General features: G+C 39.4%; 45 protein-coding genes and 1 pseudogene (2 of these 46 cut by a window edge). 14 read left to right on the forward strand and 32 right to left on the reverse strand.

The window, feature by feature from the left end:
• The 12 genes and pseudogenes from ACYIAR_RS08460 to ACYIAR_RS08515 all read right to left on the reverse strand — a co-directional run.
• On the reverse strand, positions 1-393 hold the 5' portion of the coding sequence (locus tag ACYIAR_RS08460; protein ID WP_480333591.1) for a glycoside hydrolase family 16 protein. It extends 366 nt beyond the left edge of the window; the window shows 393 of its 759 coding nt (coding positions 1-393); it begins with the start codon at positions 391-393; its stop codon lies off the left edge, out of view.
• A pseudogene (locus ACYIAR_RS08465) lies at positions 379-1,398 on the reverse strand (endonuclease/exonuclease/phosphatase family protein); the annotation flags it as partial. The gene ACYIAR_RS08460 and the pseudogene ACYIAR_RS08465, both read right to left, overlap by 15 nt.
• A gap of 5 nt (positions 1,399-1,403) precedes the next feature.
• A complete protein-coding gene (locus tag ACYIAR_RS08470) occupies positions 1,404-1,712 on the reverse strand; it encodes a DUF4834 family protein (RefSeq protein ID WP_480333466.1) in 309 nt (102 codons plus the stop codon).
• Between the two features lie 49 nt (positions 1,713-1,761).
• Positions 1,762-2,463 (reverse strand): CDP-diacylglycerol--serine O-phosphatidyltransferase, encoded by a 702-nt coding sequence (pssA, locus tag ACYIAR_RS08475; RefSeq protein ID WP_480333468.1) that lies wholly within the window; start codon positions 2,461-2,463, stop codon positions 1,762-1,764.
• 16 nt (positions 2,464-2,479) lie between these two features.
• Positions 2,480-3,151 (reverse strand): phosphatidylserine decarboxylase family protein, encoded by a 672-nt coding sequence (locus ACYIAR_RS08480; protein WP_480333470.1) that lies wholly within the window; start codon positions 3,149-3,151, stop codon positions 2,480-2,482.
• A 69-nt stretch (positions 3,152-3,220) separates the two neighbouring features.
• Entirely contained in the window at positions 3,221-6,427 is a 3,207-nt protein-coding gene (locus tag ACYIAR_RS08485; protein ID WP_480333472.1) for a UvrD-helicase domain-containing protein, read from the reverse strand.
• A gap of 23 nt (positions 6,428-6,450) precedes the next feature.
• Complete coding sequence (locus tag ACYIAR_RS08490; protein ID WP_480333474.1) at positions 6,451-6,801, reverse strand: translation initiation factor; 351 nt, start codon at positions 6,799-6,801, stop codon at positions 6,451-6,453.
• 189 nt (positions 6,802-6,990) lie between these two features.
• Positions 6,991-7,470 (reverse strand): 2-C-methyl-D-erythritol 2,4-cyclodiphosphate synthase, encoded by a 480-nt coding sequence (ispF, locus tag ACYIAR_RS08495; protein WP_480333476.1) that lies wholly within the window; start codon positions 7,468-7,470, stop codon positions 6,991-6,993.
• Positions 7,471-7,654: 184 nt separating this feature from the next.
• The gene (porV, locus tag ACYIAR_RS08500; protein ID WP_480333593.1) at positions 7,655-8,791 is read right to left on the reverse strand and encodes a type IX secretion system outer membrane channel protein PorV; all 1,137 of its coding nucleotides are present in this window, start codon (positions 8,789-8,791) and stop codon (positions 7,655-7,657) included.
• Between the two features lie 260 nt (positions 8,792-9,051).
• A complete protein-coding gene (porU, locus tag ACYIAR_RS08505) occupies positions 9,052-12,465 on the reverse strand; it encodes a type IX secretion system sortase PorU (protein ID WP_480333478.1) in 3,414 nt (1,137 codons plus the stop codon).
• Positions 12,466-12,501: 36 nt separating this feature from the next.
• A complete protein-coding gene (locus ACYIAR_RS08510; protein WP_480333480.1) occupies positions 12,502-13,116 on the reverse strand; it encodes a fumarylacetoacetate hydrolase family protein in 615 nt (204 codons plus the stop codon).
• An 85-nt stretch (positions 13,117-13,201) separates the two neighbouring features.
• Positions 13,202-13,843 (reverse strand): redox-sensing transcriptional repressor Rex, encoded by a 642-nt coding sequence (locus tag ACYIAR_RS08515; RefSeq protein ID WP_480333482.1) that lies wholly within the window; start codon positions 13,841-13,843, stop codon positions 13,202-13,204.
• Between the two features lie 313 nt (positions 13,844-14,156).
• On the opposite strand from ACYIAR_RS08515, the gene ACYIAR_RS08520 reads away from it, so the two are divergent.
• Positions 14,157-15,422, forward strand: a complete 1,266-nt coding sequence (locus ACYIAR_RS08520) for a porin (protein WP_480333484.1) — start codon at positions 14,157-14,159, stop codon at positions 15,420-15,422.
• Between the two features lie 302 nt (positions 15,423-15,724).
• Here the strand turns inward: ACYIAR_RS08520 and ACYIAR_RS08525 are convergent, their stop codons facing one another.
• A complete protein-coding gene (locus tag ACYIAR_RS08525; RefSeq protein WP_480333486.1) occupies positions 15,725-17,008 on the reverse strand; it encodes a UDP-N-acetylmuramoyl-tripeptide--D-alanyl-D-alanine ligase in 1,284 nt (427 codons plus the stop codon).
• 82 nt (positions 17,009-17,090) lie between these two features.
• Here ACYIAR_RS08525 and folP point away from each other — a divergent pair, with 82 nt between their 5' ends.
• The 4 genes from folP to ACYIAR_RS08545 all read left to right on the forward strand — a co-directional run bounded on the left by folP (position 17,091) and on the right by ACYIAR_RS08545 (position 21,326).
• Complete coding sequence (gene folP / locus ACYIAR_RS08530) at positions 17,091-17,984, forward strand: dihydropteroate synthase (RefSeq protein ID WP_480333488.1); 894 nt, start codon at positions 17,091-17,093, stop codon at positions 17,982-17,984.
• Between the two features lie 13 nt (positions 17,985-17,997).
• On the forward strand, positions 17,998-18,774 hold the full coding sequence (gene cdaA, locus ACYIAR_RS08535; RefSeq protein ID WP_480333490.1) for a diadenylate cyclase CdaA: 777 nt from the start codon (positions 17,998-18,000) through the stop codon (positions 18,772-18,774).
• A gap of 211 nt (positions 18,775-18,985) precedes the next feature.
• Positions 18,986-20,017 carry a phosphate acetyltransferase gene (gene pta, locus ACYIAR_RS08540; protein ID WP_480333595.1) on the forward strand — a complete coding sequence of 344 codons (1,032 nt, stop codon included), beginning with the start codon at positions 18,986-18,988 and terminating at the stop codon, positions 20,015-20,017.
• 106 nt (positions 20,018-20,123) lie between these two features.
• Positions 20,124-21,326 carry an acetate kinase gene (locus ACYIAR_RS08545; RefSeq protein WP_480333492.1) on the forward strand — a complete coding sequence of 401 codons (1,203 nt, stop codon included), beginning with the start codon at positions 20,124-20,126 and terminating at the stop codon, positions 21,324-21,326.
• 255 nt (positions 21,327-21,581) lie between these two features.
• Here ACYIAR_RS08545 and ACYIAR_RS08550 read toward each other — a convergent pair whose 3' ends face one another.
• The 3 genes from ACYIAR_RS08550 to ACYIAR_RS08560 are packed head-to-tail and all read right to left on the reverse strand — an operon-like array spanning position 21,582 to position 28,008.
• Positions 21,582-23,159 carry a Gfo/Idh/MocA family protein gene (locus ACYIAR_RS08550; protein WP_480333493.1) on the reverse strand — a complete coding sequence of 526 codons (1,578 nt, stop codon included), beginning with the start codon at positions 23,157-23,159 and terminating at the stop codon, positions 21,582-21,584.
• Positions 23,160-23,217: 58 nt separating this feature from the next.
• Entirely contained in the window at positions 23,218-25,743 is a 2,526-nt protein-coding gene (locus tag ACYIAR_RS08555) for a glutaminase domain-containing protein (protein WP_480333495.1), read from the reverse strand.
• A gap of 60 nt (positions 25,744-25,803) precedes the next feature.
• Positions 25,804-28,008, reverse strand: a complete 2,205-nt coding sequence (locus ACYIAR_RS08560) for a hypothetical protein (RefSeq protein ID WP_480328823.1) — start codon at positions 28,006-28,008, stop codon at positions 25,804-25,806.
• 115 nt (positions 28,009-28,123) lie between these two features.
• On the opposite strand from ACYIAR_RS08560, the gene ACYIAR_RS08565 reads away from it, so the two are divergent.
• Positions 28,124-28,894: an IS5 family transposase gene (locus ACYIAR_RS08565; RefSeq protein ID WP_270592782.1), complete on the forward strand. Its 771-nt coding sequence runs from the start codon at positions 28,124-28,126 to the stop codon at positions 28,892-28,894.
• A 93-nt stretch (positions 28,895-28,987) separates the two neighbouring features.
• Here the strand turns inward: ACYIAR_RS08565 and efp are convergent, their stop codons facing one another.
• From efp to rsmA, 5 genes are all read right to left on the reverse strand, one after another.
• Positions 28,988-29,551 (reverse strand): elongation factor P, encoded by a 564-nt coding sequence (gene efp / locus ACYIAR_RS08570; protein ID WP_480328825.1) that lies wholly within the window; start codon positions 29,549-29,551, stop codon positions 28,988-28,990.
• A 112-nt stretch (positions 29,552-29,663) separates the two neighbouring features.
• A complete protein-coding gene (locus ACYIAR_RS08575) occupies positions 29,664-30,362 on the reverse strand; it encodes an LrgB family protein (protein WP_480328827.1) in 699 nt (232 codons plus the stop codon).
• Positions 30,355-30,699 (reverse strand): CidA/LrgA family protein, encoded by a 345-nt coding sequence (locus ACYIAR_RS08580; RefSeq protein ID WP_480328829.1) that lies wholly within the window; start codon positions 30,697-30,699, stop codon positions 30,355-30,357. Before ACYIAR_RS08580 ends, ACYIAR_RS08575 begins: the two co-directional genes overlap by 8 nt.
• 168 nt (positions 30,700-30,867) lie before the next feature.
• Positions 30,868-32,214 carry a magnesium transporter gene (gene mgtE, locus ACYIAR_RS08585; RefSeq protein ID WP_480328831.1) on the reverse strand — a complete coding sequence of 449 codons (1,347 nt, stop codon included), beginning with the start codon at positions 32,212-32,214 and terminating at the stop codon, positions 30,868-30,870.
• Between the two features lie 132 nt (positions 32,215-32,346).
• The gene (rsmA, locus tag ACYIAR_RS08590) at positions 32,347-33,144 is read right to left on the reverse strand and encodes a 16S rRNA (adenine(1518)-N(6)/adenine(1519)-N(6))-dimethyltransferase RsmA (protein WP_480328833.1); all 798 of its coding nucleotides are present in this window, start codon (positions 33,142-33,144) and stop codon (positions 32,347-32,349) included.
• A gap of 102 nt (positions 33,145-33,246) precedes the next feature.
• On the opposite strand from rsmA, the gene ACYIAR_RS08595 reads away from it, so the two are divergent.
• Complete coding sequence (locus tag ACYIAR_RS08595; RefSeq protein ID WP_480328835.1) at positions 33,247-34,254, forward strand: lysylphosphatidylglycerol synthase transmembrane domain-containing protein; 1,008 nt, start codon at positions 33,247-33,249, stop codon at positions 34,252-34,254.
• 58 nt (positions 34,255-34,312) lie between these two features.
• Positions 34,313-35,767, forward strand: coding sequence for an aminoacyl-histidine dipeptidase (locus ACYIAR_RS08600; protein ID WP_480328837.1), 1,455 nt, complete (start codon positions 34,313-34,315; stop codon positions 35,765-35,767).
• Between the two features lie 373 nt (positions 35,768-36,140).
• On the opposite strand, the gene ACYIAR_RS08605 is transcribed toward ACYIAR_RS08600, so the two are convergent.
• Genes ACYIAR_RS08605 through radC form a run of 3 tightly spaced genes read right to left on the reverse strand, consistent with a single transcriptional unit; the run spans position 36,141 to position 37,977 of the window.
• Complete coding sequence (locus ACYIAR_RS08605) at positions 36,141-36,908, reverse strand: UDP-2,3-diacylglucosamine diphosphatase (RefSeq protein ID WP_480328839.1); 768 nt, start codon at positions 36,906-36,908, stop codon at positions 36,141-36,143.
• Positions 36,909-36,927: 19 nt separating this feature from the next.
• Positions 36,928-37,245: a metal-sulfur cluster assembly factor gene (locus ACYIAR_RS08610; protein ID WP_480328841.1), complete on the reverse strand. Its 318-nt coding sequence runs from the start codon at positions 37,243-37,245 to the stop codon at positions 36,928-36,930.
• Positions 37,246-37,287: 42 nt separating this feature from the next.
• Positions 37,288-37,977 carry a RadC family protein gene (radC, locus tag ACYIAR_RS08615; protein WP_480328843.1) on the reverse strand — a complete coding sequence of 230 codons (690 nt, stop codon included), beginning with the start codon at positions 37,975-37,977 and terminating at the stop codon, positions 37,288-37,290.
• 618 nt (positions 37,978-38,595) lie between these two features.
• Between radC and ACYIAR_RS08620 the strand changes: the two genes are divergently transcribed.
• Complete coding sequence (locus ACYIAR_RS08620) at positions 38,596-39,810, forward strand: hypothetical protein (RefSeq protein WP_480328845.1); 1,215 nt, start codon at positions 38,596-38,598, stop codon at positions 39,808-39,810.
• Positions 39,811-39,862: 52 nt separating this feature from the next.
• Here ACYIAR_RS08620 and ACYIAR_RS08625 read toward each other — a convergent pair whose 3' ends face one another.
• Positions 39,863-42,217: a lamin tail domain-containing protein gene (locus tag ACYIAR_RS08625; protein ID WP_480328847.1), complete on the reverse strand. Its 2,355-nt coding sequence runs from the start codon at positions 42,215-42,217 to the stop codon at positions 39,863-39,865.
• A 113-nt stretch (positions 42,218-42,330) separates the two neighbouring features.
• On the opposite strand from ACYIAR_RS08625, the gene ACYIAR_RS08630 reads away from it, so the two are divergent.
• The 3 genes from ACYIAR_RS08630 to ACYIAR_RS08640 all read left to right on the forward strand — a co-directional run bounded on the left by ACYIAR_RS08630 (position 42,331) and on the right by ACYIAR_RS08640 (position 46,561).
• Complete coding sequence (locus ACYIAR_RS08630) at positions 42,331-43,341, forward strand: aspartate-semialdehyde dehydrogenase (RefSeq protein ID WP_480328849.1); 1,011 nt, start codon at positions 42,331-42,333, stop codon at positions 43,339-43,341.
• A gap of 249 nt (positions 43,342-43,590) precedes the next feature.
• Positions 43,591-44,952 carry a TrpB-like pyridoxal phosphate-dependent enzyme gene (locus ACYIAR_RS08635; protein WP_480328851.1) on the forward strand — a complete coding sequence of 454 codons (1,362 nt, stop codon included), beginning with the start codon at positions 43,591-43,593 and terminating at the stop codon, positions 44,950-44,952.
• Positions 44,953-45,190: 238 nt separating this feature from the next.
• Positions 45,191-46,561, forward strand: coding sequence for an MATE family efflux transporter (locus tag ACYIAR_RS08640; protein ID WP_480328853.1), 1,371 nt, complete (start codon positions 45,191-45,193; stop codon positions 46,559-46,561).
• Between the two features lie 393 nt (positions 46,562-46,954).
• Here the strand turns inward: ACYIAR_RS08640 and ACYIAR_RS08645 are convergent, their stop codons facing one another.
• The 3 genes from ACYIAR_RS08645 to ACYIAR_RS08655 form a co-directional block, all read right to left on the reverse strand.
• Positions 46,955-47,350, reverse strand: coding sequence for an HIT family protein (locus ACYIAR_RS08645; protein ID WP_480328855.1), 396 nt, complete (start codon positions 47,348-47,350; stop codon positions 46,955-46,957).
• Between the two features lie 14 nt (positions 47,351-47,364).
• A complete protein-coding gene (gene greA, locus ACYIAR_RS08650; protein WP_480328857.1) occupies positions 47,365-47,835 on the reverse strand; it encodes a transcription elongation factor GreA in 471 nt (156 codons plus the stop codon).
• Positions 47,836-48,020: 185 nt separating this feature from the next.
• Entirely contained in the window at positions 48,021-49,175 is a 1,155-nt protein-coding gene (locus ACYIAR_RS08655) for a redoxin domain-containing protein (RefSeq protein ID WP_480328859.1), read from the reverse strand.
• Between the two features lie 225 nt (positions 49,176-49,400).
• On the opposite strand from ACYIAR_RS08655, the gene pnp reads away from it, so the two are divergent.
• Positions 49,401-51,608 carry a polyribonucleotide nucleotidyltransferase gene (pnp, locus tag ACYIAR_RS08660; RefSeq protein ID WP_480328861.1) on the forward strand — a complete coding sequence of 736 codons (2,208 nt, stop codon included), beginning with the start codon at positions 49,401-49,403 and terminating at the stop codon, positions 51,606-51,608.
• Positions 51,609-51,791: 183 nt separating this feature from the next.
• Here the strand turns inward: pnp and ACYIAR_RS08665 are convergent, their stop codons facing one another.
• From ACYIAR_RS08665 to ACYIAR_RS08680, 4 genes are all read right to left on the reverse strand, one after another.
• Positions 51,792-53,447: an AMP-binding protein gene (locus tag ACYIAR_RS08665; RefSeq protein ID WP_480328863.1), complete on the reverse strand. Its 1,656-nt coding sequence runs from the start codon at positions 53,445-53,447 to the stop codon at positions 51,792-51,794.
• Between the two features lie 27 nt (positions 53,448-53,474).
• On the reverse strand, positions 53,475-54,059 hold the full coding sequence (locus tag ACYIAR_RS08670; protein ID WP_480328865.1) for a helix-turn-helix domain-containing protein: 585 nt from the start codon (positions 54,057-54,059) through the stop codon (positions 53,475-53,477).
• A gap of 199 nt (positions 54,060-54,258) precedes the next feature.
• Positions 54,259-54,528, reverse strand: a complete 270-nt coding sequence (gene rpsO, locus ACYIAR_RS08675) for a 30S ribosomal protein S15 (RefSeq protein ID WP_480328867.1) — start codon at positions 54,526-54,528, stop codon at positions 54,259-54,261.
• A 207-nt stretch (positions 54,529-54,735) separates the two neighbouring features.
• The gene (locus tag ACYIAR_RS08680; RefSeq protein ID WP_480328869.1) at positions 54,736-56,940 is read right to left on the reverse strand and encodes a sodium-translocating pyrophosphatase; all 2,205 of its coding nucleotides are present in this window, start codon (positions 56,938-56,940) and stop codon (positions 54,736-54,738) included.
• Positions 56,941-57,223: 283 nt separating this feature from the next.
• On the opposite strand from ACYIAR_RS08680, the gene ACYIAR_RS08685 reads away from it, so the two are divergent.
• On the forward strand, positions 57,224-57,671 hold the 5' portion of the coding sequence (locus ACYIAR_RS08685) for an EamA family transporter (protein ID WP_480328871.1). 443 nt of this gene lie beyond the right edge of the window; 448 of the gene's 891 nt are visible here — the first part of the coding sequence; its start codon is at positions 57,224-57,226; its stop codon lies off the right edge, out of view.

A 57,671-nucleotide genomic window follows, 5' to 3' on the forward strand; every position in this document is an offset into this window, starting at 1 on the left:
CTCTCCACCATCAGGCCATTTCTCATCGTTAGCAAGCATCCATATTGCCGGCCAAGCACCTTTCGCTCCCTGAAGTTTTGCCCGGACTTCAACTTTTCCATATCGGATTGTCATCTTATCCTTAGTATATAGACCTCCAGTAATATAAGGAGCTGTATCATTAGGAGCAATGCCATCGTTAACCTTTCCTCTTAGAATCAGATTACCGTCTTTTACTTCATAAAGACTTTCTTCATCTGACATATGACGGCACCAGTCTGATCCTCCGCGAGGAATCTTACTCCAATATTTTTCCTGAAACTTATTTCCGTCAAAGTTATCTTCCCAAACTAGCTTGTATTGTTCCTGTCTCTTGTCGAAAGATTTCTGATCTTTAAGTCTGAATGTAACCAAAACGCCTTTATGATCCGTCGGCCATGTTCCAAGAGGTTCTATAAATGGATCTTTGGATATTTCCTTCACACGTTGGCTCTTCATTATACTTCCTTTAGGACCAAATATAACAGCATCTTTCAGTTCCAGACGGCGATGAGGATAATAGAAAATATAATCTATACGATCCCGTTCATCCGACTTAGGCGCCCAAGTCAGTTTATTTACAGGAACTTTCTCATTATCTGAAGGGAATGTAAAACCAGGATAATCAAGAACATTAGGATAAAATGCACGATAGGCATCAATAAAACCACTATTATCCAATATCAAAGGTACTGTCCATGGAATTATCATTCCGTTATGGTCATATAAATCCTTTGTCTCACGTGTCCAATCCAAATGAGATGGTTCATTGAAATCTCCTCCTAAGATAACAATATTTCCTTCATCAATATCTTTCCTGGAAAAGCGGACAAACTCACGAATAGCATCGTCACGGAAAGAGGCATCATTAACAGTCAACACTTCATGTATGGTTTCCGGTTTTGGAATCTCTTTCCAAGTAGAACCGTCATAACCTCTTACATTATAATATGCATCACTCAAATAGTCCAAATGTGCGGTATAAACGGCAATATTCTGTCCTCCAACAGAAACCAACATACGATATATGCTGCCATGGTCATCTTTCAGAGGATAAACAGTTGTAGAATCTTTTATCGGGTATTTGCTTAGTAATCCTGAATCATAACTCAAAAATGAATAATAGGTCTTTCCCTTTTGACGAAGAGATTGCACAATTCTGTCACAGAAACGTGTACCATCATAATTTCGGACCTCGCTAAAAGTCACGAAATCCGGATTCAAACGAGAAATCTCCTCAACAATCGCATCATATCCTCCGGGAACGACTGTTCCTTCCTGCCAGATATTCCATTGCAAAACTTTTAGTTCAGTCTGAGCATTAGAATAACCAAGGCTAACAATAAAATAAAAGAATAAAAATAAAAGTGTATTTTTCATTAAGACTATTTTATTTCCTCATAATCAACATATTCACCTTCGTCCTTACCAAACACTTTTTTGTGACGCTTGTAAAGATTAGTTTCGTCATATTCTTCAGTTTCAGCATAATCAGAAGATGAACGTCTGCCTTGACCTGAAGGACGTCCGTTTGCAGAACGATTAGAAGAAGTATTTCTTTGCTGTTTGTGATATGTCTGCTTTGAATTTCCACTACCGAAAAGCACTCTCTTAATAGTACGGATAACGGAAAATCCCATCAACAAGACAAGAAGAATAAAAAAGAAAAATATGAAAAACAAAAACTTAAACATAATTCAAAACCCTTTATTAAAATACATTTGTTTCAGGCTGAAGATGTATTTATTTCTTCCCGCCTATAACTGATAACAATATATAAAGCAAAATAGCTCCGGATATACCGATAAATCCAAAAGATATTATCAATAAAGCTGATGCTATTATCAAAATATAGCGCAACTCATTACCCTTCCACGAAAGAGATTTAATCTTAAGGGAGAACATAGGAACTTCCGAAACCAATAGATATGAAGTTGCACAAAAAGCAGCAATCATGACAACTGCAACCCAAGTCTGTCCGCTCAACAACCATTCCTGTAACGAATATGCTGCTGAAGACCATAGCAATGCATGTGCCGGAACAGGCAACCCGATAAATGAAGTTGTCTGTCGTTCATCAATATTAAACTTAGCTAATCTCAATCCAGAAAATGCAGGAACCACAAAGGCAATATAAGGAATATATTCAGACAAACATCCTGCAGAAGAAGACGATGCCCAAATTCGCAATGAAGTAAACAAAATCATACCAGGAGCTACACCAAAACTTACCACATCTGCCAGCGAATCCAACTCCTTACCCATAGGAGAATATGCCTTCAATGCACGAGCTGCAAGACCGTCAAAGAAATCAAAGACTGCTGCCGCAACAATCCACAATAAGGCAAACAATAAATTTCCTTCAAAAGCCATTACACTGGCTATACATCCTGATACTAAATTCAGACAGGTTATAGTGTTAGGTATATATTTTCTGATATTCATGATATATCAAACATTCTTAAGCATTACATTTTCCCAAACGAGCTATCGGGGTTTGGTTTCCGGTCACTTTCTGGTCCATTTCAACAAGGACTTCTGTTCCTACCGGCAGATAAACATCAACTCTGGAACCAAACTTAATAAATCCCATCTGTTCATCAACATGGCACTTTTCTCCAGGTTTGGCATATGTAACAATTCTACGAGCCATCGCTCCGGCAATCTGGCGTGCCATAACTTCAACTCCGTTGCGTGTTGTTATTACAACAGCCGAACGTTCATTTTCCGTACTACTTTTAGGAAGATAAGCAGCCATGAATCTACCGTTATTATGTGATACATGTTTCACTGTTCCATTCACCGGAAACCAGTTGGCATGGACATTGAATACAGACATAAAAATGGAAATCTGCAAACACGGCCTGTGAAGTATTTCATTTTCCATAACTTCCTCTATTGCCACTATAGTTCCGTCGGCTGGTGCAATAACCAAACCTTCTGAATCATACGGGAATCTGCGGAAAGGACTACGGAAGAAATTAAGCACCAAAAGAAAAAACACAGAAGTAAAAAAGGACACAAAATAGAACAATCCACCCTTACCTACTGTATGATACAGCGTTACGTTAACAATAAAAATTATTGTAAACAAAGATAACAGTAAACCGGTTCCTTCCTTATGTACTTTCATGTGTTCTTTTTTATTTCGTTAATTATATGACTTGCAAAAATATTCATTTTTACTGAATAACACAAACTGTTATGTTTCTTTCACTATTTCAATTTTATCAAGCTCTACATACCAAATATAAGCCTCAACATTCTGATAGCCCATTTTATGAATAAGTTTTATATAATTCCGCACCTGTGTATGATATTTTTTCTCTTCTTTTTCCCCAAATTTATAATCAACTATAACAACTTTATCAGGATAAATCATAACTCTGTCCGGACGTTTCGACAAACCTTTTCCGGCAAGTATCTCAACTTCGTTCAAGACCTTTGCCTCACCATCATACCACGATGCGACTTCTGCCTTTTCCAGCAATTTATGAAGACGAGCTATCAACTCTCCGCTCTCTTCTCCAGATATTACACCCGAAAGTCTGTAATATTCAACAGCTCTTTCTATATCAGCAGAAGTTCTGACAGCACTCAGAATCTCATGCATCAGTGTTCCGTGTTTGCGTCGCTCATCATTAAAGAAGAAACCTTTGCCGTGAAGTCTCAAATGCAAACGGTTGTCGGAAGAAACAGAACAAACCGGACGAATAGGGAGTTCTTTCATTTCTGAAGAACCTGTTTTCTGAGATGTCTTCCACCAGTCTCCCATTTCAAACAAAGCCTTTTCTTTATCAAAGAAAGCAGTTATATCTTCCAGTTTTTCTCCTTCAGCAGTATCCTGAATATGACAATCAAGCACATTCCATAACAATCCAGATATAGAACTTGGAGCTTCACCCGGTTTCTTTGGCATCGGAGCCATCACAATCAGTTCTTCCTTTGAGCGAGTGAAAGCAACATAAAGAGTATTCAAATTGTCGATATAAGCATGTAGTTTCTCCTTGAAATAATCTGAAGCAAATATAGTTCCGGCAAGAACCTGGCCATAACGCACAGGCACAAGATGCAAATTATTAAAAGGTGCTTCCTTAGGATGACACCACAGCACAACCGGCTTCGTTGGCTTATGGTCAATCTCCCAGTCACAGAACGGAACAATAACAGCCTTGAATCCCAACCCCTTTGATTTATGGACTGTCATAATACGGATTGCATTTTGGGCATCTGGCGTTGCTATGGTTTTTCTATATCCTCTTTCATCCCACCATTTTATGAAGCGGCTCAAGTCTGCACTTTCCTTTCCCGAATATTCGGCAACCATATCCAGGAAAGCCTGGACAAACACCTGCTCGTTTACCGGGAAATATGGCATGAACAGTCTGTACACCGATTCCACCATTTCATATAACGGAAGTGAAGATATTCTTTGTAATTCCTCAAGTTCAATATCAGTGAAATCTGTCCGCTCCCAATGACTAGACACAATACGATATGAGAATAAAGCAATTCTCCTGCAAGCATCATCTCCGGGATTATTGATATGACGCAACATTTGCATCATAAATCTTATGACGAACGAGCGGCTCACAAAAAGAGCATCATCAGAGATAATATCATATTTATATGGACTCTCCGGATGAGAATCCTTATAAGCCATAAGAGCTTCGGCAACAGCAGCACCTTCCATATTTGTACGCACCAATATTGCTATGTCACGCAATTCGAAGCCATTATCCTGCAGTTTTTCCAAATGTTCGGGCAAGCGTTCAAGTACTTTTTCTTTCCATTCGCCATTATCGTCAGACTGGACAAACTCCACCCTCACATGTCCATCCTTGTTACGGAACGGAGCCGGAACCCTCTGATAACTTTTCTTATAAGCACTCATCAGACGAGTATTATACAACGCTTTTTCCTCGTCCGACAAAGAAGATGTTTCTATATTATTATTGTATAAATCCTGTAACAAAAACGGAGCAGCAGTGAAAAAGCTGTTATTGAACGAAACTATATTCCTGCAGCTTCGCCAATTATCTTTCAGTGTTTCTTCACGAACAACATCATCGGCAAAATCTTTTGCCACCTGCTCATCGAGCAATTTCCAGTCTGAGTTACGGAAACGGTAAATACTCTGCTTGACATCACCTACAATAAGATTATCCCTATTATTTGATACACTTTCCTCAACCAGAGGTTTAAAGTTGCGCCATTGCATTCCGCTGGTATCCTGAAACTCGTCAATCATATAATTATCAATCCGAGTTCCCGTTTTCTCATATATAAAAGGAGCATTGCTTCCGTCGATAACTTTGCTCAAAAGTTCAGTTGTATCGGCGATAAGCATTACATTCTTTTCCTCTCTGTATTCCGCGATATTCCTTGAAATATCAGCCAATATACCAAGAGTATAATAATATCTTACAATTTCATTGGCAGTATAATAATGAGTCAGATTATAAAAACGAGCCACCATACGCTTCACACAATCATTCAATCCGGCTGAAAAAGCAGACATGATTGCTGATTTTTTATCTTCCGGTGTTGTTTTGGTTGTATATGCAGAAGCATTATCCTCCAATCCTGCAAATGTAGCAGTAGGCGGCTTCATTTCTCCTTTTGCCCATTTATCAAACAGACACATTGGAGAGCGGCTTCCACCCTTGAAATCCGTTGGCAACAACGAATATCGGTTCATTATTTCTTTGGCTTCAGAAGCAATATCACGAACCTCTTTCTCGACAGATTTAATAATCTTGAACAAAGAAGTCTTATAGTCTTCCAAAGCTTTTTTATCCTTTATGTCAGACAACAGTTCATCACTGAAAGCCTTATAACTCTCCTTGAATACTTCAGAGCCGAGTGACATAATATCACGACGCAAATTCCATTCTCCTCCACCTTCAATCTTATCTTCAGCAAAGCGCAGCATCCAACCGAGAAGCTCTTTGTTCTCCGGATTCTCCAAACCGGCAAGTAGGCGGTCAACTGCCTCTGACAGCACAAGGTCCTGGTCCATCTCAATTCCATAACCACCCTGCAAACCTATTTCACGGGTAAAAGCACGCATTGTCTGTTGGAAGAACTTATCAATGGTACTTATATTGAATGCAGAATAATCATGCAATATAGTAATCAGGATTTTCTTTGCCTGACTTCGCACCTGTTCCTCATCCATTTTGTATGCTTCCGACAGCATATCCACATAATCCGACTTATGACCTGAAGCCAGATTATACAATTCTTCCACAATACGGCCCTTCATCTCATCCGTAGCCTTATTGGTAAAGGTTACAGCCAAGATACGCTTATAAGCTCCTGGCTGAGAAAACAGCAGAAGCAAATATTCACCTGTCAGTTTATGTGTTTTGCCGGCACCGGCAGAAGCTCTATAGATTGTCAGCATTTTTATCTTACCTCCTCAACTCCTTATCCCCCAGCAATCTTACTCTTTCCATATCCTTCCTTCAGCAACATCTCCAACACTTTCTGTCGGAAATCGCCCTGAATGATTATCTCACCATCTTTAGCAGAACCGCCAACTCCACATTTCACCTTCAGCATCTTTCCCAGAGCAGCAAGGTCATCTGAAGTTCCACGGAAACCGGTAACCAAAGTAACCATTTTTCCACCTCGATTACGTTTATCCAGAGAAATACGCAATTGCTGTTTGTCCTTAGGAAGAGTTTCTTCTTCCTGAACCTCATCTGTTTCATATTGAAAATCCGGATTGGTAGAATACATCACACCAAGACGGCTTTTCCAGTCGTTATTCTTCATTTCAATAATATTTTTTTCAAAACTAATGATTTTTCCAACGGTATCAAAATACAGTACTGAAGTTTCGAAAGCTCAACTAAAAAAACACATACGGTCCCGCACAATCGTAGGACCGAACCCAGCGCAACGCGGGACCGAACCCATGATCATACGGGACCGTATATATTTTTGACCTGTCTTTATGCTATATTAATCTTTCCTGATAAGTACTGTAGCATAAGCTGCAATTCCTTCCTGGCGACCGGTAAAACCAAGTTTCTCAGTTGTAGTTGCCTTTATTGATATATCTTCTGCATCAACAGACATTGTTTCTGCAAGAACACGCTTCATCTCCGGTATATGCGGATTTAATTTCGGACGTTCAGCAGCAACTGTCGCATCTATATTCTCCAGTTCATATCCGGCATCACGAATTAGTTTCATCGTCTTACGGAGCAATATCTTGCTGTCGATATTCTTATACTCACCTGCAGTATCAGGGAAATGATAACCTATATCACGCATATTTGCCGCGCCAAGCAAAGCATCGCATATTGCATGAATAAGTACATCAGCATCACTATGCCCCAACAAGCCCAATGTATGTTCTATCTTGATTCCGCCAAGCCAAAGCTCACGGTCTTCTACAAGTTTGTGAACGTCGTAACCGAAACCTACTCTTAATTTCATATTTTATTGATATTTTTGGGGAAGGAGTGAAGGAGTCAAGTAGTTAAGTAGTCAATAATATTTCTATATTCTTTAAAATATAAACTCTAATCCCTAAACTCTCAACCTTTCCTCTCTGTGTCTCTGCGCCTCAGTGTTTAACCCCTTGTCAACTCGTCCCCTCGTCAACTTGTCAAATTTTCTCTTATCTGAACAAATTCTTTATTCCATCCATATCAAATGACAATGAGAATCGCAATGTCTGGTCCAAAGGATTGCTTGGCACTGTACTGATAAGATATGCCGCATCAATTTCGAACACGCTCATACGGAAACCGGCACCGAAAGAAAAATACTTTCTGTTACCCATATTCTCATTTTCATAATGATAACCTGTACGCACAAAGAACTGCTCATTATAGCTATATTCTGCACCGATTGAAAGCATTATCTCCTGCAACTCACCTTTGAATCCGCCAGGAGAATCACTGAATGATTTGAAAATACCCGTAATCGGAGACATTGTGTTGTATTCATCTTTAAGCTTATAATATTCGTCCTGTTCCTCCTGTGTTGTTCCAGGATTCAGAGGCAAACTAGGAACAAGATATTTACTTATATCAAGATAAACACCAATACGGTTATAGTCATCAATAGGATAAAGCAAACCTGTACCAATATTCAACTTTGTTGGCAAGAAATAGTTCTTATTACCACCGTCATAAGATATTTTAGAACCTATATTGGAAATATTGAAACCAAAACTCCATAATGATTCAGCAGTTCCAAGCATAACATATTTCTCCAGATAACCTGCGATATCAGCAGAAAAGGCATTTCCGGCAGACATTTCAGCATCAACATCAGCACCCTGATCTGAACGGATATATCTCAAAGCAACCGCCATTGAATAGTATTCCGACAATTTACGGCTATAACTTACATCGAAAGCCATTTCATAAGGGTTTGTTCCCATCAGAAAGTTACCATTGTCGTCATTAGTAGTCACCTCACCCATAGAGAAATATCTCAAAGAAAAGCCCAATGCCTGCATATCACTATTACCTAATTTATAATAGCCGGAAAGATTTGCAAGAGCTACATCGTTTACCAACTTACGCAACCAAGGAGTATAAGAAAGTGACACACCTGCCTGGCTGTAGGCAAACGCATATTTAGCCGGGTTCCAATATTGGGAATTAACATCCGGAAGTGTTGACATACCATTATCTCCCATCGCACCACCACGTGCATCCGGAGCAATTGACAAAGCCGGTACTGCAGTGTTTATAGGAGCAAAATCATTCTTGCTCTGGGCATTTAATCCGGAAATTGTTGCCATACCGCATAGCAGAAGGCATAAAACTTTTGATTTTAAATTCATTATAGACATATACTTGGTTTTAAGGAGTTAAGAAGTATAGTAGTCAAGTAGTCAAGAAGAGGTAGAATCTATATTCTCCGTATTTCTGTAAGCTTAATGTTTAATCTCCTTGTTTACTTATCAACTCGTTAACTCGTCAACTTATAAAATACTAAACCTATTTTGTTTCATTTTATTGTATTAGGAGAGAGAATTATTTATTCCCTTTTCCTTGTTAATCACTGTGCCAATATAATCAATTTTTTAGCAGCAGTAACTTCAGCAGACTTTCCAGAAGTCATACAAACACGATACAGATAAACTCCTGCACGTAAACGTGTTCCTCCATTAGCACACAAATCCCATGTAATTACATAGTCATCAAACAAGTCGGAAGAACCTGTTTCCTCATGATTCCACATCAGTCTTCCTGCCATATCAAATACTTGAATGGTTATCGTCATCTGCGACTCCGGACGATTATGCTTCAGGAAGAAACGAATCTGGTCGCGAGCCGGAATCGGTCCTGCAGTCAGATTTATAAGCTCTGGCTTCAAATCCTCAACCACCTCAAAAGTGAATGTCTGAGTTGTAGAGTTATTATATACATCCCAAACCTTCAATTCAGCTGTATGAACTCCCGCTTCCAATTCAGGAATAGAGAAAACTATTAACCCCGAACCATCACCTTCCGGCAACACCTGATAATAATCATTCAAGACATAAGAATTGAAAGGGCTATTATCAATTGTTAGAACCATATCGTGTCCCAAGCCGCTTCCGGCAACATTAACACCATTCTTATCCCATACACAGGCAACAAACAGCGGTGTAGTGTTCACCTTTCCTCCGTCAACAAAAGTAGTATCGTTCAGATACAGATAACGGATATCCGACCCTTGATTGTCCTCGCCGGCATCGTCGGATGTTCCGCCAACTATAAATTCCTGGAACACACCCTGAGCATCACGGCTCTTAGCCTCGTCCGAAGCATAGAAAATCATTTTTCCTGCATCATTCGAATACGAGATATCTTTAGGTACAGTGAAGTTGAACGTAAACGAACCGTTACGTGCCGAATCAGCACCTATATATATTGTATTAGGATAATCAGTATATTGGAATGTAGTGCCGGTATTGTTATTATCCAAAGTTGTAAGAGTCACCTTACTGTCAAGCACCGAAAGATTTACGAGTCCATTGAAATCCTGAATCTTCTCGCCACCGAACGACTGAACCTCGCCTTTGAGAGTCACCTTCGACAAAGCCTTCAGCTGCACGGGTTCCGACAAATCTGAAACCAGCTGTCCATTAATCTCCGTAACCTTTATCTGTTCATTAGAATATGCCAATGTAAGGGCAGGGTCACCAATCAGAACGAAATTAAGCTTGTTGGCATCATTTCGGAGAGTTGAACTGAGCTTAGTTTCCTTCATCACCTCACCCAACGTATATCTTTTCCCGCTCAGAGGAGCAAATAAATGTTCGATAAGAGCTTTGTTAAGTCGGAAATTCGGTCCAGGCATCACAACTCTTGTAGTTGTATAAAGAGCAATACCTCCGCTTTTCTCATTCAAAAACACTTCCTCACCAGCCGAAGTAGTCATAGCATCAAAACGGGTAAAGTCGCAAGTTGCCGTAATCCACAGCGGTAAATGCTCATACGAAGCCTGAACGATATCACTCTTCGTTATAACCTTCTCGTCCGAAAGAGCTTCAGTTCCGCCATGTCCTGTATAATTCAACAGGAAAACCCCATTCTTCAACTGCTTCTGCAAAGCATTTTTCACATCAGGATACGAAGCGTTTCCGCCCGTACGGTCTTTCTTATAAGCATCAAAGAACAGTTTGCTGATATTGAACTCAGGTCTGTTAGTATTGACTATATCCGTCAGCTGATTCGACTGGTCCATGTGAAGAGTAGTATACTTATCCGCATTACTACCATCGTCAGCCATAAAACAAAGATTCGTTTTCCAGTCGCCCCAGCTTGCGTCAGACGTATAATTCAGCACTTTATCCACAGCAGCCTTGGCCTCGGCATTTGTTCGGATAGGGAAACGTCCGATACCCAGACAAAGTTCCGCTGTCGGAGCATAGAATGTTTCAGTATTATCTTTCAGAAACCCGAAATAATCATCAGTAGTATATGAGTCAATATCCAAAGAATTCTCAGACTGATATGTCAGCAGCATATTCTTCAGCAGCGACTGCTGGTTCTTCCACTCTTGCGTAAGCCCACGGTTATCATACGCACCGTCACCGAAAAGCAGCAGATATTTAGGAGCATCCGCATCCGATGTCTTTCTGTCATAAAACATTTTCATAAAACGGCGATATGCAGTAGCATCCGGAGTTCCGCTGGAGAATTCGTTATAAATCAATTCCGGATTGACCACAGTCACCTTCAACCCGTCTTTCTCCTTATGAAACTCTGCCAAGCGCTCTGCCTCAGTCTGGAAAGTCTTAGGAACTATGATAACCATATCTGTCTGTTCAAGCCCATGCAAATCCTGAGCCTCAATCTCACCCACAACAGTTGGCGTTGCAGTCAGTTTGTCCGCCTCAACAGCAACAAACTCACGCAATGTAGATTCTGCCTTGATTGAAAAACTATATTCCGAACCGGACAGCGAACCGGACATAATCTTCGGACTCTCCGCATCCGTAATGTCAAAAACCACAGTAGAAGCTGTAGCATCAGCAATTACAAAGCGGGAAACATTGTTACGGGCATCCAGACTGCGGAAAAACGTAGTATTTCCGTATTGCTTCAATGCACGTTTCGACTGTACACGTATATAATCCAGATAAGTATTCTGATTACCCGTCGCACCGAAATTTACCGTCAGCTTCACATCTTCCGATTTTTCTCCTTGCCAACGTCCTGCGCTAGTCACGCTTCGTGCAGCTGTATATGATTCGGTGCTACTACTTGAAGGTCCGGCAATACTTGTGCTGATAACGGTAGTACTATTGGCTTCAACACTCACCGATGTTCTTGAACTCGTCTTGGAAATAAAACGGAAAGACACAATAGCGTCATCCGCAGTTATTCCCGGAATATTCATGCTGAAAGTTTGCGTAGGATTCATCTGAAAAGACTCGCCGAACAAATCACGTCCGGAAGTATTCACCGAAACAAGCTCCTTTTCCCAAAGGCTGTAATCATCAAAAGTTGTGATTTTACGCACAGCACCGTCAACAGAATCCTCTGTTTTCATATCATTAACCGGAAGAGCATCCGTAATGAAATAATATCCCAATGTTGAATAAGGATTATTGGTATGAACAAAAGTCTCTGTATCGCCAACCTTGCCATAATCCCATTTCACTGTTCCTTTGCCATAGAAAAGTATATATCCGTTTCCCCGATAAACGGCAACCTGCGGCACATCGTCAGCCTCGTCACCGGTAAGTGTTTCTGATTGAGGCCAACCGCCATATCCGCAAACCGAAACCTTGGAAATATCCTGAAATCCCATCTGTTTAAGCTGTGCCTCAGTAAGCTTATACACGCCATTGGCATCAACACTGACTTTCACCCAGCGTCCGGACGACAGCGCCGAATGGGCAGCATAACGGCTGTCGGCAGCAAAAACAACCGACAAACAAAATAGAGATAAAATAATTGTACAGAGAAATCTTCTCATCAGCATTTCATTTGTTTACAAACTTTCAAAACCGGGTTACCGGACATGAAAGTCCAGCAACTTTTCTTCGCCAATATAACCCTGCAGATGGTCGTTGATAGCAACCGGTCCAACACCAACAGGAGTTCCGGTAAAAATCAGGTCACCAATCTTAAGAGTAAAAAAGCGACTGACATAAGCCACAATCTTATCTACGGAGAAAAGCATATCAGCTGTGCATCCTCTCTGAACAGTCTGTCCGTTTATATCAAGATGGAAATTCAAATTCTGAACTTCTCCCACTGATGAAAGAGGAACAAACTGCCCTATCACAGCAGAATTGTCGAACGCCTTACTTATTTCCCAAGGCAAACCTTTAGAGCGCAAGTCTCGTTGTAAGTCGCGCGCAGTAAAGTCTATCCCCACTGTTACCTCATTATAATAACGATGAGCAAAACGCTCGGCTATATTCTTTCCCAAACGGTCGATACGCACCACCAATTCCGTTTCATAATGCACCTCTTTTGTGAAATCCGGAATAAAAAACGGCTTACCGTCTTTCAGTAATGCAGAATCAGCCTTCATAAAGATTGTCGGCTCTTTTAATTCTAACGTATGATTCAGCTCTTTATTGTGAGCTGCGTAATTCATTCCTACTGCTATTATTTTCATATATGTGTATTTTAGAGACAAGGGGACGAGGCTTCAGATACAAGGAAGGTCTTGTCAACTTGTTTCCTTGTCAACTTGCCACCTGTTACTCCTGAATCCTATTAAACATCACTGCCAAATGAGCATAAAGCGAAGTGTTCTGCACTACAATATTCTCCGGCACACGAATACGGAAAGGCGTAAAGTTCCACAAAGCTCGTATTCCGCCCTTTATCATATAATCTGTAACTTCCTGAGCTTTGTCCACCGGAACAGTTACAATTCCTATAGTTGCCCCAAGTTTCTTGCGGATGGCAGGGAAATCATCAATATGATAAACCGGTATTCCGTTTATTGACTTTCCGGATAATTCACGGCGAACATCAAAACCGGCAACCACTTCCAGACCATATTGCTTCAAACCAGTATCCTGAAGCAATGCCGCTCCCAAACTTCCGACTCCGAATATTACAGCTTTATGCGAAGAAGCAAAACCTAAAAAATCATCAAGTTCTTCTATAAGGGCATCTATTTCATATCCAACACGCGTCTTTCCCGAAACATTGACAAACGACAAATCCTTCGCGACCTGACTCGCATCAACATTTATCTCTTTCGCTATTTGAGTGGACGAAACAAATTCTTCACCGCGAGCTTTCAGCAACTTCAAGAAAGCCAAATACCATGGCAGTCTTCTCAACGTCGGCTCCGGAACCTTCATTACCGGTTTAATATCGTCAACAGTCATTCTTTTTTAATGTTATTAATTCAAAGTTTCGCAAGCTCTACTTTTAAGGGAACAAGTTAACAAGGGAACAATTTGACGAGGTTTCTCTGTCATAAAAAACAGAAAAGCAAAGGTAATCTTACCTTGTCAACTTATCTCCGAAACCTAGCTTCCTCATCTACTTAATGTAAAACTGCAAAATTACTATTTTCTTTTTTTCATTAGAAATGTACAAGCAACAAATTCATCAATCTCAGCCATGTAACAGCATTGTAACATCACTGTCGCCTATTTGTAATAGCTATTAAGTTATCTTTGCAAAAAATTTAAACACATGAAACTCAGAAACATTTTATCATTATTCTTATTAATTTTCAGTATTAGCCTGTCGGCACAGGAAAAGAAAACCAGCAGCTGGTCATCGTTCATAGACTCCCTGACAACAAACAACGAATCAGAAGAAATGCTGGAACATTTGCGCAATATGCCTAACATCGAAGTCGGTAAAGGTATTTCTTTCGAACCAAAGGACAAAAGCTATAAGATGACAATGCGTTTCCGTATGCAGAGCATGGCATCAGCTTCGTTCGACGACAACTTCTCACACACTGAAACAGAAGCTCGTGTGAAACGTCTGCGTCTACGTTTCGACGGTTATATTTTCTCACCTAAATTGTTATATTCTATCCAGTTGGGATTCTCTCCATACGATGCGGAAGTTATTCCTAACGGAAACGTAAATATCATCCGCGACGCGATGGTGTTCTATATGCCAACCAACAATTTCAGCATCGGTTTCGGACAGACAAAGATAAAGGCCAACCGTGCACGTGTGAACTCATCCAGTGCTTTGCAGTTTGTGGACAGAAGTATCGTAAACTCAGAGTTCAACATCGACCGTGATTTCGGTTTGTTTACAGAATATTATGAAAAGCTTTTTGCAGATTTCAATATCGGCTTGAAAGGTTCTATCACTTTGGGTGAAGGACGAAACTGGAGTGTAAGTAAAAACAGCGGTTTCGCATATACCGGCCGCGTTGAGCTTTTCCCTCTAGGTCGTTTCAAATCTTTGGGTGATATCACTGAAGGAGATTTCGAACGCGAGGAAAGAGTAAAAATCCTTCTTGCCGGCGCATATTCTTTCAACGACAACACCAACAGACTTCAGGGACAAAAAGGCGACATAATGCCGAACAACGAAACCCGAGACATTAACAGCTACTTTGTTGACTTTATTTTGAAATACAACGGTTTTGCATTCTACACTGACTTTATGGGACGTAAATGTTCCGACCCGCTGTTTACAGGCGACAATGAAACATCTATATACAATGGTAACGGTTTGAATATTCAGACAAGTTATCTATTCCCGAAAAACTGGGAAATTGCACTACGTAATTCAACTATGTTCCCGGAAGAAAAGGTTCAGCAAATGGTAGGATATGAAAAATATAACCAGACTACTATCGGTGTAACCAAATACTTGATTGGTCATAGTCTGAAGGTTCAAGCCGATGCTTCATATAACCATAAAATCAATCCTGTAGATCCTACTTACAACCGCTGGCAGTTCAGATTCCAGGTTGAATTGGGATTGTAATATAAAAACACACATTTATTATATAAGTTAAAAGCCAATAGCATCAAGTAATTTTGCTATTGGCTTTTATTTTTTATTATCCCAGCAGATTTTAGCTTTCAAAGCTGCACGGAATAAAAAAGAAAATACTGTTTCAAATCATAATCTTACTTTGAAAAATTTTTTTCATCCGGATGAAAAAGAATTTCCATATATTATGAAAAAAGTTTTTCATATATTGTGAAAAAAAAGTTTCAGCCATATAAAAATGGCTGAAAATATAAATCTCATATAATCAATATATTAAAAAACACGTCAAGAAATCATAACAAATCTCCAACTTTCTCCAACCCCATGCTATGAGAACCTTTAATCAAAATATAATATCCCGATAAATTATCTTTTTTCAGAGCCTCAACCATATCAGCGGTAGTAGCAAATGGTGAGAAGCTGGAAGCAACATTAGAAAAATGCTCGCCGCAAAGATAAACCTTGTCGAAACCATAGCGGCGCAACTGCTCAACAACCTCGAGATGCAAGGCGTCGCTTTCCGGACCAAGTTCTTTCATATCCCCAAGAACAACTGCTTTTGGCGAACCCTTCATTGCGGCAAAATTATCAATAGCCACCTTCATACTGCTGGGATTGGCATTATATGCATCGATAATAAGACTGTTACGCTCGGTTTGCTTGAACTGCGAACGGTTGTTTGTCGGCATATAACTCTCCAAAGCATTGTTGATTGCTTCGGCAGGAACACCGAAATAAGAACCTACTGCTACGGCTGCAAGGAGATTGTCAAGATTGTAAGAACCGATAAGATGAGTTTTCGCATTATATGTGTTTCCGCTGCCTGTCCATGAAAAAGACAGGAAAGGATTACATTCCGTTTCCTTGCCATAAACAAAGCAATCACTGCCTGTTCCGTATGTTATGCTTTCCAATCCGTTTGCCATCGCAGGCAGATATGGATTTGAGGCGTTTAGGAAAATCTTTCCTCCATTATGGCGGATAAAGTCGTAAAGCTCGCCTTTAGTCTTCATCACTCCTTCGAAAGAGCCAAAGCCTTCGAGATGCGCACGGCCGACGTTGGTTATAAGTCCATAGTTAGGAGCGGCTATTTCCACAAGTTCCTTTATGTCGCCGGGATGATTTGCTCCCATTTCGATTACTGCCATTTCGTGTTGTGCCGTCATTTTGAGAATAGTGAGCGGAACTCCAATCTGGTTGTTCAGATTTCCGGCAGTGTAAAGCAAATTGTATTTGCGGGACAAAACTGCAGCCAGCAATTCCTTTGTAGTCGTTTTTCCGTTTGTACCTGTGATTCCTATTACGGGAATGCCCAAAGTGTGGCGATGCAGGCGTGCCAGTTGCTGCAATGTTGAAAGTACATCATCAACGAGAATCATGCGTTCGCTGCTCTTATATTCGGCATTGTCGATTACTGCGTATGCTGCTCCGGAAGCCAGGGCGCCTTCGGCATATTTGTTTCCGTCGAACCGCTCGCCTTTAAGGGCGAAGAAGATTGAACCGGCAGGACAATTGCGGCTGTCGGTGGTCACCGTCGGGTGCTGAAGATATAAATCATATAGTTCTGTCAACTTCATAAATCCAAGCTTTTTTATAGACGGAGCAAAAGTAAGAATAAAAGAAGAATTTCTATCTTTGCGAGCAAATAATCATTAGTAAATGAAACACTCAACTCTAAATATTAAAGGTGAGCTCCTGTCGTTGGAGAAACCTCTGGTTATGGGTATATTGAATGTCACCCCGGACTCATTTTATGAAGGAAGCCGCAAGCAAACAGAAGATTCCATCAGAAAGCGTATTGAGGCAATAATCAGCGAAGGTGGAGATATAATTGATGTAGGCGGTTATTCATCCCGCGCAGATGCTGACGATATTTCTGCCGAAGAGGAGATGAAAAGGCTAGAAACGGCTCTGAAGATTATCTCAAAAGATTATCCGGAAGCTATAGTTTCAGTGGATACTTTCAGGGCAGAAGTGGCACGACGCTGCGTGGAGGAATTTGGAGTTGCCATAATAAATGATATTTCGGGCGGCGACCTTGACAAGGATATGTTCAGAACCGTAGCTGAGCTTCACGTTCCATATATCCTGATGCATATGCGCGGAACGCCTAAGACTATGCAGCAAAACACAGACTACAACAATATCACTGCCGACATAATGACGGATTTGTCAGCCAAGGTAGAAAGGCTGCGTCTGATGGGCGTGCACGATATTATTCTGGACCCAGGCTTCGGCTTCAGTAAAACTATGGAGCAAAACTACGAGCTGATGAGACATCTGAAGGATTTCGAACTCTTCGGACTGCCTCTCCTTATAGGAATATCCAGAAAAAGCATGATTTACAAACTGCTGGGATGCACTGCGGGAGAAAGTCTGAACGGAACAAGCGTGCTCCACACCTTTGCATTGCTCAACGGGGCAAATATATTAAGAGTTCATGATGTGAAAGAAGCCGTTGAAACAGTAAGAATATGCGGAATGCTTTCCGGCGAGCCGGAACATTCGTCAACTTGCAAAATTGTAAACTCGTCAACTAAAAAAACTATATAAACAAATAAACAAAATGTGGCTACAATTCGGCGTTAAAGATTTAATTGACATATTGCTTGTCGCCTTTTTCCTGTATAAGACATATCAGGTGATGAAGACTTCGGGAACTTTGGCGATATTCAGTGGTGTAGTATCATTTATAGTTGTATGGATTCTTATCTCGCACGTTCTGGAAATGAAGCTGATGGGAGCCATATTGGATAAGTTTATCAGCGTAGGTTTCGTTGTACTGGTGGTTCTTTTCCAGGACGAAATCAGGCGTTTCCTCCTTGTACTTGGTTCACACAGAGGATGGAAATTCCTCAGCAAGCTATTCAGCAAACGCGACCCGAACAGTGAAAACGAAAGCAAGTTCGTAGCTCCCGTTGTTCTTGCATGTATGAATATGGCTAAAAAGAAAACAGGCGCACTTATTTGCATACAGCAGGAAATGGAACTGACAGTTTATGAACACACCGGTGAAATGTTTAATGCCGATGTGAATGCCCGCCTGATTGAAAATATATTCTTCAAGAACAGCCCTTTGCACGACGGCGCAATGATTATTGCCGACAACAGAATCAAAGCTGCCGGATGTATTCTGCCCGTTGCGCAAAACGCAAGTTTGCCTAAGGAAATGGGATTGCGCCATCGCTCCGGTCTTGGTATGTCACTAGAAACTGACGCAATAGTCATCATCGTTTCAGAAGAAAGAGGAAAGATTTCTGTGGCACACAAAGGTAATCTGAGTGTGAATGTTACAGCAGAAGAGTTACAGCAGATTCTTTCGGGGGAAAGGGTGGTTGGATAACTATATTAAACACCGTACTTTTTTGAAACATAACAGTCTTTCATTTTGCTATTGAAATCTGCCTTTTTCAATTGATTAGAGCTGTTCAGACAGCCATATTATTGTTAAATATTCTGAAACTGACATCTATCACTGAATTTATTTATGCGATTTTGCAAACTCTATATTGCATTTTGCCTAATTTTGTAGCAGAAAAAGTTTTAAACAGAACATAAATAAATTCTTCCCTATGGACTTAATGCAAGACATTATTGCACGCGCAAAGGCTAACAAGCAGCGCATCGTTCTTCCTGAAGGAACTGAAGAAAGAACATTGAAAGCAGCCGACCGTCTGTTGGCTGAAGGAATTGCAGAAATCATCCTTATCGGTGACCCTGCTGAAATCAACAAACTTGCTGCAGAATATGGTTTGAACCATATCGTTCAGGCAACAATTGTTGACCCTAAGAATCACGCAAAGAAGGCTGAATATGCCGACCTTTTGGTTCAGTTGCGTCAGAAAAAAGGTATGACTCCTGAAAAGGCTGCAGTTTTGGTTGAAGACCCATTGTTCCTTGCTTGCCTTATGATTAAGTCTGGCGATGCCGACGGTGAAATTGCCGGTGCTTTGAACACTACAGGAAATGTTCTTCGCCCTGCATTGCAGATTATCAAGACTGCTCCGGGTATGAGCTGTGTTTCAGGTGCATTCCTTATGTTTACTCAAACACCTCAGTATGGTGAAAACGGTTTGTTCGTATTTGCTGACTGTGCTGTTATGCCTAATCCTAACGCTCAGGAATTGGCTAGTATCGCTGTTGCTACATCTCAGACAGCACGCCACATTGCTGGTATCGAACCTCGCGTTGCAATGTTGAGCTTCTCAACTAAAGGAAGTGCTTCACACGAAATGGTTGACAAAGTAGTTGAAGCTACTCGCTTGGCAAAAGAAATGGCTCCGGATTTGAAAATCGACGGTGAATTGCAGTCTGACGCAGCTTTGGTTGAAAAAGTTGCTGCACAGAAAGCTCCGGGAAGCGAAATTGCAGGTAAAGCAAACGTATTGGTATTCCCTACTTTGGAAGTTGGTAATATTGCCTACAAACTTGTTCAGCGTCTTGGCGGTGCTGAAGCTGTTGGTCCAATCCTTCAGGGTATGGCTGCTCCAGTTAACGACTTGTCACGCGGATGCTCTGTTGATGATATCTACAAGATGGTGGCTATCACTTGTAATCAGGCAATCGGCTTGAAGGCGAATAAATAAGAAACGAGGGGACGAGTTGACAAGGTTTCAGAAATAAAAGATTAATATCTTGTTTTCTTGTCAACTTGTCAACTATTAAAATTTACAACTAATAAACTCAATAAACATGAAAATCTTAGTATTAAACTGCGGTAGTAGTTCAATCAAATATAAATTGTTCGATATGACTTCGGGCGATGTTATGGCTCAGGGTGGTATCGAAAAAATCGGTTTGCCTGATTCATTCCTTAAGCTGACAGGTAAAGATGGTAAGAAAGTTGTCCTTGAGAAAAACATTCCTGGACATCAGGAAGGTATTCAGTTTATCCTTAGCGTATTGACAGACGAAACTTACGGCTGTATCAAGGATTACAAGGAAATCGACGCTGTTGGTCACCGCGTAGTTCACGGTGGTGAAAAGTTTGCGTCAAGCGTACTTTTGACTAAGGAAGTTTTGGATAAGGTTGAAGAATGTACAGACTTGGCTCCTCTTCACAATCCTGCAAATTTGAAAGGTATTGCAGCTATGGAAGCTTTGATTCCTGGCATTCCTCAGGTTGGCGTATTTGATACTGCTTTCCACCAGACTATGCCTGAAAGAGCTTATATGTATGGCTTACCTTACGAATATTACACTAAATATGGTATCCGCCGTTACGGTTTCCACGGAACTAGCCATCGCTATGTTTCAAAACGTGCCTGCGAAATCCTTGGTGTAAAATACGAAGATCAGAAGATTATCACAGCTCACGTTGGTAATGGTGGTTCTATCGCTGCTATCATGAACGGTAAATGTATTGACACAACAATGGGTCTTACTCCAACTGAAGGTTTGATGATGGGTACTCGTTGCGGTGACATTGACCCGGGAGCAATTCCATTCATCATGGAAAAAGAAGGCTTGGATGCAGCTGGTTTGTCTGAATTATTGAACAAGAAAAGTGGTGTTGCAGGTTTGTCTGAGATTTCTTCAGATATGCGTGAAATCGAAGATGCTGATGCTCGTGGAGACAAGCGTGCAATGATGGTATTGGATGTTTACAACTATCGCATCAAGAAATATATCGGTGCTTATGCAGCAGCTATGAACGGTTGCGATATTCTTGTATGGACTGGTGGTGTTGGTGAAAACCAGTGGGCTACTCGCCGTGTAGTTTGCCAGAACATGGAATATATGGGAATGAAAATCGATGTTGAAAAGAACGAAGGTATGCGTGGTCAGGAAATGGTAATCAGTACTCCAGACAGTAAAGTTAAAGTATTGGTTGTACCTACTGACGAAGAGTTCATGATTGCATCTGATACAATGGAAATTCTTAATAATAAGTAAACAAGGGAACGAGGAAACAAGTTGACAAGGTTTTCATAAATGTTTCTTGTCAACTTGTTAACTTGTCAACTAGAATATTTATTAATAACTATTCGGATCCTCACAGCTTACATTAAACACAAGGATTCGTGTTTAAATAGCCCTGACACCGGTTGGGGCTATTTTTATATCCGGAAATGTCAACGGCATAAAAAAACAGAGCCTACAATCAATGTAAGCTCTGTTTTCATATTTTGGATTCCTCAAAAGGGGAATTTACTTTTTATTTTTCTTTGCAGCCTTTGCTTCTTTCTTTGCAATCTTAGCCCATTCTTTTGCACCTTCTTCTTTCAGTTTAGCTGTTGCAGCTTTTGCAGCTTGCTCAGCCTTAGCTTCATCTTCTGGAGAAGCAAAAGCATGTTTGAAACCTTTTACGTCATTCCAGTGTCCACGAGTGAAATCCGGGAATGCAACTGCAGCACAGCCATTATCCATTGAGATTGCGCCAAGCTCTGCCAAAGCACACCATTCAGCCATATCATAAACATCCATGTCCAAAGGAAGACCATTCTGCAAGCAGTAAACAAGACGAGAGTCCATGATAAAGTCCATACCGCCGTGTCCGCCTACTTCCTTAGCCATTTCACCATATTTCTTAAGGATAGGATGCTGATATTTCTCTACCAAAGCATTCATCTCAGCTTCCGGCATAAATGAATGAGAATTAAGATTATCTACTTTTGGCTGAACACCAGAAGCTGCCATCTGAGAAGCATCCAAAGCATATCCTTCAACAGGATATTTATTAGCAAAACCTTTAGTTCCTGTCAACTGATACAATCTGTTGTATGGCTGAGGACTCATTACATTGTGCTGAATTTCGATTACTTTACCGTTTTCTGTACGAATAAGAGTTGTTGTATGATCACCGTTACGGAAATTGTCGCATTTTTCACCTGTCGCTCTTTCTGCCAATGCTTTTCCGTGAACAGACTTAGTATCCATAGCAACCAAAGTAGTCATACGGTCACCACGGTGAATATCCAATGCCTGAGCAACCGGGCCAAGGCCGTGAGTAGCATAAACATCACCACGGTTTTCCATGTTATAACGCAAGCGCCATCCTAGTTTGTCTTCTTTTCCGTTTTTCCAGTAATAATCCCAGAATTGGTCAAGATTATGGATGTATGCACCCTGAGCTCTTATAACTTCACCGAACACACCTTGCTGAGCCATGTTCAATGTATTCATCTCGAACCAGTCATAACAGCAATTTTCAAGAATCATACAGTGTTTACGAGTCTTCTCACTAAGATTGATAAGTTCCCAGCACTGTTCAAGATTCATTGCTGATGGAACTTCTATAGCTACATTCTTACCGTGTTCCATCGCATATTTTGCAACTGGGAAATGATGATCCCAATCTGTTGCGATATATACCAAATCAATATCTTCACGTTCACAAAGAGCCTTGTAACCTTCTGCTCCAGAATATACATCAGCTTTAGGCAGACTTGCCTCACGCAAATATTTCTGGCATTTTTCAGCTCTTTCTTCTTCATAATCACAAAGAGCAATAATATGCGTTCCCGGAATATGAGTAAAACGTTCCACTGCACCTGGACCACGCATACCCAAACCAACGAAGCCAACTCTTACAACTTCCATTTTTGGAACTGTAAGCCCTATAGCATGCTGTTGACCAGCAGGACGTTCAGGTGTATCAATTACTATTGTTCCTTTATCCCAATGCCATTTAGTTGATGGCGATAAAGATTGTGCATTTAATTGAGGTGCTGATGCCAATGTAAGCATAGCACAAGCACCTAAAATCAATTTGTTGAATTTTCCCATAATTTAATTTATGTTTTTCGTTGTTAGCATGAATTATCCGCAAAGGTAACGATTTTATTTATCTAACCATCCTTTTAGCAAATATATTCATATAATACCCCCCAACTACTGAACGAGCCTGAAATCCTCGTTGGTTTCCTGTAGAAGTATAATGCCAATCACTCAAAGGTACACGCGAAGTCGTTTCATTAGCATATTTCCAAACAGGTTGAACCAACGCACAAAAATCTGCATCATTTCCAGTCAGACAAGCAGTCCACAAAATCCAGTCAGATTTTGAATAATCTTCTCTATTATCTAACGGTAAGCCATAACAGTTAATGTGTTCTTTATAGAAAACCATTTCAGTATCAGCAACTTTTTCTGGGAAAAGATTAAACCCTAATAAACGATCCCAAATTAAATTATATTTTTGGCTCCATGTTCCAGGCTGGTCAAATGTGAGTCGATAGTGGTCTCCATCATCTGCCATTTCCACCCATTTAGAAGCCATATTACGAGCAACAGACTCATAAGAATCAGCCTGTTCTACCTTACCTAACATTCTTGCCAAATAAGCATAACTAGCCACTCCCATAATAGCTTTTATTGAAAGATTAGTATTATGGGCAAAATGACCTGCAAAATCATCAGTACATAACTGGTTTGCTGGATCCAAGCCTTCTTTTTTCAAATAATCAGCCCAAGCTGTAAGTTCATTCCAATATTTGGCAGCATATTCTGCATTGCCTTCAACCTTAGCAATAGCAGCTGTCAAAATTAACATGTTTCCCGACTCTTCCACAGGCATATCACCACCATAAGTCTGACCATTAGCATGTGGATAAGTTCCAACATCGTGAGCGGCAAACGGTTTTTTCCATCTACCTGAATGGCTGTATTCAAAAATCGGAGTCATCATTCCCTTCAACAAATCCGTATTATAACAAAGATACATCGGTGAAGACGGGTAAGTAATATCTACAGTACCAATAGAACCATTACTGAAATTCTCTTTTGAAAAATACATCAGATTTCCCTCACTGTCGGTTACAAGCTTATGCGCAGCCATTGTTTGGCGATAGACTAATGCACACAACTCAGCATACTGCTGTCCTCCTGCATTTCTAGCCTCCTCCATCAATTTTTTGTCAAAATCATTACATTGCTGCATATTTTCCGAATATGAATCAAAAGCTTTTTTCAAAGCCTGTTCAATTGTAACCGAACCATTATGTTTCCAATATGCCATCCTATTATCTCCAAAATACTGGATAGAATAAATATCATCATAACCTAAAACCAAATGTCCAGAACATATTTCTTCTCCAACCATACCTAAATTGTCTGAATATGCTAAAACGGTCATTTGTTTCTGCATATCAGGAGAAGTCAAACCTTTTTTCCCTGGCAATATTCCTGTTTTCAAAAAATTGGTTTTAGTTGTTTTCTGTTCATCAATAGAAACGGTTACTCTTGGAGAATTAGGTGCAGCCATACAAAAATATCCCCAGTCAATACGTAAATCATCACCTTTCTTCTGCAAAATAGGTTGCTCAACAGTTCCTGTTTTCATCAAAATAAAACCATCTTCTTCCTGCAATGAATACTCTACTGGTTGTTCAATAGTATTTACTGCTAGTAAAGGAGTTGCTTCAAAATACACTTGAACATCATGCTTTTTCTCATCCTGCGAACGTACTTGATAAGTCACATAATTGTAAGGAGCAGCAACCAGCTCCAAATTTGTAGGAACTGCAGGAGACGTAAAAATCAAATCAAGTAAAACTCCACCACATTCAAATGTATAATATGTTTGAGTTGGCATTACAACAACAGACTTCTGCTCAGCCTTTAAATTAAATGATGTATCATCCTTAATCTGACGCGATATACCAAAATCTATATAAGCTCCACCTCCATTATTATGGCAATGAGCTGCAAGAACATTATTATGGGGCTTTATCGAAGAAGCTATATTAGCAGGTATTTCCTGCAACAAATCATAATCCAAGCCATTACCGGCTACAGCTATTTGTTCACCATTCAAAAATATCTCAACATTATCATCATGAGAGTACTGTAAGAACAGATCTTCCTTTGATATATCTTCAGACCAGTCAAATGTTCTTCTAACCCAAATATCATCTTTATTCCAACTTACTGTTGCATGAGGATTCTCAGGTGTACCAAATGCAGCCTTTCCTGATTGCCAATTTTGGGGCACATAATCATTCTGCATCCAGTTATCTTCAGGTTTACTAAAGGTATACATCGCGTCCCATAAATTCTGTTTTGCAGTACCAATTACAGGCTCAGTCTTTATTAAATCACGGCCCATAAAACGATATGTTTCTCCGTCAACACGAATAGCACCAACCAACGGATGATTTCTGCCAGTCCAATGTCTTGTTGGTTCATCATTAAGTTTATCACAAAACGACCAGACACTAGTATAAGGATCTATTGTGAGCAAAGGATAAGCCGGTGCTCGCAATGAATTCTCATCTGCTGGTTTGTAAACGACTCTATTATCTTTCGTTATACAACTTACTAATGACAAAGTCGCACAACATAACGCAAAAATTTTTCTCAAGAAATCCATTTTCTATATATTTTCATTTATATTCAACAAACCATATTTACTAATGTTACACTAGTTATCTCACCATTTAAAAGTAACATTAACTCCATCTGGATGATTTTCAAATTTTACCAGACAAGTATGACTGTTCTCATTCCATTCAAAAGCAGCATCAAGAACTTTATTTCCATTAGGACCAATAAAATCTACTGATTCAGGGATTTCCGGTAACAAGACACGCATAACATTTGTTGTTTCTATTGGACTCTTTGCTACAAAAGTGTAAGATGTATCTGTTATTGCCTCATCATAAATTCTAGCCGCACCACACAAAACTTGAGGTTTAGTAGTATTTTCCACACACGCAAGATCAAGTAAAAATGCCTGCTCACCCGGATTCACAATTTTCTCTGATAAAACTGGTAATTCTGGATCAAACAAATCAATAAACCTGCCTTTCAATATATAAGGTTCATTACTTACACTTTCATCAAGTACGGCTACCAATTTATATACACCACGTTCTAGATAAAAATTATTCTTGAACTGAAGTTCATTTCCGTTAGTCTTTTCTGCATACAATTTGGCAACTGTTGAAACATAATCCCTATCACCTCCAACATTCATAACATAACTTTTAGGATCCTGTCGAATTACACATACCTTTCCCTTGCCAACAGTGTATTCCCCTGCGGGTAAATTAGCAGGTAATCCCATTATAGAGAACAAATGTTCCGAAGGAGTCGCATAATTGTTTCCATTTTGATTCCACCACTCACGGACTTGTTGAAACGGATCCTTATCTGTTGCACTATAAACCAACACACCACCATTCTTAACCCAATCAGAAATAATATTATGAGCTTCAGGCTCTAAAGGTTTCATATTGGAATAACTCATCAAAAGGACTTTGGTATTTTTCCAGTTTTCAGGGAAAGACACATTCTCGATATGCATCAGATGTACAGGTATACCACGTTTCAAAAATGGCAAAGCTTGTCCATAAAAGTTTGACAGCTGAGGATCATCATAACCAGATATAGGTTCCGGAGCACGTTGAAACATCATAGAATTAGCCATAAGTACACTTATACCTTCAGAGCCTGATACTCTATTATCAACAACCGGCATATTATTCAGAGTATTTATCATAACCTGCATTTGAGTAGAATAAAAGCGAGGTATGCGGGTCTTCTCATCACTGTCAGGACTAGTACGATACAGCCCTTCATATATTCGTTCAGGCCAAGGCATAACTTCATAATTATTATTGTCTGGATAAAACAATTTAGCAGTAAAAGTTGCCTGATAATTTTTACGGTAATCATCCCAATCCCGTGGCCAATCCTCTATCGGGTCTGTCAAGAAAAATACTTTCCTGCCTGTAGGAGCTGTCATTGATTCCATACAACCATACTCTAAAAATGCATTCTCAAACACCCTTTCTTTTTTTATACCGTCAAAATAATTAGGTTCACGAGATGTACCAGTCCAAACTTGAGCTATATAACCATCAACACTTTCTGATGATGCCAAACTAGCTTCTGGACTAACAATTTGCCATTGAGCGTAATTCACCAATGAATGAGTTGGCACATAACAGCGAACTTTCATTCCTTTGGATTTTCCATAATCCTTAGCATAAGAAAACCATTCATTCAAGGCTTTATAATACAAATGATATTTCAGTTTATTTGACAAATAGGTATTTTCTGCAGATTCATGCTGAGGTTTCCAATCAAACCCATAATAAGTTTTCCATTCACGCTTAAAAGCTTCACTATATCCACCTCTTGCCCAAAATTCCGGCTCTTCCAAATAAATAGCATCAATTCCTGCATCAATAGCTCTCTTTATATGACGTTCTTTCAAATAACTGATAAAATTATCAGACGGAACAATATATGGGACCATGTAACCATGCCAAATAGTATCTCCTTTTCTGGTAACTTGTCCCTCATCCAAATGAGTTTTTCCATCCCAAGCTCCTGTAAAATAATCCTGATATTCACCCCAAGCACTTCCTGTCATAAAATGTACAGTATAGCCACGTTCACGCCAACTACGGACACGCTCTTCAAATCCAATCGTCTGCTTATCAGAAGGATTTCCCCCTATTCCGTATACAATAGCCACATCAGCACGGTTATCCATTGTTGGTCGCCACGGTTGTCCTGTCTGAAAGGCGGTCTTCTCTCTTTTTTCAACTAACTGGTTATTATCTGATATTTGCTCTAATTTACATCCTGTTCCAACCAAAATAAAAGACAGGCCACCAAAGAGCATTTTTTGAATTGTTGTTCTTTTCAGAATCTGTTTAAATTTATTTATAATTAGTTGTAAATCAGTAGGTTAATTGGAATTTTTTTCGTAACTTTATGATTATCAAGACATTAAAGTTATGCATAAGTACCCAACCAACCTGACTGATAAACAGTGGCAAGTTATAAAAAATATGTTAGACCCCAAAGAAAGATTCAGAAAATATTCACTGCGCTCTGTTTTTGACGGCATCCTGTACATCGTGAAGACCGGCGTGCAGTGGAGAATGCTCCCATCGGATTTCGCTCCGTGGCAGACAGTGTATTACTATTTCAGCAAGTGGAAGAACGAGGGCCTGCTTGAAGAGATCTTCGACACCCTCCGCGGCATTGTCCGCCGTCTTTCGGGCAGGGCGGAGAGTCCCAGCCTTGGGATCATCGACTCAAGGAGTGTCAGGACCTCCCATCATATTGATGGTCAAAGGGGAATAGACGGAAACAAAAAGATAAAGGGCAGGAAGGAGCACATAGTGGTTGACACACTGGGGCTGCCCATGTCAGTGAGAGTCCATCCGGCAAATGTCCATGACAGCGTAGGGGCGGAAGAGGTGTTCGAATCCATGAGATACAAATTCCCGGGGCTGAAACGGATTCTGGCGGACGGAGGTTACAGGGGCGAGACTGTCAGGAACACGGTCAAGAGACTGCTGCATTGCGACCTGGATGTCGTACTCAGGTCCGACAAACGGACGGACAGATTTGTCCCCATGCCAAAAAGATGGATTGTCGAGCGCACTTTCTCATGGCTCGAGAACTTCAGGAGACTGACCATTGACTATGAATACAGGGCCGATACGCACGAAGCCATGATGCATATCGCTGCCATAAAATTATTTTTGAATAAAATTTAAACAGTTTCTCATAATAAAAAAATGTGAGTCTGATGGGAGAAAACATTTTTCCAATCAGACCCACTTATTTATTAAGGTAAAAATAATACTAAATTAGCGGATACGGCCTACATATGAACCATCCTGAGTGTTGATTTCGATAAGTTCACCTTCATTAATAAACAAAGGAACACGAACTTCTGCACCTGTTTCAACTGTTGCAGGTTTCAATGTATTAGTAGCTGTATCACCTTTGATACCCGGTTCAGTGTATGTTACAACAAGCTGAACTTTTGTTGGCATATCAGCGAACAAAACTGTTTCAGTTGAAGCATCAGATACAACATCAACTATTTCACCTTCTTTCATGAATTCAACACCGTTAATCAAATCCTTGTCGATGATTACATCTTCAAAAGTTTCCTGATTCATAAAGTGGAAGTGTTCACCTTCACGATATGTATACTGATAAGGACGACGTTCAACACGAACATCTTCCAATTTTTCACCGATATTAAAACGACGTTCGATAACACCACCTTTTACAACATCTTTCAAAGTTGTACGCATGATTGTGTTACCTTTACCTGGTTTTACATGAAGAAAATCTACGCAGAAATACAATTTGCCATCCAAACGGATACAAGTACCTTTCTTAATGTCTTGAGAGTTAATCATATTTTATTCTTTATATTTTGTGATTATTCTTGAAAGAGTTTTTCTCGGCGCAAAAATACTATTTTCCCTTTTAAGAAACAAAAGAGAATTGAAAAAAACGACCTCTAACTATTCAGAATAAAGAGATTATATATGTAATAACTGGTACAAGTATCGCTGTCATAATTCCCATCAATCCTATTGCCAAGCCACTCAGTGCCCCTTCTACAGCTCCAATCTGTATAGCAGCAGCTGTTCCGACACCATGAGAAGAAGCTCCCAATGCCAATCCCTTTGCTATACGGCTTTCTATACCCAAAACTTTCATAACCATAGGACCAATTATACTTCCAAATATTCCTACAGCCACAACAATTACGGCTGTAAGTGACGGTATTCCTCCGTTTTTCTCTGATATACCCATTGCTATCGGAGTCGTAACGGATTTTGGTTCCAATGTAGCTATTAGAGCATCCTCAGCTCCCATCAATTTTCCGATAACTATAACACTTACTATTCCGACAATTGCACCAACAAATACTGATGTCAGAATTGATATCACGTTACCTTTAAGATATTTCATCTGTTCATACAACACATAGCCAAGAGCCACTACTGACGGGCCAAGCATAAAATGAATCAAATGGCTTCCTTGCTTGAATGTTTCATATTCTATTCCGAAAACATTCAAAAACAAAATTATAACCAAAATAGATGTCAATAATGGATGAAGCAACTTTATTTTAGTCTTGGTATAAAGAAGTGTTGCTATAAGATATGTCCCAATAACCAATGTAAGTATAAAAACTTCGCTTTGTAGTAAATTATTCATGAGCTTTCTTTTCCATATTTTGTTGAACAATGGCAACCACAGCTATCACAAGAATCGTGCTAACGACAGATGCCAGCAAAATAAAAAGCCAATATTTGCTTATTACAGCTAATGAAGTCATCAATCCAACTCCGGCGGGAAGGAAAAACAATCCCATATTATCTGTAAGCAAAGTTGAGATTCTCTTGACTTTTTCCGGTTTTACCCAACGGAAAGCCAACGAAACAAAAAGAAGCATCATTCCAATCACACTACCCGGAACAAATCCATTTATAAAGTAGCTTATAAATTCTCCTACAAAATAGAAGAACAACACATAAAAAACTTGCGTCAGCATTTTACCTTTCCTTTAAATAAGATGACGATGCAAAATTAGTAAGCTCAAACAATATATGTTCTACAACATATATTAATTACAAAAATAATTGATGAATATCAATATAGAACAGTGCTCTATCTCTAGAACTGACAGCTATAATCACTATCAATCAAACATATAGATATTTTATGTCAATGCTGATGTTATAAACATATAAATCATCATACCAATAATATCATTGGTAATTGTTATAAACGGTCCTGTTGCCAATGCTGGATCTATTTTCAGCTTATCGAGAGTCATAGGAACCAGCGTTCCGAATACACTGGCAAAAATAACAACAGCAAACAAGCTTAAAGAAACTGATACTGTTATACCTCTATCACCCAACATAAAGAAATTATATATAAATACAACCATACTAATTATGCTGGCATTAATCAATGATACAACAGATTCTTTCAAAATTTGAGGGAAAATATTACCGTCTTTCAACGAGTTGTTTGCCAAACCCTGAACGATAATTGCAGAAGACTGTATTCCAACATTTCCTCCGGTTCCACCAATCAATGGTATAAATAATGCCATTTTGGGATTTGTAGCGAAACTTGATTCAAAACCTCCCAGAATAACAGAGTTTCCCAAACCACCCAGCATTCCGATTAAAAGCCAAGGCAAACGAGCTGCCGTTTGAGTGAATACATTATCCGAAGTTTCAACGTCCTGAGAGATACCGGATGCCAACTGATAATCACGTTCGTGCTGTTCACGAACTTCATCCATTACGTCGTCAATTGTAATACGTCCGATAAGACGACCGATGCTGTCTACTACAGGCAAAGCAACCAAGTCATATTTTTCAATCGTTTCGGTAACTTCTTCAATACTGTCACTGTCGCGAACAGAAATCGGATCTTTTTTCATCACGTGTTTAATCTTCGACACGGAAGGACTGGTTATCAACTTTTTCAATGGAAGAACTCCACGCAAACGTTCATCATCATCAACGACATAAACATAATATATCTCATCCATATCCTCTGCTTGCTTACGCATTTCGTCGATACATTTAGGCATACTCCAATTCTCGTTTACAACGATCATTTCAGTACCCATCAAACCTCCGGCTGTATCTTCGTCATACTTCAGCAAGTCAACAATATCACCCGCCTGCTCAACGTCCTGGATATGCGAAAGAATCTCTTCCTGAGTGTCTTCATCGAGCTCACGCATCAAATCCACAGCATCGTCGGTTTCCATATTGTCAACGAAACGCTTGGCAATAAGCTCATTTGGAAGTTCTTTCAACAATTTATGACGATCTTCCTCATCAAGTTCCATCAAAACATCCGCTGCCTTTTCATCATCCATCAGCAGATATAGATAGATGGCTTCATCCAAATCAAGCTCCTTATAGAGTTCCGCTATATCAGCTGGATATAATCCACGCAACTCTTCTTTTGCCTTTTCATCATCTCTCTCGGCAATTATGCTTTGGAATTTCTCTATATATTCTTTCGTTAGCTCAATCATAATAACCAACGTTTTGTGAGACCTGACAAAGGTCCAAGATTCTTAAATCATTTAAGTTCCATGCTCTATGATAAATAAAACAAATCCAACATGAAACTTTATATCTCCAATAATAACAAGGTAAAAATTTCCTTAAACTTCGGTTTTATTTGCAGAAAGCCATTTGTCTGTCATTATGGTAAGCTCAACGAATTGCTCAACCGACAATTGTTCCGGTCGCTTGTCAAACACAGGCAAAGAATAATCCGGATAATCCTTACCCAAAATAGCTTTCATAGAATTGCGAAGAGTCTTACGACGCTGATTGAATGACGTTTTCACAACTGTCTTAAACAACGCCTCATTACAGCCCAAAGATGTACGGCTGTTTCTGGTCATTTTAATAACAGCACTCTTGACTTTTGGAGGTGGATCGAAAACATATTCACTGACTGTAAATAAATATTCCACATCATACCAAGCTTGCAAAAGGACACTCAATATTCCATAAGCCTTACTTCCTGGGCCTGAAGCCAAGCGTTCTGCCACTTCCTTCTGTATCATCCCGGAACAACAAGGTATCTGATCCTTATAGTCAAGCACTTTGAAGAATATCTGACTCGAAATATTATATGGATAATTACCAATCACACAAAACTGCTCCGGGAAGATTTTCTTTAAATCCAACTTAAGAAAATCATCACCGATTATGCGACCTTCAAGTGCAGGAAAGTTCTGTTGCAAATATTCCACAGATTCACTATCCAGTTCGACTACAGTCAAGTCATGTCCGTATTCCAACAAATATTGAGTCAACACTCCCATTCCTGGACCAATTTCCAATGCCGGAAGATGTTTGTACTCCGCCAAAGTATCGGCTATGCGGCGTGCAATATCCAAATCCTTAAGGAAATGCTGCCCTAATGCTTTTTTAGGTTTTACTAATCTCATCCACCAAAGGTTAATATATAGTTCCTATTTCAATAATTTTTTTATCTTTGCAGATATACAAAAGTACAATAAATTATTCATAATTTAAACATTTCCCATACGATGGATTTTGCGCATATTTTCCGAACTATAATAAAAATATTCCTGCCTCTGATTTTAGGATGCCTTCTTCTGTGGTTTCTATACAGGAATATGGATATAACTGAGATTACTGATGTCATCAAAAATGGAGTAAATTACAAGATAATTCTGTTTTCTCTTATTTTCGGTCTTGGCGCAAATATCATCAGAGGTTTTCGCTGGGGTTTGCTCATTGAATCTTTGGGACAACGCTTCAAACTGCGCAATGCTATTCTCGCCGTACTGGGAAATTATGCTGTAAATCTGGTTTTACCACGCGTTGGTGAAGTTTGGAGATGCGGAATGGTTATGAAATATGATAAAATCCCTTTCACAAAACTACTTGGCACTTTACTAATCGACCGTGTAAGCGATACAATAATGGTCGGTCTCATAACATTAAGCATTGTTATATTCAACTTTGATTTCTTCGGTAGTTTCTTTGCCAAAAACCCTGCATTGCTCGATGGTTTCTATTCGATGTTCAATTCTATCTGGATTTATGCTATAGTCGTATTTTTTATTGTAGGCGGTTGGTTTATTTTCAGATATATGAGTAACTTTACCCTCGTCAAGAAAGCAAAGGATATGCTTAACAATATCTGGACCGGCATAAAAAGCGTTTGGGTTATGAAAAACAAAAGCCTTTTTATTGCTGAAACTCTGCTGATCTGGATTGGATATTTCATATATTTCTATATAACATTCTTTGCTTTTGACTTTACAGAGAATCTGGGAATATCTGTAGGATTGATTGCCTTTGCAATGGGAAGTATTGCAGTTGCCGTGCCGGTTCAGGGAGGAATCGGACCATGGCATTTCATGGTAATAGCTACTTTGGTTTGCTTCGGTGTAAACGAAAACGACGCAGCAGCATTTGCTCTGGTTGTTCACACTGTCCAAACTATCTGGACCGGACTTTGTGGTTTGGTTGGAGTTGTGGCATTGCCTATTATCAATAAGGAAGAACAAGACTCTGAACTTGAGTAAACATAATTATCAACCAGGAAGTGTCGCAACACACACTTCCTAATTAAAACACTTTTTTATGTCAGCAGAAATCAAGAATCTATCTCCAAATCAGGTATGGAGTTATTTCTATGACCTAACACAAATTCCCCGTCCGACAGGACATATGGAAGCAGTTACACGTTATGTTTCCGAATGTGGCAAGAAGCTTGGACTCGAAACACTGCAGGACGAAGTTGGAAATGTTCTAATCCGCAAACCCGCTACTCCGGGTATGGAAAACAAAAAAACTGTAACTTTACAGTCTCACCTTGACATGGTTCCTCAGAAGAATTCTTCTGTTGAACATGATTTCCTTACTGATCCTATCAATGCTTATGTCGACGGTGATTGGGTGAAAGCCAATGGTACGACACTTGGTGCTGACAACGGAATCGGTGCGTCTCTCGCTCTAGCTGTTTTATCAGACAACAGCTTGAAACATGGTCCTATCGAAGCCTTGTTTACAGTTAACGAAGAAGTTGGAATGGACGGAGCTTTCGGTCTTAAACCTGGATTCCTCAAAGGAGAAATTCTCCTTAACTGTGACTCGGAAGAAGAAGGACAGCTTTTCGTAGGTTGTGCCGGTGGTGCTGATGTGAATGTAACATTCCAGTTTAAAGAAGACAAATATATTCCGGAAGGAGATGTTGCTGTAAAAGTATCTCTTACTGGTCTGAAAGGCGGACATTCAGGTGTAGATATTCACCTTGGACGCGCAAACGCCAACAAACTGATGTTCCGTTTCCTTAAGGAAGCTGTTTGTGATTATGGCGCGCGCCTGTCGTCAATAGAAGGCGGAAACATGAGAAACGCTATTCCTCGCGAAGCAGTGGCTGTTGTAACTATTCCGGGTGACAATGTTGAAGCAATGTGGGAACTTGTTGCTGACTATCAGGATATGTACAGAGAAGAATACAGAGGTATTGAAACTAATCTTTCTTTCACTGCAGAAATGGTTGACCTTCCGTCAACTCTTATTCCTGAAGAAATCCAAGACGACTTGATTAATGCAATTGAAGGTTGCCAGAACGGTCCTATAAGTATGCTGCATGATTTCCCTGGAACTGTTGAATCTTCAAGCAATCTGTCTGTTGTACGTACTTCAGACGAACTGATTGAGATAATGATTCTTGTACGCAGTTCTTCCGAAACCAGAAAAGATGCTGTATGCTCAAGCCTTGAAAGTATATTTGCTCTTGCCGGAGGAAAAGTGGAAATTGCCAACGGATATAACGGATGGCAGCCGGATATTAATTCTCCAATTCTGAATGTGATGAAGGAAACATACAAGGAATTGTATGACAAAGAACCAAACGTAACAGTTATGCATGCAGGTTTGGAATGCGGTATAATCCAGGGCGCATATCCTTCAATGGATATGATTTCAATCGGTCCGGATTTGAGACATCCTCATTCTCCTGATGAATGCGTAAGTATTTCTTCAGTTGGCAGAACTTGGGAATATATAAAACGAGTGTTGGAAAAGATTTAACAATACATATTCATAAATAGAACAAGCAGGGTGTCATCACGACAGCCTGCTTTTTATTTTTATGCGAAATCTATCTTGATTCCCGCTAAACGGGAAAATGATAGTCAAGTATAAAATAGAAATCGTAATAGTAAATATAAACGACCGTTTTTTCTTATCACTTAAAAATAAAATATAAAGAATAAGATTAATCACGGAAACATTTGGTCTATAATAAGTTGGCAATTTATTTTTATTGATTATATTTGCAGGAAGAATAGAAAAAGGTGGTAAGAAAAAAGGGTCGTTTTTTCTTACCACCTTAAATTATTTATATACATTTGTTATTCAACGTAATAACATAGAAAACGCAACTGAAAATTCTCTGTAAAATTCACTCCTCAAACTGATCAAGCCAAAGAGCTTCCCCATCCCAAACAATATATGAGAAATGTTTCATCCAATCGCCGGCGATAAGAAGTCGGCTCTCACGCGTAAGCATAAGGTCAAGCATAATATGACGATGACCGAATATGAAGAAATTAATATCATTATGCTCTTTAAGATATGATTTGGCGAACTGAACAAGATATTCATTGTCTTCACCCATGTATTCCGGAGCTTCGTTTTTTACATTCTTCTCCAAACCTTTCTTACGGCTATGCAATGACCATCCAAGAGCAAAACCGAATGTCCAGCGCGGATGAATAGCACTGTACAGAATCTGGCAGAAACGATTTCGGAAAATCTGCCTGATTACACGGAAAGCTTTGCTTCTGTAGTCAACTTCGTCTCCGTGTCCGAGGAAGAATCGCTTTCCCAACAAATCCACCGTTTCAGGATTGCGGTGAATAATCGCCCCAACTTCTTTCGGAAGATAATCGAACATCCAGATATCATGATTTCCGATGAAGAAATGAATCTTCACACCATTGTCGGACAGTTCAGCTATTTTACCAAGGAAACGGGTAAATCCTTTTGGCACGACATATTTATATTCATACCAATAGTCGAACATATCACCGAGAAACCAAATCTCAGCCGCCTCATCCTTGATGCTGTCGAGCCAGCGCACAAGGCGACGCTCCACAGCCAAGGCATCTTTATGAAATCGTGCTCCAAGATGGGCATCAGAGGCAAAATATATTTTGTTACGGCTCATTTATCGTTATGATTTGTTTTTAAAGGAAACCAAGCTCCAGTTTTGCCTCCTCTGTCATCATATCCTTGTCCCACTCCGGCTCGAACACAAGGTTTACGTCAACACTCTTTACATCCGAAATCGACTCCACCTTCATTCTTACATCCTCAACAATAAAATCAGCAGCCGGACAGTTAGGCGCTGTAAGAGTCATATCTATTGTAACATTCTTTTCTTCGTCAACGTCAACCTTATACACTAGTCCAAGGTCATAAATATTAACCGGTATTTCCGGGTCATATACTGTTTTCAGCATCGCAACGATAGCTTCTTCTGTCTGCAAAAATTCGTTATTCATTATTTACCTGATTTTTTGGCAAAAATAATCAAAAAACTCTTTTCACAAACGCCCTTCATCTGCATAACTATAATATTGTCCGTCCGAAACGATAACATGGTCAAGCATCTGAATATTCAAACTCCGGCAAGCCTCCTTTATTCTTCCTGTCAGCAAATCGTCCTGTCTGCTGGGTTTGCAATTTCCCGAAGGATGATTATGAACCACCACAATTGCCGGGGAAAGAACCATCAGAGCCGTACGCAATATGAGCATTATATCAGCAACCACCTCACCCGTTCCGCCCTGACCTATCTTTTTCTGCTCGATAATTTTATTTGCCCGGTTCAGATAAATAACCCAAAATTCCTCGTGCGCCAAATCTGCAAGTTGAGGATGAAGTGTTTCGTAAATATCACGGCTGCATGTAATCCGTGTTTTGATTGGAATTTCTTCCTTTGCACGGCGTCTGCCCAATTCTATTGCAGCAAGAACAGTCACAGCTTTTGCAGGACCAACACCCTTGAATTCTTTTTCCAAATCCTGAGGCGTTTTCTTTCCAAGTTCATTAAGATTATTGTTGTAAGATGAAAGGATACGCTGCGCCAAGCCAACAGCCGTTTCTTCTGAATTTCCTGAGCCCAACAGAATTCCCAACAACTCGGCATTTGTCAACGCTGAAGCTCCTTGCTGCAGCATTTTCTCTCGTGGTCTGTCATCTTCGGCCCATTTACTGATTGGTAACTGTTTCATAGTCCGGTTTTTTATTTTGCGTAAAAATAGTATTTTAGTTCTAATCACACAAGTAGGTTTATAAAGTTTTATAGCCTAATTTTAAAGTCTCAAGTTTGCAAGCTCAACTTTCAGATAACAAGTTGAAAAGAGTTTTTTTATATAATAATCTTAAAGCTGCAGGTGTTTTTAACCTTGTAAACTTGTCTCTGAAGCCTTGTTTACTTTTAAGTTGAGCTATTTGTGAAACTTAAACATATTATCTTCGCCACAGCTGTGGCGAAATTAGGTCACACTTGTGATTTAATTAAGCCACAAATGTGGCGAAATCAAATCACAGTTGTGACGAAGTTAGTATATATAGTTTGCTCCCATAAATATTACTATATTACGCATAGACTATTGTTCCAAGTTTCGCAAGCTCAACTTACAGATAACAAGTTGACAAAAGGCAAGTTAACAAAATTTTTAGATAGTAATTCGTGAAATTACAGATATTCTGACCTTGTTTACTTGTATCTGAAGCTTTATTTACTTTTAAGTTGAGCAACTTGCGATACTTAAATCATTGATTAATATCAAAAAAACATTATCTTTGCCAAAGAAAAATTAGGCAGACAATCATTCAACAAAAAACACATGAATACAAAATCTCTTTTGACAGTTTTTTTAAGCTTACTATCCCTTACTTGTTACTCACAAAAGGATAATTTCTCATATAAATTCTACGGACAGGTAAGAGGAGACTTATTCTACAACTCAAGAGCTAATTCTGAAATAGTTGATGGTTTGTTTCACCTTTATCCTTTAAATCATAATTGTGATGCTAATGGTAAGGATTTGAACGACCAAAGCAATGGCAGCTTTTATCTTTTATATACTAGATTAGGAGTTGATATAAACGGACCGTCAATTGGGAAAATAAAGACTTCAGCAAAAATTGAAACAGATTTTCGAGGATATGGAAGTAATTTTACTTTACTCCGTATACGCCATGCTTATCTGAAACTCGACTGGACTAAATCATCTTTGCTAATAGGACAAACATGGCATCCTCTTTTCGGAGATATTTATCCATTAATGATAAATCTATCAACAGGAGCTCCATTCAACGGTTTCAGCCGTGCTCCGCAAATAAGATATAAATTCAATACTGGAAAAATCCAACTTACCGGCGCTGCCTTGTGGCAATTGCAATTTCTATCTATGGGACCGCACGGCAAAAGCGAGTCCTATATCAAGCATAGCTGCATTCCAGAGCTATATGGCTCTATAGATTTCACTTCAGATAATTTCACTGCCGGAATTGGAGCGCAGATGTTGTCTCTTGTTCCCCAAACACAGTGTAATGTCAATGGAGAAATTTATAAAGTAAACGAAAGAGTGACATCAGGAGCAGTTGAAGCTCATCTGAAATATATCGTCAACGACTGGACAATGTCGGCAAAAACTATTTATGGCTCTAACCTATCGCATATTTGTATGTTGAGCGGAATAGGTGTGACTGGACGTGATGAAAAGACAGGAGAACAGAAGTACTCTCCTTTCAGACAGACTTCAACATGGATTAATATTGTACACGGCTCGAAATGGAGACAAGGTTTCTTTGCCGGATATATGAAAAACCTGGGAGCAGGAAAAGATATTATAGACCAATATGGAGTAGGACTTGAAGTTGGCCAGCTGCTTTCATTCAATGTTTACGGTGCATACGTATTGCCTCATTGGAAATTCGGCATCGAGTATTCACCTTCAACAGCATGGTTCGGCGAGGCAGACCAAAGAGGAAGAATAACTCATACTCACACTGTCACAAACCATAGATTTGTTGCGTCAACTTCTTTTATGTTCTGATTTTAATAGAAAAGTCTGCTATCCGGAAAACATAGCAGACTTTTTTAATTTGTCATCGTATCAGAAACGCACATTTCTTTCTGTGAACATCACCTTCAGGATGATATATTTCCACAAACATCACATAAACTCCCGAATCTGGTTTCCGTCCGCCAACAAATCCATTCCATTGCAAAACACCACTTGTCCCGACAGAATACTTTACAAAAGGCGAATCAAGCAATCTGCCGGAAATATCATAAATATAAACATTTGCCATATAACCTGTCTTATCTAATTCATAAGAAATAGTGTATAATCCATCGGCAGGTGAATAAACAGGCTTCTCAATTCCAAGAGGCTCATCATCGTCTTTTTCCTTTAAATATTGCGAGTTCAAATATCCTGGAGTTCCGTATCCGGAGTCTTCGGAAGCCGAAGTCCAGTTTTCCGAATCGCTGCTTGGTCCATCAGGATTTATGCGTTCCAGCGAAACGCCTTTCTCATCTTTCACCATTGCCGAATGCCATTTGTCATCATACGAAACTTCGTCAACTACACTTGAATCCGAAGCGTTATACAACACAAGTGTAGCTCCATCGTTCGACAGAACAGGCATTTTAATTTCATGAATCAGATTCTCGTCCGGAGTATAATAATTATCTGTAACTCCTTCTGCATCCGAAGTAAGAACAATGAATTCATCCGAGCCAAGAGTTATATCCAAAGAGTTCAGCCGGTACACTGTTCTTAACTCTCCGTCAGACTTTCTTGTTGACAAAGCAAGTCCGGAAATGGGAAGAGATTTTCCGGAGCGGTTATATAATTCAACATATTCACTTCCTCCAGTCAAAGGATTCGGCAGAAGTTCATTTATTATTATATCGCCTTCGGAAATCAGGGTTGGAGAAGGCTCATTGTTTTCTTCGTCTTTATCTCCGTCCTCAGGTTCTTCTTCCTCTTCTTCGGGCGAAGGAGATGAATTGCGTGTTCCGGGCGTTCCTCCATTCTTATCGGTCGACAATGCCCATCCTTTTTCTCCTTTTTCCCACGAAACTCCGGGCGTTGCCTTTGGATAATCTACATTATCAACAACCGTGCCCGACGAGTTAAGCAACTGAATATTCTGTCCGGTATTAGCCAAATTAGCAGGAAAATCCTGCAAAGCAAATGAACAATTCAGAAGTTCTTCTTTCATTTCATCTCCTTCACGATACAAAATCACATACGATTCCGAAGGAATAACAACACTGCTCAAATCAGTATAAACATCATTGCGGTAAACAAGATTCCAGTTTTTCAAAGAAATTGTTCTGTCATAAGAATTATATAATTCCACATATTCTGTTTCAGGCATAATTGAGCCTTTCGGGTCTGCCATTATCTCAGTTATATGCACAGCATCATCAGGAATATTATCTTCCGTTTCATCAGTAGTTGTTTCATCATCTTCTTCGCTACCATCATCTTCTTCATCTAGAAAACAAAGAATTTCATCCGAAGCAGGAACGACGTTCCCATCCAAATCCTTAAAACCTTCAATATGCAATTCATATTCTTTGTTCATTTCAAAGTCTGACGCAAATGATACAATCACTTCATTGTTATCTATAGCCTCCTGATTATAGTTAAATCTCGTAGCCGGTCCTATTTCCGACATAGTGACAATAGCGTTGGAATAATCGATTTCCTTATTGAATTCAAACAGTAATCTGGAAGAGGTAACAAAATATATTTCTTCCAAAACAGGCTTTTCCACGTTATCTTCTTCTGAATCTTCAGGTTCAAGCGGAGTATCAGATATTGTATCAGAAATTCTTACATTATCAATGCCAAAAGAATTATATCTTGTCTTTGTATATTCCATCTGAATATGGAAAAGAACATTATTGTCCGGATTAGCCACATCATAAATACCCTCGCCTTCTTTCGTATATTCCATACCGTCCAACGAAGAATACAAAGTCCATTTTTCCCCATTCTCAAGAGTAAGTTTTATATGAACAACACATGGGAAGTCCGAATAAAGTAGTTCTCTAGGCTTGTTGTCAAGAATTGAAATGCCACCTTTACGAAACAAATCTAAGTCAGCATTCTTGCTGGCTCCAACATTAAGATATATATAATCATCATTTTCCGGATTATAACAGGGATAAATAACCACCTTGTTCTGACTGCTCGGATTTACATCCAAAAGAACATCAAAAGTCCATTCCATAGTTGGAGACACAATATATTCATGGTATATCGAAGCAATTCCCGCTTTTCCAGGTTCTGCATCAAGCCATAACTGACCGTCTTTTATAGAAAACTTACTGATATTTCCTTTCCAATTCTGATTCAAATCCGAGTTTGAGAAATCATCCGAAAACTGCGCAAAGCCACAAATAGGAAGTAATAAGGCTAAAATAAAAACAATTTGTTTCATAGTTATATGGTTTTAAGTGAAAAATACTATCTTTGCAGCGAATTTGAGTATGCAAATACTACACAAAGCAAAGATAATAATATTATTGTTTTAATTTAAATAATCGCTAAAAAATGAAAGTAGCTATTGTTGGAGTAAGCGGAGCCGTTGGACAAGAATTCCTTCGTGTGCTTGACCAGAGAAATTTCCCAATTGATGAGCTGGTTCTTTTTGGTTCATCTCGCAGTGCAGGATCTGAATATACATTCCGTGGTAAACAGTATACTGTCAAGGAATTAAAAGAAAATGACGATTTCAAGGGTATTGATGTTGCCTTTGTTTCTGCTGGAGCCGGTACTTCAAAGAAATTTGCCGAAACAATCACTAAATTCGGAACAGTGATGATCGACAACTCTAGCGCTTTCCGTATGGACAACGATGTTCCATTGGTTGTTCCTGAAGTAAATCCGGAAGATGCATTGGATCGTCCTCGTGGAATTATCGCAAACCCTAACTGTACAACTATCCAGATGGTTGTTGCATTGAAGGCTATCGAAAACATTTCGCATATCAAACGTGTTCACGTTTCTACATATCAGGCTGCAAGTGGTGCTGGTGCAACTGCTATGGCAGAACTGAAAAAACAGTATGAACAGCTAATCAACGGTGAAGAACCAACTGTTGAGAAATTTGCATACCAGCTTGCATACAACTTGATTCCTCACGTAGATGTTTTCACTGAAAACGGATATACAAAAGAGGAAATGAAGATGTATAACGAAACACGCAAAATCATGCACTCAGATATCGAGGTGAGCGCAACTTGCGTACGTGTTCCTGTTATGCGTGCACACAGCGAATCTACTTGGATTGAAACAGAACGTCCGGTAAGCGTTGAAGAAGCTCGCAAAGCATTCGCAGAAGCTGAAGGTATTATTCTTCAGGATAATCCTGAAAACAAAGAATACCCAATGCCTTTGTTCGTTGCTGACCACGATCCTGTTTACGTTGGCCGTATCCGCAAAGACATTTCAAATCCAAACGGTTTGACATTCTGGACTGTAAGCGACCAGATTAAGAAAGGTGCCGCTTTGAATGCTGTTCAGATTGCAGAATATTTGGTTAAGGTTGGAAATATTAAATAATAGAAGTTTCGAAAGAACATTTTCTTTGCAGTGACTGCAAGGAATCGGAAGAAACTAAAACTGCAGCCCACTTACCTTTCGGTTTGTGGGCTGTGTTGTTTTTATACGGTTATCATTATTAACAGACTTGAATAATTCAAAGAAAAGCAAACCCATTATTTGATAAATGTAAATTTATTACTTACTTTTGCCCATTATCCGGTAAGATAATTACAGTTTTTAATTTCAAATTGTTAACAAAGCTACATCATGAGTACAAAAAAGTTCTTATTAGAAGAAAAAGACATACCAACTGCTTGGTATAATATAGTGGCTGACATGAAGAACAAGCCAATGCCAATGCTTAACCCTAAGACAAAGCAGCCGATGAAGGAAGAAGACTTATATCCTTTGTTCTCAAAAGCTGCTGCACATCAGGAGATGAATACTACTGATGCATGGATTGAAATTCCTGAAGAGGTTAGAGATTTATATAAGGTTTGGCGACCAACTCCTCTTGTACGCGCTTACGGATTGGAAAAAGCATTAGACACTCCGGCTCATATATATTTCAAGAACGAAAGTGTCAGCCCTATAGGCTCACACAAACTTAACTCGGCTATTGCTCAGGCTTACTATTGCAAACAGGAAGGAGTAACAAACATTACTACTGAAACTGGTGCAGGACAATGGGGTGCAGCTTTGTCATACGCTGCAAAGGCTTTCGGTCTGGAACTGGCTGTATATATGGTGAAAGTAAGTTATCATCAGAAACCTTATCGCCGTTCTATAATGCAGACTTTCGGAGCTCAGGTTATTGCTTCTCCTAGTATGAGTACAAAGGCAGGAAGAAAAATCCTGACTGACACTCCAAACTATCAGGGAAGTCTTGGTACGGCTATTTCTGAAGCTGTAGAACTGGCTATGCAGACACCAAACTGCAAATACACTCTTGGTAGTGTGATGAACCATGTTATGCTTCACCAGACTGTTATCGGACTTGAAGCTGAAAAGCAGATGGAAATGGCTGGCGAATATCCTGATGTAGTTATCGGTTGCTTCGGCGGTGGTTCAAACTTCTCAGGTATTACATTCCCATTCTTGCGTCATAAGCTTAACGAAGGTAAAGAAATACGTATTGTAGCTGCTGAACCTGCATCATGTCCTAAATTGACTCGCGGACAATTCCAGTATGACTTTGGAGACGAAGCCGGTTATACTCCGCTTATTCCTATGTTCACACTCGGACATAATTTTGCTCCGGCTAATATCCATGCTGGTGGTTTGCGTTATCATGGTGCTGGCTCTATCGTAAGTCAGCTATTGAAAGAAGACCTGATGAGCGCTGTAGATATTCAGCAGTTGGAAACATTCAAAGCTGCCACTTTGTTTGCTCAAGCTGAAGGCATTATCCCAGCTCCGGAATCTTCACACGCTATTGCTGCAGCAATCAGAGAAGCTGAACAGGCAAAAATCGAAGGTAAGCCACGCACAATTCTGTTCAACCTTTCTGGTCACGGATTGATTGATATGGCTGCTTATGATATGTATATTTCAGGTGATTTACGTAACTATGAAGTAACAGACGAAGAAGTTGCACGAAACATCAGCGAATTGGAAAAGATTATCTGATTCTAAATAATACAACACAGAAACACTGCGAATACGGAGATTATATTGATATGATGCTTGTAATCTCTCTATTCACAGTGTTTTTTGTTTCATAATTTATTACCGACAAAACCTTCCGCACTAATCTCTCCCTTTATTTTTCCGTATACTCCGAAATTACCATTTGTTAATCTTTATCCGTTCAAAGAGTCTTACTTTTGCCAGCGTTTCTAAAAAATTAAATACTGATAATCAAAAGATGGACAAAAAGATTGATTTCGGGACAATGAAAGTCTCCACTTTGTTTCGCAAGCTATTGCTTCCTACTATTTTGGGAATGGTGTTTTCTGCTGTTTTCATTATCACTGATGGTATATTTGTGGGAAAAGGAATAGGAAGTGATGCTCTGGCCGCAGTTAATATTACAGCTCCATTATTCATGGTTAATACCGGCATAGCATTGATGTTCGGAATCGGAGCATCTGTTGTTGCATCGGTATATTTGGCACAAAAGAAAACCGACGCAGCAAGAGTGAACATAACACAAGCTATGTTTGTAATGTCGTTTTCCATAATTCTTCTGTCGGGAATAAGTTTTTGCTTCATCGACAAACTGGCTGTCGGTCTAGGCAGTTCCGAAAGGCTTTTGCCTCTAGCCCGTGAATATATGCAGTGGTTCCTGCCATTCTTTGTGTTCAGTTCAATACTTAATGCCGGAATGTTTTATGTCCGCCTCGACGGTTCGCCTAATTATGCAATGATATGTAATGTCATTCCGGCTATTCTGAATATTATCCTGGATTATGTTTTTATATTTGAATTAGATTGGGGACTTTTTGGCGCAGCTCTTGCCACAAGCCTTGGTTATATCATTGGCGCGGCAATGATTCTGTATTATTTGTATGACAAGAAAAGAACCGTACATTTCTATCCACTGCTCAAATGTCTGTCAAATATGAAAGTTCTGGCTAGAAACAGCATCTATATCTGTAAACTCGGAATTTCGTCTTTCCTGTGCGAAGCTGCTATAGCTATCATGATGTTTACGGGCAATTACGTATTTATCCGTCATTTAGGAGAAGACGGCGTTGCGGCATACAGTATCGCATGCTATTTCTTTCCTATTATATTCATGGCATATAATGCAATAGCACAATCCGCTCAGCCGATATTAAGTTACAACTATGGAATTGAGCGTTCCGACCGAGTTAAATCAGCGTTTATTCTTGCTCTTTCAACAGCTGTTGTCTTTGGAAGTATAACATTTGTTCTGACATATATTTTCAGTCACGAAATAGTAGGTCTTTTCATTGACAGTCAATATCCTGCATATAATATAGCTGTCAAAGGAATGCCGTTGTTCGCGTCGGGTTATGCATTTTTCGGTGCTAACCTTGTATGTATCGGCTATTATCAGAGTCTGGAACAGGACAAAACCGCAACATTCATAACCATTATGCGTGGTTTTATTTTCATAAACTTATGCTTCCTCGTTCTGCCTCAATTTTTCGGAAACGAAGGAATATGGCTTGCAGTGCCGATGGCTGAAGCTTTGACACTGGCAACGATTATAATTACCAGAATCTTCCTAAACAAGGAGAAACTCAAATACAAAATATCTTCCATATAAATAAGAAATAAGATTGGAACTATTAATTGATATCTTGTTTTCATAGTTAAAACTAATGACTAAAATCTAATTCTTTTTTTCGATTCACCTAGGTGGTTCAATCGGCTCACCTAGGTGGATTGATTGGCTCACCTAGGTGAATTGATTGAACCACCTAGGTGAGCCGATATTTTTATAATATCCAATCTGTCTTTTTTATATATTGAATCAAACTATTATTCGTTATTAAAGGAAGTATAATTACAGTTTTGGGCTTTACAAAGTCTGTATTAAAGCAAAATATATTACTATAAAGGTAGATATGGAAAAGAAAAGGGCTTAAGGATTGCCATATTGCTAGTCAAATCCTTAAGCCCTAAAATATTGGTAACACTAAAAAGTCAGTATCAAACTTTATTTGAATTCTTTTCTGATGCTTTCAGCAATGCCTGCTAGTTCTTCTGAAGAAAGAGAAAGCTTATCACCTCCAAAATACATATCAGATTCTTTCTTGATTGGAATCAAATGAATATGTGCGTGAGGAACTTCCAGCCCCATCACTGCAATACCTACACGCTTACAGTCGATAGCAGCTTTCTGAGCTTTGGCAACTTGTTTTGCGAAAGCCATCATACGTCCTAAAACGTCGTCGTCGATATCAAAAATATAGTCAATCTCCTGCTTTGGAATAACCAAAGTATGACCTACGGCAACAGGATTAATATCCAGGAATGCAAAGAATTCATCATTCTCTGCGACCTTGTGGCAAGGAATCTCGCCAGCCACAATTCTGCTAAAAATTGATGCCATATAATAAACCTCCTTTAAATTGAAATATCCATAATTTCAAATGTCATAATTCCAGAAGGAACTTTGATTTCAACAACATCGCCAACCTTTTTACCCATAAGACCTTGGGCAATAGGAGTGCTTACTGCGATTTTTCCTTCCTTCAGATTAGCTTCAGAATCTGAAACCAATGTATATGTCATTACGGCATTGTTTTTTGTATTCTTGATTTTTACTTTGTTCAAAATCTGAACTTCGTCAGTCTGAACACGTGATTCGTCGATAAGGCGAGCGTTGGCAATCAGACCTTTCAACTGAGCCAATTTTGCTTCCATAATGCCCTGAGCTTCTTTTGCAGCATCGTATTCGGCATTTTCAGACAAGTCGCCTTTATCTCTGGCTTCTGCAATCTGAGCTGAGATTTCCGGACGTTTCACAGTTTCCAAATAGTTAATTTCGGCTAATATTTTGTTGTAGCCTTCCTCTGTCATATAACTAACAGCCATAATAATATCCTCCTATATTTTATTTGATTAATTATTTTACAATAAAAAAAGAATCCCGACCATAATTATGGCCGGAACTCTTATATACCTTGTGTACTTCGCAAATATAAACGAAGTTTTTAATATAAACAAATTAATGCAGAAACTATGTTTTCTGCTTTAAAACACATATTATGGAATATAGCTTAAAGCAATCCTTTTATTTCTTTTTCCAATGTTCTTAAATCCTCAACCCTTTTCACCAGATTGCCTTTTCTGTCCAATAGGAAAATAGCAGGCAACTGTTTTACATTATATAATGAAGCGACTTTTGAATAAACTGTTTCCAGGTCGCGAACGCAATTCCAAGGGAGATTTGAAGCAGCATTTCTCCAGAAGTGCAAATCTGCATCAAGCGAAATCTGATAAATCTTCAATCCTTTTGAAGAGTATTCGGAATATAATCTGCCAAACTCCATATTTAGAGAAGGTGACCATTCTGCCTGATATGCAGTGAAATTGACAATAGTCACGCTTTCACGCGCCACATCTGATAATTTGACGATATTGCCATTCTCATCGGGAAGAGATACATCCATATAACTTATCTCTGTTGTTTCCACATTATCAAGATTAATAGGTCGCTGGCTTCTTATAACCTTTATTGACTGCAATGCAAGGTTATGCAAATGAGCTGCTCGCGGACTTTCCGGATAGAAATGGTCATAGCTAGTAGCAACGGCACCATAAGCTCTTGAGTCAGTCTTATCATACAAATCGAACAAAAGCATTCCATCAATCTGCTGGAACAAAGCATAATAGGCAACAGTTGACATTGGAGCCGAATAGATGTATTTCAGAGCTGTATTCTTATATTCCTTGAATATACGATCCACCTGATTTGCCATTGTAGTATCAGCTATCTGCTTTTCATTATATTCTTTCTTCAACTTTGAAATAGCCTGATTGGCATCAAGCTGAGCCAATGTTATAGTTTTGATGGCTTTATTGTTCTCTGAACCTTCGATTTTGTAGGATGTGGCAAAAGTATTTGCGTCAGCCTCAATCATCACAGTCTCAGTTGAATCAACAGCGAAATTAATCAGCTGGTTCTTTAATCTCAAACGATAGAAATCAGGATATTCAGGACGAAGCTGTGAGAAATGGAATTTACCGGTTCTGTTTAATTTCACCGAGTCCAAAGTTTCAACAGAAGAAATCCCTATATTCTCAAGATACAGAACCATATCTTCCGCATCGGAAATCACACCCTCAACCTTAAACTTCTGTTCTTTCTGACATCCTGCAAGCAGTAAGGAAAGAGAAAAAAGCGCTGTCAGAATTTTAGAAATCTTGTTCATCTGGAAATAAAACTTCAGTTATTATCGTAATCTTTTTATTATTAATTTGCTGCAAATATACATTATTTTACAAACAGACACTAAAGAATACCTGTTTCTTATTTATTTTTTTAGGAAAAATAGGCTTAATTGAATGATTTATTTTTCATTTTCATGTGTTTACAGATAAACTTTCACTAACTTTGCAACAATTTTATAGATTGAAGAAAAATAAGAAAGAAGATTATGCTTAATCCAATTAACAAGACGATCGAGTTAGGCGATGGAAGAACCATCACCATCGAAACCGGGAAATTGGCTAAGCAAGCAGACGGTGCAGTAACTGTTCGTATGGGCAATACTGTTCTGCTTGCAACTGTTTGTGCCGCTAAAGATGCAAATCCCGGTGTTGACTTTATGCCACTACAGGTTGAATACAAAGAAAAGTTCTCTGCATTTGGCCGTTTCCCGGGAGGTTTTACCAAAAGAGAAGGAAAGGCTTCTGATTACGAAATCTTGACAGCCCGTTTGGTTGACAGAGCTCTGCGTCCATTGTTCCCGGATAACTATCATGCTGAAGTTTATGTAAATATCATACTTTTCTCTGCTGACGGTGTTGATATGCCAGACTCTTTGGCCGGTCTAGCAGCATCTGCTGCCCTTGCTGTTTCCGACATTCCATTCAATGGTCCGATTTCGGAAGTGCGAGTTGCACGTGTTAACGGAGAATTTATCGTTAACCCAACTTTCGAGCAATTAGAAAATGCCGACATAGACATCATGGTAGGTGCTACTATCGACAATATCATGATGGTTGAAGGTGAAATGAACGAAGTTCAGGAATCTGAAATGCTTGATGCTATCAAGGTTGCTCACGAAGCAATCAAGGTTCAGTGCCAGGCTCAGATGGAACTTATGGAAGCATGCGGCAAAACTGTTAAACGTGAATATTGCCACGAAGTAAATGATGACGAACTTCGTAAGGATGTTCACGACAAATGCTATGCTAAAGCTTATGCTGTTGCTGTTTCCGGTACAGACAAACACCAACGTGCAGAAGCATTCGAAGCTATCGTTGAAGAATATAAAGCTCAGTTCACAGAAGAAGATTTGACTGAAGAAAAGGTTGGCATGATCGACCGCTACTATCACGATGTTGAGAAAGAAGCTATGCGCCGTGCTATCCTTGACGAAGGCAAACGTCTGGACGGACGTAAGACAACTCAGATCCGTCCTATCTGGATTGAAACAGACTATTTGCCAGGACCTCACGGTTCAGCAATCTTTACTCGTGGTGAAACTCAGTCATTGTCAACAGTGACATTGGGTACTAAAGCTGACGAAAAGATTATTGACGATGTTCTTGTTCATGACAAAGAACGTTTCTTATTACATTATAATTTCCCTCCATTCTCAACTGGCGAAGCAAAAGCTCAGCGTGGTGTTGGTCGTCGTGAAATTGGTCACGGACACTTGGCTTGGCGTGCTTTGAAACGTATGATTCCAGAAGATTATCCATACGTTGTCAGAGTAATGTCAGACATTCTTGAATCAAACGGTTCATCATCAATGGCAACAGTTTGTGCCGGAACTTTGGCTCTTAGAGATGCAGGTGTTCCAATGAAGAAACCGGTTTCTGGTATTGCGATGGGTCTTATCTCAGAAAATCATGGTACTAACTATGCTATCCTTTCTGATATCCTTGGTGACGAAGACCACTTGGGTGATATGGACTTCAAGGTAACAGGTACTAGAGATGGTATCACTGCAACTCAGATGGATATCAAGGTTGACGGCCTTTCTTACGAAATTCTTGAGAATGCTTTGGCTCAAGCTCGTGAAGGACGTATGTATATCCTTGACAAGATTATGGAAGCTCAGCCTGAAACAAGAAGCGAATTGAAGCCTCATGCTCCACGAATCGAAACAATGACAATTGGTAAAGAATTCATTGGTGCAGTTATCGGCCCGGGCGGTAAAATCATTCAGGGAATTCAGGAAAAAACTGGCGCTGTTATCACAATTGAAGAAATTGACGGTGCAGGAAGAATCGAAATCTCTGGTAACAACAAAGAAACTATTGACAGCGCAATCCGTGCAATCAAGAGCATTGTTGCAGTTCCTGAAGTTGGAGAAGTTTACGAAGGTAAGATTTCTTCAATCATGCCTTATGGTGCATTCGTTGAATTCATGCCTGGCAAAGACGGATTATTGCATATTTCTGAAATAGACTGGAAACGTTTGGAAACTGTTGAACAGGCAGGTTTGAAAGAAGGTGATACAATCACAGTTAAACTTGTTGACATTGACCAGAAGACTGGTAAATTCAAATTGTCTCATAAAGTTCTTATCCCGAAACCAGAAGGATACGAAGAACGTCCTGAAAGAGCTCCAAGAGGAGACAGAGGAGAACGCAGACAAGAAAGACCTAACAGAGCTCCACGTCGCGAATAATATCCGATTTCTTATTTACTGAAGTTTCATACTTCACATCATGAAACATCAGTTCTTTATACAACAAGGGCTGTATCGATAATCTACCGATACAGCCCTTGACTTTTTCATCAACAAAAGTTGACAAGGATAACAATATCTAAAAAGGCATGTAAACTTCTTCCCTTGTCAACTCATTCTCTATTATATAACTGTTATCCCTTTTTCTGCTAACAACTGAAGGCTTAAATCCTTCAATTTGAATTTCTGAATCTTTCCACTTCCTGTCATAGGATACGAGTCTACAAAGAATATATACTTTGGTATCTTATGTCTGGCAATTTTTCCACGGCAGAAATCACGAACCTCATCTTCAGTCAAAGAAGCACCTTCATGCAATATAATGAATGCACCTACTTCCTCTCCATATTTCTTTGAAGGTACAGCTGCAACCTGAACATCTTTCACGCCTGGAAGATGATAAAGGAATTCCTCAAGTTCACGAGGATAAATGTTTTCACCGCCACGGATAATCATATCTTTTATTCGTCCGGTTATACGGTAATATCCATCTTCATCCTTAACACCCAAGTCGCCACTATGAAGGAAACCATTTTCATCAATTGCTTCATCTGTTGCTTTCTGGTTTTTGTAATAACCTTTCATTACCAGATATCCGCGGCAGCACATTTCACCCTGTTCTCCAATTGCACATTCCTCGCCAGTTTCAGGATTAAGAACTTTCACTTCAGTGAACGGATATTCTTTACCAACTGTTGTACAACGAGCCTCAAATGAATCAGTAAGTACAGAATGTGTCATACCAGGAGAAGATTCAGTCAAACCATATACACTTGTGATATGCGTAATATGCATCTTATCTGTAACTGCACGCATCAGTTCGATAGGGCATAATGCTCCTGCCATAATTCCTGTACGAAGAGATGTCAAATCGAACATATCGAACATCGGATGATTAAGTTCAGCTATAAACATTGTAGGCACACCATACAACGCTGTGCATCGCTCTTTATGCACGGAAGCCAGAACTACAAGTGGGTCAAACTTCTCAACCATCACCTGTGTACAGCCATGTGTAAGAACATTCATTGAAGCCAGAACAACACCGAAGCAATGGAATAATGGAACGCAACAGCACAACTTATCTTCTGATGTAAATCCCATACCTTCGCCGGTAAAATAACCATTGTTGGTGATATTATGATGAGTAAGCATCACACCTTTAGGGAAACCTGTTGTACCGGAAGTATATTGCATATTTACAACATCATGGCAATCGACCTTCTTCTTAGCCTCATCCAATGTGCTATCATCAATATTCTCTCCAAGAAGTAATAATTCAGGAGTATTATACATTCCACGGTATTTCTCCTGTCCGATATACACAACATTCTTAAGCATTGGGAAGCGTTCGCTTTTGAGATATCCACGCTGCGAAGTCTTCAGCTCGGGAAGCATTGTATACATCATATCAATATAGCTTCCATCAAATACTCCGTCTGTTATACACATTGTGTGTATATCAGCATTCTCAACCAGATATTCCAGCTCGCTTTGCTTATAGTTGGTATTTATTGTAACCAAAACAGCTCCGATTTTAGCTCCGGCAAAAAGGAAAGTCAACCAATCTGGCACATTGGTTGCCCAAACTCCAATATGAGTTCCATGCGTAATACCTAAGGCAAGCATACCTTTTGCCATTCTGTCAACACGTTCGTTGAACTGTTTCCACGTAAATCTCAAGTCACGGTCTGAATAGACCAAATATTCTTTATCCGGAGTAGTTTCAGCCCAATACTCAAGCCACTGCCCCAGAGTTTTATCTTGCAATTGTAACATATATTCTATTATGATATTGAAAGATTATTAATAAGGAGTATATACAACGCCCAAGATTTGAGCAGCTTCATCGGCAGCAGCGTGAACATGATGCGGAACTATTGAATCATAATAAATACTGTCTCCTTCTTCCAATATATATTGTGTTTTTCCGTAACTGATTTCAACAACGCCTTTCATTACATAAATAAACTCTTCACCTTCGTGAGATGAAAGGGCAAACAAATCGTTAGCCGTTGATGGAGCAACATCTATCAGGAACGGTTCCACATGTCTGCCTGATTTATCCTGCGACAACGCATGATATTCCATATGCTTTCTTCCAGCAGAAGCGTTGTTGGTAAAATCTATACCATTTGATTCATTTGAATCACCCTTTCGATGAACAACAGGTCCCAACTCTGACTGATCATCAAGGAATGTTCCCAATCTTACGCCCAAAACTCTTGCTATCTTTATCAGCGGAGCCAAAGAAGGGAAATCTATATTATTTTCTATACGTTCAATCTGATCTACTGATAAGTTTGAACGTTGAGACATTTCTTCTATTGTTATTTGTTTTGTTTCACGAATATTCTTGATCTTTTCTCCGATCACTTTATTGTTTCCCATGAATATTAAAACTTTTAGATTAATACTTTTCTAACACTAATAATGCAAAACTAATACAAAAATAAGACTAAAACAAATAAATTTGCAAACATATCCATATATAGCACTGTTTTATCAAACAGCAATGCATATATAAACAAAAAGGCAATTCTCTTTGTATGAGAATCGCCTTTTCTTCTTCGCAAAACGAAGTTGTTTCTTATTTTCTGATACCTAATTCTTTGATGATCGCACGGTAACGTTCGATATCAACTTTGATTAGATAATCCAACAAACGACGACGTTTACCTACCAACATCTTCAATGCTCTTTCAGTGCTGTAGTCTTTGTGGTTTGCTTTCAAGTGCTCTGTCAAGTGAGCAATACGGAAAGTAAACAATGCAATCTGGCTTTCTGCTGAACCTGTGTTAGCTGCAGACTTACCATACTTTTCGAAAATTTCTTTTTTCTTTGCTGAATCCAAATACATGATTCTAATACTTTAATAAATTAATACTATGTTATCTAAGCGGTTGCAAAGGTAGTAATTATTTTATTATACACAAACATACAACACTAATTTATTTTATTTCATCATATTATTTGCCTATGTAGCAGAAATCAAAGTTGACAAGGGCAAATAAACAGATATTTCATATCAAAATGCCCTTGCCAACCAACAGAAACTTAATTTCAATCAGAATAAACTCCAGGCTACTGTCAGACCAGCCATAACAATAGCAACCATACTCATCAATTTGATAAGTATATTAAGACTTGGACCTGAAGTATCTTTAAACGGATCGCCTACAGTATCACCAACAACTGTTGCTTTATGAGCATCACTTCCTTTTCCTCCGTGGTTACCTTCTTCGATATGTTTCTTAGCATTATCCCAAGCACCTCCTGCATTAGCCATAAATATGGCTAGCACAAATCCAGTACTCAATCCTCCAATAAGAAGACCTATAACACCTGACACACCAAGAACTATACCAGTAAGCATAGGTGCCACAATCGCCAATACTGACGGGAAAATCATCTCTCGCTGCGCTCCTTTTGTTGATATTTCAACGCATCTAGCATAATCCGGTTCAGACTTTCCAGCCAATATTCCAGGAATTTCCCGGAACTGTCTTCTCACCTCTTCCACCATATGTCCTGCAGCACGGCCAACAGCATTCATTGTCAACCCGCAAAACACGAACGACATCATCGCACCAATGAACATTCCAGCCAGAACCTTTGGATTCATAAGTGTTACATCATAATATATCATAAAGTCGGAAAACGAAGCTTTTGATATTTCTATTGTCCGTCCGTCAGCAAAATTCAGGAATGATTCACCAAGGCGAAGAAGTCCTATCTTTATTTCCTCAATATAAGATGCCAATAAAGCTAATCCGGTAAGAGCAGCTGAACCGATAGCAAAACCTTTACCGGTTGCTGCAGTGGTATTTCCTAATGAATCCAGAGCATCAGTTCTACGACGCACTTCAGCGCCTAATCCTGACATCTCTGCATTACCTCCAGCATTATCTGCTATAGGACCATAAGCATCCGTAGCCAGAGTTATACCAAGAGTGGACAACATTCCTACTGCAGCAATACCTATTCCATAAAGCCCCATACCTACATTATCAAAGTCAAAGCCTGAGGCAAACAGGAATGATGCAATAATACCTACAACAACAGCCAAAACAGGAACAGCAGTTGACAACATTCCAACACCAAGACCGGAAATAATCACAGTTGCAGGTCCGGTAAGTCCTGATTCTGACACCTTTTGCGTAGGTTTATAAGATTGAGAAGTATAATACTCAGTTGCCTGTCCTATAATTATTCCAACCAACAGACCAACCACAACCGAACAGCTTATCCAGAACCAGTTTTCCAACTGAAGGAAATACAATACAGCGAAAGAAGCAATCGCTATCAGGATAGAACTAAGATTTGTTCCAACAGCTAACGACTTCAACAACTGACTGATATCTGCATCTTCTTTCGTACGGATAGCAAATATTCCTATTATTGAAAGGACAATTCCCACGGCCGCTATAAGCATAGGAGCAACAACCGCCTTATACTGCATTCCTACATCACCGGAAGAAACATAAGCCGCAGCTCCAAGAGCTGCTGTTGCCAATATAGAACCGCAATATGATTCATATAAGTCTGCTCCCATTCCTGCCACATCACCAACATTATCTCCTACATTATCCGCAATAGTAGCTGGATTGCGAGGGTCATCTTCCGGAATGCCAACCTCAACTTTACCTACCAAATCCGCCCCAACATCAGCAGCTTTGGTATAAATACCGCCACCAACACGGGCAAACAAGGCTTGAGTAGATGCACCCATTCCAAAAGTAAGCATAGTTGTTGTTATAAGTGTAAGTTTACTGGTAGGATTCAGAGCGTCTACAGGAAGAACTGCATTCAGTAATATATACCAGAAAGAAATATCAAGAAGCCCGAGCCCTACAACAACAAGCCCCATCACAGCTCCACTGCGAAATGCTATTTGAAGCCCCTTGTTCAATGAGTGGCGCGCGGCATTTGCCGTTCGAGCAGAAGCATAAGTTGCAGTCTTCATTCCAAGGAAGCCCGCAAGCCCGGAGAAAAATCCTCCCGTAAGGAAGGCTATAGGAACCCATTCGTTCTGAACATTCAGCACATAAGCCATAAATGCGAACAGAACAACCAAAACCATAAAGACATAACCAACAACCTTGTATTGTTGCTTCAGATAAGACATTGCTCCTTTACGCACGTGCGAAGCAATACGAATCATCGTTTCTGTCCCTTCGCTCTCTTTCTTCATTTGCCTGAAAAAATACCAGGCAAACAGCAATGCGAGAACTGATGCTGCCGGAATAATCCAAAAAATACTTGTCACCATATAGTAATAGATTTAAAATGGATAGCTCTGATTCTCCCTAAAGTTAAGTATAATAATAGAATAACATTCAAAAATCACGTAAAATAAACTAAAAAAGAAACGAGATTAACACCTATATTTCCTTGTTTGCAAAACAAATTATTTATCAAACACACATACCTAACAATAAATCTCAGTAATTTTGTGCCCCCAAAAGTATTATAATAAACAAGCAATGTTATAAAGCATTGAAATTTCAATGCAAACAGTTGAACGACATTTGAAATTTAAATAAAAAACAAATATGAAAACTCTTAGTAAAAATGCAATTATCGGTTATCCCGCGGGAATAATTACCGGTATTACTTATGGACTAAACCCTTTATTTGGTGTTCCTTTAATGAAAAATGGAGCTTCAGTTGAGTCTATCCTATTTTTCCGATATGCTATAGCTGTATTATTTTTAGGCGGATTCTTATTACTTAGCAGACAAAGCTTCAAAATTTCGTGGAAACAGGCTGTAGTTCTGCTTATTCTCGGAATGCTTTATACTTCAAGTAGTATTTTCCTGTTTGAAGCATATAACTATATAGCGTCGGGACTAGCTACAACTCTAATATTTCTATATCCTGTCCTCGTTGCAATTATAATGGTATTTCTCCGTGTTGTTCCTTCATGGCCAGTATGGTTATCCATTTTCCTGACTTTCGTAGGAGTTGTAATCATGACACAGGGCGATTCTTCTCAGGCAA

Source organism: Parabacteroides sp. KHUB-01 (assembly GCF_056640935.1).

Coding starts and splice junctions, on each gene's coding strand:
- ACYIAR_RS08550 (WP_480333493.1), bottom strand. CDS start 23,159: ATGGGAAAATTCAACAAATTGATTTTAGGTGCTTGTGCTATGCTTACA.
- ACYIAR_RS08655 (WP_480328859.1), bottom strand. CDS start 49,175: ATGAACAAGATTTCTAAAATTCTGACAGCGCTTTTTTCTCTTTCCTTA.
- ACYIAR_RS08600 (WP_480328837.1), top strand. CDS start 34,313: ATGTCAGCAGAAATCAAGAATCTATCTCCAAATCAGGTATGGAGTTAT.
- pnp (WP_480328861.1), top strand. CDS start 49,401: ATGCTTAATCCAATTAACAAGACGATCGAGTTAGGCGATGGAAGAACC.
- porU (WP_480333478.1), bottom strand. CDS start 12,465: ATGAGAAGATTTCTCTGTACAATTATTTTATCTCTATTTTGTTTGTCG.
- ACYIAR_RS08580 (WP_480328829.1), bottom strand. CDS start 30,699: ATGCTGACGCAAGTTTTTTATGTGTTGTTCTTCTATTTTGTAGGAGAA.
- ACYIAR_RS08670 (WP_480328865.1), bottom strand. CDS start 54,059: ATGGGAAACAATAAAGTGATCGGAGAAAAGATCAAGAATATTCGTGAA.
- ACYIAR_RS08610 (WP_480328841.1), bottom strand. CDS start 37,245: ATGAATAACGAATTTTTGCAGACAGAAGAAGCTATCGTTGCGATGCTG.
- rsmA (WP_480328833.1), bottom strand. CDS start 33,144: ATGAGATTAGTAAAACCTAAAAAAGCATTAGGGCAGCATTTCCTTAAG.
- ACYIAR_RS08520 (WP_480333484.1), top strand. CDS start 14,157: ATGAAACTCAGAAACATTTTATCATTATTCTTATTAATTTTCAGTATT.
- ACYIAR_RS08575 (WP_480328827.1), bottom strand. CDS start 30,362: ATGAATAATTTACTACAAAGCGAAGTTTTTATACTTACATTGGTTATT.
- porV (WP_480333593.1), bottom strand. CDS start 8,791: ATGGCAACAATTTCCGGATTAAATGCCCAGAGCAAGAATGATTTTGCT.
- ACYIAR_RS08565 (WP_270592782.1), top strand. CDS start 28,124: ATGCATAAGTACCCAACCAACCTGACTGATAAACAGTGGCAAGTTATA.
- ACYIAR_RS08620 (WP_480328845.1), top strand. CDS start 38,596: ATGAATACAAAATCTCTTTTGACAGTTTTTTTAAGCTTACTATCCCTT.
- ACYIAR_RS08490 (WP_480333474.1), bottom strand. CDS start 6,801: ATGAAGAATAACGACTGGAAAAGCCGTCTTGGTGTGATGTATTCTACC.
- folP (WP_480333488.1), top strand. CDS start 17,091: ATGAAACACTCAACTCTAAATATTAAAGGTGAGCTCCTGTCGTTGGAG.
- ACYIAR_RS08625 (WP_480328847.1), bottom strand. CDS start 42,217: ATGAAACAAATTGTTTTTATTTTAGCCTTATTACTTCCTATTTGTGGC.
- ispF (WP_480333476.1), bottom strand. CDS start 7,470: ATGAAATTAAGAGTAGGTTTCGGTTACGACGTTCACAAACTTGTAGAA.
- efp (WP_480328825.1), bottom strand. CDS start 29,551: ATGATTAACTCTCAAGACATTAAGAAAGGTACTTGTATCCGTTTGGAT.
- rpsO (WP_480328867.1), bottom strand. CDS start 54,528: ATGTATTTGGATTCAGCAAAGAAAAAAGAAATTTTCGAAAAGTATGGT.
- greA (WP_480328857.1), bottom strand. CDS start 47,835: ATGGCTGTTAGTTATATGACAGAGGAAGGCTACAACAAAATATTAGCC.
- mgtE (WP_480328831.1), bottom strand. CDS start 32,214: ATGATTGAGCTAACGAAAGAATATATAGAGAAATTCCAAAGCATAATT.
- ACYIAR_RS08515 (WP_480333482.1), bottom strand. CDS start 13,843: ATGACTGTTGACGATATTAAACCGGTAATGAAGGTTCCGGAGCCGACG.
- ACYIAR_RS08635 (WP_480328851.1), top strand. CDS start 43,591: ATGAGTACAAAAAAGTTCTTATTAGAAGAAAAAGACATACCAACTGCT.
- ACYIAR_RS08525 (WP_480333486.1), bottom strand. CDS start 17,008: ATGAAGTTGACAGAACTATATGATTTATATCTTCAGCACCCGACGGTG.
- ACYIAR_RS08665 (WP_480328863.1), bottom strand. CDS start 53,447: ATGTTACAATTGCAAGATAAAACTCTGGGGCAGTGGCTTGAGTATTGG.
- ACYIAR_RS08470 (WP_480333466.1), bottom strand. CDS start 1,712: ATGTTTAAGTTTTTGTTTTTCATATTTTTCTTTTTTATTCTTCTTGTC.
- ACYIAR_RS08485 (WP_480333472.1), bottom strand. CDS start 6,427: ATGCTGACAATCTATAGAGCTTCTGCCGGTGCCGGCAAAACACATAAA.
- ACYIAR_RS08545 (WP_480333492.1), top strand. CDS start 20,124: ATGAAAATCTTAGTATTAAACTGCGGTAGTAGTTCAATCAAATATAAA.
- ACYIAR_RS08595 (WP_480328835.1), top strand. CDS start 33,247: ATGGATTTTGCGCATATTTTCCGAACTATAATAAAAATATTCCTGCCT.
- cdaA (WP_480333490.1), top strand. CDS start 17,998: ATGTGGCTACAATTCGGCGTTAAAGATTTAATTGACATATTGCTTGTC.
- ACYIAR_RS08510 (WP_480333480.1), bottom strand. CDS start 13,116: ATGAAAATAATAGCAGTAGGAATGAATTACGCAGCTCACAATAAAGAG.
- ACYIAR_RS08605 (WP_480328839.1), bottom strand. CDS start 36,908: ATGAGCCGTAACAAAATATATTTTGCCTCTGATGCCCATCTTGGAGCA.
- ACYIAR_RS08480 (WP_480333470.1), bottom strand. CDS start 3,151: ATGAAAGTACATAAGGAAGGAACCGGTTTACTGTTATCTTTGTTTACA.
- ACYIAR_RS08560 (WP_480328823.1), bottom strand. CDS start 28,008: ATGCTCTTTGGTGGCCTGTCTTTTATTTTGGTTGGAACAGGATGTAAA.
- ACYIAR_RS08645 (WP_480328855.1), bottom strand. CDS start 47,350: ATGGCATCAATTTTTAGCAGAATTGTGGCTGGCGAGATTCCTTGCCAC.
- ACYIAR_RS08555 (WP_480333495.1), bottom strand. CDS start 25,743: ATGGATTTCTTGAGAAAAATTTTTGCGTTATGTTGTGCGACTTTGTCA.
- ACYIAR_RS08630 (WP_480328849.1), top strand. CDS start 42,331: ATGAAAGTAGCTATTGTTGGAGTAAGCGGAGCCGTTGGACAAGAATTC.
- pssA (WP_480333468.1), bottom strand. CDS start 2,463: ATGAATATCAGAAAATATATACCTAACACTATAACCTGTCTGAATTTA.
- ACYIAR_RS08640 (WP_480328853.1), top strand. CDS start 45,191: ATGGACAAAAAGATTGATTTCGGGACAATGAAAGTCTCCACTTTGTTT.
- radC (WP_480328843.1), bottom strand. CDS start 37,977: ATGAAACAGTTACCAATCAGTAAATGGGCCGAAGATGACAGACCACGA.
- ACYIAR_RS08680 (WP_480328869.1), bottom strand. CDS start 56,940: ATGGTGACAAGTATTTTTTGGATTATTCCGGCAGCATCAGTTCTCGCA.